Below are 57,671 nucleotides of genomic sequence, written 5' to 3' on the forward strand. Positions count from 1 at the left end.
AGAGACTCGCCTCGAGAGTGGTGAAAGGCGCGCGGTGTTTTACGCGCCTTTCATAGCACACGCGCGGCGAAGATGGCAGACGATCATTGATTCAAGTGCTCATCGATGGCCTGCAGCACGCTCTGGCGGCTCATATGCTTCTTCTCGAAGTCACGCAGCTCTTCGAGTTGGGTCTTCGACATGTTGTCGAGTTGCTCGATGAGTTCACCGGCTTTGAGTTCGTGGTAGTCGTCGGGCACGTGTGTGTTCTTCTTGGCGTCGATGACCTTGATGATCGTGGCGCGGTTTTTGTGGTCGCGCTCGTGGGCCTCGACGATCTCGAGGTCGTGGCCCGACAGCCCTTGGACCTTCGAGGCCGCCTCTTGGACCGACAGCTTGTCGTAGTTGTCGATGGGCAACTCTTCGGTCCTCTCACCGATCTCCTCGGTCACGTCGGCCATACTCTTGTAGTCGCGCACCGGGAGCGTTTCGAGCTTGTCTATAACCTCCGACGGCGCCCCCTCGTCGTGGGCGTGCTCGATGAGATCTTTGGGCTTGGTCGGAAAGTCGATCCCCCCGAGGTGCTTCGTCACGTTGGCGATGGCGCCGCCGCCAGGCGTGCCCATGCGCTCCTCTCCCTCACCGCGTGGCGTGCCCCCTTCGAGGTATTTCTCGAGCTCCTCCTTGGAGATGTCGTTGTTAGTGTCGATGACCTTCTTTTGCTTGTCACTGCTCGTAGGCCACCCGTTGGGCAGCATGACCTCGTGGTACGACCCGTCGCGCTCCAAGAACAGGTGGGGTATATCCTTGAACTTCGGGTCTTGCTCGAAGTCGAGCAGCAGGAACTTGCCCTCACCCACGGTATGGTCCTTCTGGTGCTCCTCGTCTGTATCGACCAAAATCTCGCCGGCTTGTCCCTCGACCCACGCGGCCCACTTCTTCCCGTCGAGCACGAGGATACGGTTGTGGTTGGTGGTCTCGAACAATTCGTAGGTGCCTTCTTCGCGGTGTTTGATGGGCATGGTGTCCTCCGTGGCCAAGTCTCTGGACACCAAAGATAAACGGAGGTCGCGTCGTACCAAGTTGGGCGGGGTGGGGAGCGTCAGTCGGGGCCGGCCAACCTCCGCTCAGTGACAGCGGCGTTGTTGGAACACGTCTTTAGAGAAATCCGGCTCCCGTACCCGCCACGGGTCGATCTTTCAGAAAATACGCAACGATTTTCGATTTTTGCCGAAAACCGTAATGAGGGGTGGCGGTATCGTGCGCACGAATCTCTCCTTCAAATGGGCGGGTGGGTCGAAGTTGGTCTTGGCTCGCCAGCTGGTGGCTGAGCCGGTCGGGCTCGGAAGGTTCTGTTCGACAACTCACTCCCGTCGCCGAAGGCGGTTGATTCGTGCATCTTCGGTGCCGTCTTTCCTCGACGATGCTCCGCATCGCCTGCGTCAGACGGCATCCGAATCTGCACCGAATCCCCTCGCCTCGGCTCGGTCCGGAGTTGTCGAACAAAACCTGGGCTGCGGCGGAACGGTTTCCCGATCCGCAAAACAGAGCTTTCGTAGCGAGCGTATCTTCGATGGGATGTTCGATGAGTAAGTCCATCTTCGACGCGCTCGGCGGAGGCCGAGCCGGCAGTTTCGTCCTTGTGGCGAAACGGTCGGATTTGCCCGGTGCGGGTTTGTTGATGCGCCGAAGTTCGGTCGTGGCGTGAAGATGGGCCTGTGCCAAGTGGAGTGCCGCAGCGGCGTCGATGTAGCTAGTAAGTTGTGGCGTCGGGGTGGGCATGTGCCTGGCGCATGACCTATCCGAGGTGGCTTGAAAACGGGGCGGGCTTTGCCCGTTGACCTGTGGACATTACAAGAAAATCCGCGACGCCCATGCCGGCGAATTTCGCCGGTAGACACACCGGTATGCCGTCGTGGAGGCGCTGTGCGCCGGTGTCGAGTCATGGGGCTCGAGCCGTGGTTTTTGAGGGAGGATGGCCGCCTGGCTTTTTAGCTGCACAGGCTGATTCACCGGCGGGGTGAACCCGCCGGGGTCTTGGGGCTCGTCTGGGCGCCTCGGTTAGCTGCACAGGCTGATTCACCGGCGGGGTGAACCCGCCGGGGTCTTGGGGGCCGAGTCAATGGGCGGATAAACCCTGAGGCACTGTGTGGCGACTGCGAGCACTCCCTCGCGTGACAGATCAGAACCGAACCCCGGTACCAACTGATAAGGCGAGCAGACTCGTTTGGAGACGCAGAGGTGTATCACCATCCGCGGTCGATGCAATTTCCCATCCGTACCAGTTACTGAGTTCGATGTAGAACCTGAGGAAACGGCTAGGCTGCACGGCGACGCCCATATTAAAACCGCCGAACAAGGTGGTGTGGAAGCTATCAACGTCAGGGGCGAGCACGACGTCGCTTCGAGCAGTCCGCTGGTCCACAGGGACGCTCAAGGCTAGGAGTGGGCCGACAAACCCGTGAATGCCCTCGTCTTTGCCGATGTGTCCCAGTAGGCCGAGGTCGGCCGTCACGTAAGTGAGGTCGTTTCTGCTGTAGTGACCGCCGCCGATGCCTCCCACCAACGCGGCCGAGGTGTCGTCGTCGACCTCTAAGTCGTATCGCAACAGAACACGCGCAGAATTGCGGCCAGCACTCACTTCCTGCGCCTCCACACCGAAATCGCGACCGGTCATTGCGTCTATGCCGATGCGGAGTGTGTCTGTTGCTTGGTAGCTCGCTGTTCCCTCCACAAGTCCGGTGCCCCCCTCGACAAGGCCGCCGACACCACTCGCAGTTGCTGCGAGTTCGATGTCTCCCTGTTTGGCGGGTAGCGCCAGCCCGGATAGGTTCGCTGTGGGTGGTGGAGAGGTCGTTGCGCAGGACGCTAGCAGTGTAGCACAGCTCAGTAGTAGGGCGTTCGACAACCCACCGGCGGAATGAACTGTTGAAACTCGTCTCATCTGGCCCCCCGTGCGTGGAGTTCGACGTGTCGTTGGGAGTCTTACCTTACAGGCTCTTCAAATACATCACCAGGTCGTCGATCTCCGCCTCGCTCAGGTGGCTGGTCTTCCCGTGCACCCCCCCCGCGCTGCGGGTCGTCACGACGTTGCGAAGCGTGGCGGCCGAGCCGTCATGCAGGTAGGGGGCGGAGTTCCAGATACCGTGCAGCGTGGGCGTGTCGATGCCTGTAAGCTCGCCGCCAAGTCGGTTTCCCGATGCGTCGGTCAGTGTGCCGACGTCGTGTAGCTTCGGCGAGCCCTCGGAGAGCCACGCGCTGTCGGTCAGGCGAGGGCCGCTGTGGCAGTCGGTGCAGCCGGTTTCGGCCGACTCGAAGATCGTTTTGCCGCGCGCGGCGCTGTCGGTGAGGGAGCCGTCGGGGGTGCGGTAAGGGCTTCGTGGGTAGCTGGAGAGCGACGAGACGTAGGCGGCCAAGGCGTCGAGGTCGTCGCTGAGGCCGGCTTTGGGGTCGCCCAGAGGCTCGGCGGTGCTGCCCGAGGTCCAGTCGGCCTCGTCGAGCAGTCCCAGGCCGCCGAAGTGCAGGCGGATGTCGTTTTCGAAGTCGTGGACCTCGTCGAAGTTGCCCGACCAGTGCATCGGGCCGTGGGCGGCGCCCTCGCGACCCAGAAGCGAGATCGTGTTGCGGATGCCCTCGCCGCGGTCGGTGAAGTCCCAGGTGCGCCGGTCGGCTTCGCCGTCGAGGTGGCAGTGGGCGCAGGCGATGTAGCTGTCCTTGGCGAGCCGGGGGTCGAAGGCGTCGTTGAAGAGCTGCTTGCCGCGAAGGACCTCGTCGGAGAGCGGCTCCGAACTCGGGATCTGCAGGCGCGCGTGCGGCTCGGCGAGGCTGTCGAAGGCGTCGGTTTTGTAGACGACGACTTCGCGCGACATGTAGGCGTCGACGAAGAGGTATTGGCCGTCGGGCGACAGCGCCAGGCCCTGCGGGGCGAAGCCGACGTCGAAGATGGCGCCGGCGTCGATCTCTTCGAGCATGTCGTAGCGCTCGATGGTGCGGCTTCCTCGCATGGCGACGTACAGGTAGTCGCCGCGGGGGCTGAACACCGCCGCCGAGGCCAGGCCGCGGTCGTCGAAGAGCTTTCTGCGCTCGCGGGCCTCATCGCCGGTCTCGAGGTCGACGAATGAGACGACCGCGCGCACCATCGACTGGTGGTCGAGGGGCTCGTCGTTCAGGTATTCGCCCTGGGCGATATTGGCCTGTAGGGAGGGGAGGGCGGCGAAGTCGCCGGTGGGCGACACGGCGATGGGGTCGAGGTAGCTCGGCACGCCGCCGGTTTCGGTGTCCGAGGCGAGCTGGTCGTCGAATTCGAGCCACCAGCCGGTCGTCTCGCCCGAATCGAGGTCATAGATCGCCACTCTGCCCCAATCGTCGGACGATCTCCAGCGGGTCACGCCCAGGCGCTTGCCGGGGAGCACGGCGATGCCGCGAGCGTCCTCGATGACGTGAATGCGCTCCTCGACGACGGGGACGCCCGAGTCGAGCGAGATGCGCGCGACGCCGCCGGTGCCCTGCAGCGTGACGTACAACTCGCCATCGTAGGCCACCGCGCCGAAGGGTCGGTCGCCCCAGTCGAGGCTCAGAGTCGTCGCTTCGCCGTCGAGGGTGTAGATGCCGACCTTGTCGACCGCCGGGCAGGTCGCGACGAGGCGCTCACCAAGCTGGGCGACCGTTCGCGGCTCGTCGCAGGTGGCGATGCGCTCGACCAACTCGAACTCGCCCGCGTCGGACCAGCCGTACACGGCGAGCTCGTCGCTGTCGGGGCTTACGATGGCCAGACGATTGTCGGGGAGTGTGATGATGGAGCTGCTCGCCTGCGGCGAAAATGTCGGTTGCTCGGTCACCGAGATGACCACACCGTCGCTGCGGCTTCGTCCGTAGGCGTCGTAGACGGTGAGCACGGCGCGGTAGCGGCCAGGCTCGTCGAAGCTGATCTCGGCGGTGGGCGTTTCACGTGGATCGTCCCAGCCGGTGCCGTCGCCGAAGTGCCACTGGTAGCTCACCGCGCCGGTCGACGCCGAGCCGTCGAGGGTGACCGACTCGCCGACGAGCGCGTAGCGCGACGCGCCGGCGTTAGCCTCGAGCGGGGCGCTGGAATCAGTGTCAGACTCGGTGTCCGACACGGTATCAGACACCGTGTCGGCCGCGTCTGCGCCGGCGTCGGGCACAAGGTCGGCGTCCGCGCCGCCGTTGCTGTCGTCGCAGGCGCCGAGACAAGTGCACAGGAGTCCGACGAGCAAGATCGTGACTGGGCGAGAATGTCTCAAGGCGCGTCCACCGTCGAAAAGGTCATCTCGAAGGGCTCTTCGATGGCGTTGCCGTTGTAATCGGTGATGCCACCGGCGGGGACCTCGAGCGTGTAGGTCTTGCCGGGCTCCAGGCCGTCTTCCGGCCAGAAGTTGACGATATTCTCCTGGACCGAAAGATACCCGTCGACGCGGGTTTCGGCCGGGTCGGTGCCCGTCTCGTAGACACGCACCGAGCCCGCCCAGGCGCTCTTGACCGCGATCATCTCGTTGAACGTGAGCCCGATGCGCGAGGTGAGCGGCAGATTCTGGGCGCCGTCTTCGGGCCAATTCCAGGTCACCGTGGGCGCGCCGGTGTCGGGCTCTTTGAGGTAGGGGGCGACCGCGCTGGCCTCGCCGTCGGTGGCGTCGTCGTCGCAACTGAGCACGATCGTGTTGCCGATGGGCGTAGCCGTATCGAGGTCGCCGTCGAGGTCGAGCTTGGCGACCTGCTCGATGTTGGCCAGGTCGCTGATGTCGTAGACCCCGGCAAAGCGCGACTCGCCGACGATTGCGTGGTTGTCTTTGACGAAGACGTAGCCGCCGTTGCCGTCGCTCAGGTACGAGCCGGCCAGGGTCGGGTTTTGCGGGTCGTGGATATCGTAGACGAGCAGTCCGCCGCCGCCTTCTTTGCGGGCGTAGTAGATGTAGCCGTTGGTCGTGTTCGAGAAGTAGGCCTCGCGCGGCTCTCCCTCGGGGTCTTTGACCTGGAAGTCGCCGCCGGGGATGGGCTGCGGGTTGGCCGGGTCGCTCACGTCGAGCAGGAGGCTTCGGGTCCCCTCGGAGGTGGTGACCACGAGCAGGTTACCGATGACCTGGATCTGGCCGAGTTGGACGACGGGCTCGGGCACGTAATGGCCCACCTGCACGGGATTGAGCGGGTCGCTGGCGTCGATGATGTAGATGCCGCTGAGCGAGCCGGCCGCGTAGACGTAGGGCCCTTGCCAGAAGACGCTGAAGACGATGCGCTTGTAGGCGTCGGGGTAGCGAAACCCCTCGACTTCGAAGCGCGAGACGACCTCGGGTTGGGTCGGGTCGCTCACGTCCCAGAACTCCATGCCCCCTTTGTAGGGCGTGCGCGATTGGTTGACGACTGCCCAGCGCCCGCCGATGGACGAGAACCCGATGGAGTGCGTCTCGCGCATCTCCTCGGAGAGGCCCTCGCCGACCTTCTGCGGGTTGCACGGGTCGCTCACGTCGAAAAAGCTCAGTCCCCCGCCGCCGATGATCCCGCCTGCTTCGTGCGCCCAGGGCATCACCAGGTAGCCGTCGTACATCACCACCAGGTTGTGGTGGTTGCGGTCGTTTTCCCCGCCGTCCAAAAAGGCGCAGTTTTGGTAGAGCTGGTCGTCGGTGAAGGTGACCGCGGGGCCGCCGGGGCCGTGGTTAGCGGGCCAGGCACCCGGATCGGGGTAGGGGCGAGGGCCGTCGGGCTCGGTGTCTTGCTGGGTGTCGGAGCTGGTATCGGAGGCCGTGTCGGTGCCGGTGTCATCGCTCAGAGCCGCATCAGCGGGCGAGGAGGGGCTGTCGTCACAGGCGCTCAGCAGCGGAAAAGCGAGGCTGGCACAGACGAGACTGGCGAAGGCGGTTTTGCGGAAGGCCACGGGGCACCTCGAGGCGGCAGTTGTGTGCTTGCCGCAACAAGATGCCAGCCGAGGCCTCTCGATTCAACATGCGCCGTGGGTTCAGTCCTCGTCGGCGTCTTCGTAGACGTCGTCGATATTGTCTTCGTAGCGCTCGTAGATCACGCGACGCTTGAGCTTGAGCGTGGGAGTGAGCACTCCGTTTTCGGGGGTCCACTCGTCGTCGACGATGATCACTTTGCGAGGCCTTTCGTAGTTCTTGAAGTCTGCCGACTGCTCTTCGATCTCGGACTCGATGAGCTCGCGCACCTCCGGGCGTTGGGTCAGGTTGTCAGTGGGCACGCCGTTCTTCTCGGCCCAATGCTGGAGCGCCTCTTTGTCGACATTGACGATGGCGACGTTGAACGGGTGGTTGTGCCCCTCGAGCATGACCTGGTCGACGTGCGGGGCGAGCTTGAGCTTTTCTTCGAGGGGGCCGGGGCTGACGTATTTGCCGTTGGAGAGTTTGAACTCCTCTTTGGCGCGCCCCTCGATCCACAGAAAGCCATCTTCGTCGATGCAGCCCAAGTCGCCGGTGTGGAACCAGCCGTCCTCGTCGATCACCTCGGCGGTCTTGTCGGGCTTTTTGTAGTAGCCCTTCATGATGTTGGGCCCGCGCACGCAGACCTCGCCGAACTCCGATTCGTGCTCCTTGTGCTTCTCGATTTTGACCTCGACGCCAGTCACCGGCTTGCCGACGCTGCCGATCTTGTGCTGGCCCGGGGCGTTGACCGATACAATCGGCGAGGTTTCCGTGAGGCCGTAGCCTTCCATCACCGAGATGTGCATGTTGTCGATGAAGTAGGCGATCTCGGGGCTGAGCTTGGCGCCGCCGCTGACGGCGTACTTGAGCCGGCCGCCGAAGCGCTGGCGCACCTTCTGGAAGACGAGCTTGTCGTAGAATTTGTCGAGCAGCTTGGTGGTCGTGTGCGCCTGGCCCTCCTGCTGTTGTTGGTTGCGCAGCCGATCGGAGTTTTGCAGCGCCTTCTCGAACAGCGTCTTCTTGAGGCCGCCTTCCTCCTCGAGCTTTGTTTGGATGCCGTTGTAGATGCGGTTGAAGATACGCGGCACGCTGAACAAGAGGGTGGGGCGAATCTCCTGGAGGTTCTCGGTGATCGTCGAGATGCTCTCGACCAGCCCCATCGACGCGCCGGTGGCGAACATGCCGTGCAGCTCGGCGGTCTGCCCGAAAGAGTGCGCCCAGGGCAGAAACGACAGGCTGATATCGTCGGGGGCGATGATATTGAAGCTGTGGATGGCCTCGACGTTCGAGGCGATGTTGTGGTGGCTGAGCAGCACTCCCTTGGGGTCGCCGGTGGTCCCCGAGGTGTAGATCAGCCCGCAGATATCGTCGCCGTCGGGCTCGACGGCCTCGACGTTGGGCTCGGAGCCTTCGAGCAGGGCGTCGAAGCTGTCTTCGCGCGGGCCGTCGAAGTGGACGATATGATCGAGCGAGATGTCGCCGGCCTCGCACATTTCGGCGAGGGTTTGACGGATGTCGGCGTTGGCGACAAACGCGATTTTGGCGTCGCTGTCGTTGATGATATACGCCCATTCCTTCTCGGCCTGGGCTTCGTACATCGGACACCAACGCGCGCCCAGGGTGTAGGTGGCGTAGGCGCCGATGGCCCACTCCGGGCGGTTGTTGCTGATGATGGCGACGGTATCGCCATGCTCGACGCCCATGGACGCCAGGGCCGCGCGGCAGCGCTCGACGCGCTCGCCGAAGTCGGCGTAGGACATCCACTGGTACTGGCCGTCTCGTTTGACGCCGAACAGTTTTTGCTCGGCAAAATGGTCGATGCTGTGGTGATAGATCTCGACGAGGTTGCGGTACTCGAGATCCGTAAGCGATTCGTAGGTGGTGTAGTCGAGCGCCACGGTCGCCTCCCGGCTGTGGAGAGTTGTTGGCGGCCAAGCCACCTCGAAATGTGGTCGCGGCCAACGCAAAAGCAATGTCGCGGGGGGTTGCGATGCGCCCACACCGGTGGTTGAATAGGTCCACTGTCCCAAGCGTCGAACCGGCGTCGACCTCGTGTTGACTCCCCATAGACCGAGTTAAGTTTCACAGCGTATTTCTTATAGCCTCCCACTTGGAGCGGCGAAGATGAACTTTGTAGATACACGCAGTTCTGGCAGTACCCAACGCGCGCTGGTGGCGCTGTTGACGACTTTCGTGCTCGCTGCGGCGGGTCTGGGCGCCAGCGGATGCGCCACGGGCACCGGCGGCGAAGTGACCGACGCGGCGGCCGACGTGCTGTTGCCTCCGCGCGAGGAGGAGCGACTGGGTCGCCAACTCCAAAGGCAAGTGCTCGAGGAGATGACCGTTCTCGAGAACGAGAGCGTCCAGCAGTATGTGGATCAATTGGGCGCCAAGGTGGTGCGCGCGGCCGGCGGCAAGCCCAAAGGCATCGACTACTCGTTTACCGTACTCAAAGACGACCAGGTCAACGCCTTTGCGATGCCCGGCGGAGACATTTACGTCTACACCGGGTTGATGAAGGCCGCCAAAAGCGAGGCGGAGTTGATGAGCGTGCTCGCCCACGAGGTCGCCCACGTCACCGAGCGTCATATCGCCGAGCAACTCGTCGCCCAGTATGGTCTGCAAGCGCTCGCCGGCGCCGCGTTGGGCAACAACCCGGGGGTGGTCTCCCAGATCTTGGCCAGTGTGGCCGGCCAAGGCTATTTGCTCAAGTTCAGCCGCTCGGCCGAATCGCAGGCCGACCGCACCGGGCTTCGCTACCTGGTGCGCGCCGGGTACGACCCGGCGGCCTTCGTCGACTTTTTCCAGACGATGGAGCAGCAGGGAGGCGCGCGGCCGCCCGAGTTCTTGTCGAGCCACCCCTCTCCGAAAAATCGAATCAGTCAACTGCGCCAACTCATCGCGCGCATCGATAATCCGCCCACCGAGATGGGCCGAGAGCGCTACCAGCAGATGCTGCAGACCTTGAACGGCCAGCCGGCGCGTACCGGCAGCGGCTCGACTGACGACACCCGGCGTCGGCGCAGCACCACCGACGACGACAGCGCGTCGGAGACCGACGACACCACCCAAGACACCAATACCGACACGCAGAGGCGCAGGCGTCGGCGCTAACTGGTTGAAAGGACACCGGAATTGACCCGTTTAGGCGCGCGGCTATCTTGTCCTCGCAGGCTCCTTCAGCCGTGGAGGACGAGATATGACCGTATCGCCAGACAGACATCCTGAAGAGAAGTACTCGAATGTCACCGAAGGGGATGTCGCACAGCGCCCTGAAGAAGAGAGTAGCCAGTCGACCGCTTTGAAGATTCTCTTGGTGGTCGCGCTCATTGCCGTGGGCGTCTTAGGCATATATGTCGCCGTGGTGCTCTTTTCAGCGGCGCTCCAAGGACCCTTCGAGGGACCGGCGCCGGAGGTCGAGCAGCGACAGCAGACTCCGGCCGAGGAGGCCAACCAGCCTCTCGAAGAGACGATCCCGGTCGACTAGGCGGACGTCTCGTCTCGGGTGCGCAAACACACAAAACCCGGCGGCTCCGCAGATGGAGCCGCCGGGTTTCTTTTTTGCTTGTTTGCGGGCCTCTCGCCTCTCAGATGTCGACATCGCCCAGCGCTTTGACCGCGCCGGTGTCGAGCAGCACTTTGGCCAACTCAGGGCAGCCCTGCTGGCTGGCTTCGACCATCTTCTCGAGTGTAGGGATGTCTTTGAACGGGGTGGGCTCGTCGGGCAGCAAGAGTTGCTGGCAGACCTGCCGGCGCGCGCCGGGCTCGCGCATAAAGTCGATGGTGGCCTCGTAGGCCTCGCGCTCGGCGTCGGCGAGTTGCTCGTCGTCGGCGCCCAAGATCGCTTCGGTAAATTGTTGCTGGGTGGTGCAGCGCATCACGTCTTCGACGACCTCGATGCACTGGGCCATGATGGGGCCGGTCTCCTTGGCCAACTCGCTGCCTTCGGCGCCGGCGCGCATCGTCTCGTCGGGGCGGGTGGCCTGCTCTTCGGGCGGCTCGCCCTCGACGGCCTTGGGCGTGGCGCCCGGAGTTTGTTCGGACTGGGAGCCGGCGCGAGGATGCTCGTCACAGGCGCCCTGAGGACACCCGGCGATGAGCGGGAACGATGCGACTGCCAACAACATAAACCACGGTCGGACGTTCATCCTCGGCCTCCCTGGCCGGTTTCCCGGGCCAATATTCGATTCATGACTCCGGTTTGAAGGTCGCCACGTGGCGTGCACCGTCAACGCGGTCCGTCGACGAGTCGGGCAGGCTGCAGACAGGCTATTGTGGCTCGTCGAGCAGTTCGCGCACCGTGCGGGTCAGCCCGTCGGGAGTGAACGGCTTGCGCAGCACGCGGGTGTGCGGCGAGTCGGCCTCGGGGCCTCGATATCCGGCCAAGAAGAGAATTTTGATGTCCGGTTGCCCGTCGCGAAGCTGGGCGACGAGTTTTTCGACGGCGGGCCGAGGCTGGCCGGCGTCGATGATCGCCAGGGAGTAGCGAGCGACGGGGTCGAGCTGGATCGATCCCCCGTGCAGCGGCGCTTCGGTGACGCGGTAGCCCTGGGAGGCGAGGATCTGGGCGGCGAGTTCGCGCACGTCGCGGTGGTCGTCGACGAGCAGAATCTGCTCGCTGCCGACCGCCGGGAAGCCGTGCATCGGAGTCTGGCGCATGCTGTCGACGCTGCTGTCGGCGGTCGGGAAGTACAGCTCGAAGGTGGTGCCGTTGCCGGGCTCGCTCTGCACGGTGATCGCGCCGCCGTACTGGCGCACGATGCTTCGCGCCGTCGCCAGGCCCAGGCCGGTTCCCTCGCCCAGGTCTTTGGTGGTGAAGAACGGCTCGAAGATGCGCTCGGCGACCTCCGGGCTCATGCCGATGCCGTTGTCGGCGACCGTCAATTTGACGTACGGGCCCGAGGAGAGGTGGCGAAGGCTCGGCGGTCGGCTGTTGCCCAGGTAGACGCCAGCGGTGTCAAAGAGCAGCTGGCCGCCGTCGGGCATGGCGTCGCGGGCGTTGACGGTCAAGTTCATCAACACCTGGTCGAGCTGGTTGGGGCTGATGCGGATATTCTGCAGGTCCGGGTCGAGCCGGGCGTCCAGCTCGATGTCTTCACCGATGATGCGCTGGAGCATCGACTCGAAGTCGATCAAGACCTGGTTCAAGTTCACCACCGCCGCGCGAGGTCCGTCATCGCGGCTAAAGGCCAAGAGTTGAGCCACCAGGTCGGTGGCCTGCTTGCTGGCGCGCGCAATCTTCTGGAGGTGCTGGTGGTGGGTCGAAGTCGGGTCGGTGTCGTCGAGCAGCACCCGGCTGTAGCCGGTGATCAAGGTCAGCAGGTTGTTGAAATCATGGGCAATGCCGCTGGCCAACTGGCCCAGCGCCTCCATCTTCTGGGAGTGCTGCAGTTGCTCTTCGAACAGCAGCTTTCGCGGGTCGGCGCTGCGCCACCGCGAGATGTCGCACATGCACATCAACAGGCGCTTTTCGTTGTCCACTTCGGTGGGACGGCACTGGACGAGCACGTCGATCTGTCGTCCGCTGCTCGACTCGAGCTGGAGTTCACACGTCTGCATTGTCGATTCGCGTCGGGCGCGAGCCAACAAAAGTTCGACGGTGTCTTGGCAATCATCGGGAGCGAGTTGGTCGAGCGAGAGGCCGCGCACGTCTCGAGGGTCGCGCTCTAGAAACTCGGCGGCGCGCTGGTTGGCGTCGATGATGCGCCCGTCGAGGGCGACGAGCAGGAGCGCCGCCGGGAAGTGCTCTTCGACAAGATCTGCGACCGAAGTCGAAGTCTCATCGCCGGCTTGAAACGCACTCTTGATCATCCCTTGAACCCTCTGCAGTAGGTCGACGTGCAGCGAACTGCGCATAGCCTCTACAAGCACCGAGGCACACCATAGCACGGAGCGACGCGTAAAGGCAGCTTGCTACAAAGGCAGTGTCCCCCTAACTACGGGATGTACTACTGCAGAGCAAACGCCCGCAGGCGTTCACTTCTTGTCACATCCCCTGAGCTTTTGTAGCTAACGAGTAACAAAATAAGGGAAGCTTACGGCGCGTGTCCAGCCTAAATTTGTTCCTATGTCACCCTCCTTGCTTTTAGGCGAGGCTATGTTTGCCTTTAAGCGAGGGGATGTTGCGCTTAGGTTCGGCACGAAATTCGATCGCTGTAGCTTCGAACAAAGGGATTTGCTGTATGGACCAACATGCCGACCAACCCGGGCCACCGTCGCCTCCCGAAGGTGATTTTGCGCCTGCACCGCCGGCCCAGGTCGACCGGCTCGAGCTGGTTTCTCCGTCCTTGTGGACCCGGGGGATGACAACCGCGGCCGTGATGCTGGTGGTCGCAGGGCTTTGGTTCAGCGACTTCATCTTGGCGGTCTTCCAGGCCCAACAGGTCTCCTGGCAAATCTGGGCGATGGTGTTGGGGCCGCCGTTGGCTTTTGCTGCGTATTTGGGGTGGCGATGGTGGGACAAGCCGGCCGAGTCACGCGCGATTGTCTTCGAGGACGAGCGTGTGCTGCTGCCGGTCTCGTCGAACTCCAAGCGCACCGTCGAACTCGCCTACGGGGACGTCAAAGGTGTGTTGGCGATGACGCGCGGGCGAAGCGAGTCCGTGCTCGTCGACACCGGCAGCAAGACGCTCGGTTATGCCGACGGTGAGTTCGAGCGCCCCGACGGGACGATGCTGCTGCGCCAAGAGCTCTTCCGACGCATCCACCAACTCCCCAACGCCAGCGAGGTCCTCGCCGGGATGCGCGAGCGTCAAAAACTGGCGCGCATCGCCACGTCCAAAAAGGCGACGGTGACCAAGGCGCTTTTGGGTATCTTGGCCGTCTATTTCGGTGTCGAACTGTGGATGGGCGTCTCCGAGGATCCATTCGGGCTCATCGAACTTGGGGCCAACGCGCCTGCGCTCATCGATCAGGGGCAATATTTCCGGCTGATCTCGGCTAATTTCCTGCACCAAGGCTGGATGCACATCATCTTGAACGGCATCGCGCTGCTCTTTTTGGGCACCGCCGTCGAGAAGTTGGTGGGCTCGTGGCGCATGCTACTCATCTATCTGTTGGGCGCCCTGGGCGGCTCACTGGGCTCGTACTTGGCCGGCCCCGGCATGGTGTCGGTGGGCTCGTCGACCGCGATCTTCGGGTTGTTCGGCGCCTTCCTCGCCCTGCATGTGCGCTACTGGAAGTCGCTTCCTCCGCCGTTTCGTCAATCGGTGGCGTGGTGGGTGGTCATCATCGGGATCAACGCCGGTCTTCCGGTCGTCGTGCCGATCATCGATTATGCTGCCCACGGCGCGGGCTTTGTCGTCGGCGGAGTGGCGGCGTGGCTGCTCGTCTTGCCGATGAAAGATCTCAAGCCCGACCACCGTCCGTCGATGATCACGCGGGGCATTACCGTGCTGATGAGCGCGGTGTTCGTCGCCGGCCTCGTCCAGGCCGCTGTCTACGCGTTCGAGACACATCCGCAAGACGAGGCGCAGGTCTTTGGAAGCATGCTCGACGAGGCTCTCGAGAGCGAGTCGGCTCCCGAACAGGTCAACTTCATCGCTTGGTCCACCGCGATCGATCCGGACGCGAGCCGCGAGCAACTCGAAGAGGCGCGTCGCGCGGTCGAGAAGGTGGTCGACGAGCAGGACGACCGCCTCGAGATTCGCGATACACTCGCTACGCTCAATTACCGCTTGGCACGCAAGTTGTCTGGAGATAGACGCCTCGAGCTCATCGACGAGGCTATCGACATCGAAAGGGCCGTGTTCCGAGAGGCGACGCCGACTTCGGGGCTCATGGGCGACGGCAAGGTCACCTTTGCCAGCCAACTCGCCCGATTCTTGAGCTACCGCCGCGAGATTGCCGGGCCGATCATCGAAGACAATGTGTTCGCCGAGCCGCCCACACTACGCTTCGACCCGTCTGACGACGGTTCGATGGTGATTCGTGCGCCGGGAGGCGCTGCGTCCACGTCCGTGGCCATCTACGCGTCGGCGCGTGTCGAAGGGAAGGTTCGCGGGCTGGTCTTGACCTGTCTCGAGGCGGGCAAAGAGGAGGCGACGATCGACAACCACGATGCGCTAGCCAAGTGGCCGAATAACCTTCGGCTGGTCACCGGGCTCGTCGAGCCGGTCGACACGTGTGACACCGAGCTGCAGTTCTGGCCGATGTCGCCCGAGATCCAGAAGCTGCCGTGAGCCCGTTCAGTTGGGCTTGCCCCGAAGCTCGCGGGCGAGCCGGGTGAGCACGCCCTGCATCGCGTCGGTGATGTGGCGGTAGTGCTCCTCGACGTTGTAAGCGTCGTCGACGCTGCCGTCGAGGCAGACCGGCTCGAGCACTTGGATGCGAATATCCGACGGCAGCGGCACATGGATCGAGGCGGGGCCGAGCACGAGCCCGAACGGCGCGCCCAGCGCGATCGGAAAGACCTTGATCCGAAAGAGCTTGTCGAGCTTGAGCTTATGGGCGATCTGGTCGCCGCGAGTGATCACAAACCAGCCGTCGTGCGCTCCGGCGGAGACCACCGGCACGATGGGCACGTTGGCGCGCAGCGCGATTTTGATGAACCCGTTTCGCCCGCCGAAGTCGATCTTGTCGCGCTCCGAGCTCGGCCGGTGGGTCTCCCAGTCGCCGCCGGGATAGACGAGGACCTTCCTGCCTGCGCAGAGCGCGTCGATGGCGTGCTCGCGCGAGGCGGGCTGGGCGCCGGCACTTTCCAGAAATTGCTTCACCCCAGGCACCCGGAACAGCGCGTCGTGGGCCAGCGGCACGGGCACGTCCTGGAAGTTGGTGTGCTCGGCGAAATGGCGCAAAAAGATGAACATATCCGGCGCCATCACCCCGCCGTTGTGGTTGCCCACGAGCAACGCGGGCCCGTCGGGGATGCGGTCGAGGCCGTCGACCTGCGGGTGGAAGTAGCGCTCCAGATGCTTGATGATTGGCGTCACGCGCCGGTACAGCTTGCGATTTTTTCGTAGCGTCTCAGACACGGGCTTTCCTGGGGCGGAATCTCTTTGCACTGCGCTCAAAATGGCAATACGGTGACGTCTATGCGCCATCGCTGACAACTTGCGCACTGTGAAGTGTTGGATCAAAGGTCCAGTGGATTGAATCAACTGTAACGAAAGAGGAATGCAGATGACATCGCTGAAAGTATGGAAAGGGCTATTCGTCGTCGCTGCTATCGCTGCTCTGGCGGCGTGTGGAGACGACGACGGCGAGGGAAACGGCACGCAGAATAACGGCGAGCCGCAGGGCGCCACGGCGACCTTCGAGACCTACAACGTCGGACTCGCCCGCGGCTTCGTGCCGCAGGCCGAGGCGCGCGTGCAACCGGTGGCCGACGCGATCGCGCAGTCGCCGGCGGACGTGATGTGCCTGCAGGAGGTCTGGTTGTTCCAGGACGAGCAGGGCGAGTGGTCGACCGGCCAGATCGACGCGCTGACAAGTGGGGCGTCGGAGAGTTTCCCGTACAACTACTTCGAGGTTACCGAGCTCGGCGAGAGCGTCAGTTGCAGCCAGGAGGAGGCCGACCCGCTCGAGACGTGCGTGCGCGCCAACTGTGACGGCGTCTCCAACGACGAGCTGAGCACCTGCGCGCTGAACAACTGCGGTGAGGAGCTCAACGGCCTGTCGAGCCCGTGCCAAGAGTGCGTCTTCGGCCAAATTGGCGGCTCGATCGACGATATCCTCAACGCGTGCACCGGCGACGGCGCCAGCGAGTTCTCGTATAACGGCCACAATGGCTTGTTGTTGCTGAGCCGCCACGAGCTGCGTGACACCGAGATCACGAGCTTCGAGAGCACCATCGTCCAGCGAAGCGCGCTGCACGCGGTGATGACGGTGCCCGAGTTCGGCGACGTCGACGTCTACTGCACCCACCTGGCTGCGAACCTGAGCGACGTGCCTTACCCGGGCGACGCCTTCTCGGGCTACGAGGAGGAGCAGGCCGCCCAGATCGACGCGCTGCTGGCCTGGATCGACGAGACTTCGACCACCGGCAACGTCGTGTTGATGGGCGACATGAACAACGGTCCGGCCAAAGGCGAGCTCGACGCCGAGTTTGCTGCGAACTATCAGAAATTCGTCGACGCCGAGTACGCCTCGCCGTACATCGCGCAGGACTCGCCGGAGTGCACCTTCTGCGGGACAAACACGCTGGTGGGCGGCGACTCGAACAAGGCCATCGACCACGTCTTCTTGGACTTCACCATGCCGTACGGTCTGCTCGACGTGGCGCGTGTTTACGACGAGACGGTCGACGTGGGCGGCGAGCAGCTGCACCTGTCCGACCACTACGGGGTGCGCGTGACGGTCGAGAGCCAAGAGTAAGCAATATCGGAGCGAGGGCATCTCGCCCTCGCACCGAGTTATTCGGGCACGATTCGCAGAATCTTGTCTCCGTCGGGCGGGCAACTCCCCCGCCCGTCACAATTGCTGGTGGTCACGTACAGATGGCCGTCGGGTCCCATGATGACCTCGCGAAGCCGCCCGTATCCTTCGGGTGGATCGCCCACAAAATAGGTCTCGTGACGTTCGACCCGGCGGCTGTCGCCGTCGAAGGCGACTCGGTGCAGGTGTCTCGAGCCGAGCGTGCCCACCATCAAGCTTCCCTTCCACTCGCCGATGGCGTCGCCCGTGTAGATGGCCGCGCCTCCCGGCGGCACCGCGGTATCCCACGTCAACGAGGGCGGGCTCATCTTCGGCTCGTCTTGGCATCCGTAGATCGTCGGCCAGCCCAGGTTCTCGCCGGGGACGGCGACGTTGATCTCGTCGTGGCCGGTACGGCCCATCTCGCCCGACGGGCCGTGGTCGCTCACCAACATCGTCGACGTGTCGCGCCAGTCGAATCCCTGCGTGTTGCGCACGCCGATGAGGTAGACGGGGCTGTCGCCATAGGGGTTGTCAGGCGGGATGTCGCCGCCGGGAGTGACGCGCAGCACCTTGCCGGCGAGCACCTCGGGGTCTTGGGCGTAGTCCGGGTTTCGGGCGTCGCCGGTGCCGATATAGAGCATGTCGTCGGGTCCCAGGCGCATGCGTCCCCCGTTGTGGAAGCGCGCGGCGGGGATATCGTCGACGATGACCTTCTTGGGACGAGCACTGAGCGCCTCGCCGTCTTGGCTTAGCTGCCACATCTCGACGCGGTTGACCGTCGCGTCGCCTTTGTCGGCCGTGTAGAAGAGATAAAACCGGTGGTTGGACTCGAAGTCCGGATGGGCTTGAATGCCCAGCAACCCGCCCTCACCGTTGGCCGCGACCTCGACGGTGGCGACGGGAGCGTTGACGAGTCGGCCGTCACGCACCAGTCGTAGCCGGCCGGCCCGTTCGGTCACCAACAAGTCTCCGTCTCCCATAAATAGGATGCCCCATGGGACTTCGAGGCCGTCGACGACCTCCTCGGCGCGCACGGCGACCTCGCCGCGCGGTCCGTAACCCCGCTCGACAAGTCGGCAGTAATCCTGCGATTCCTCCCCTGTTGAACTCGGTTCGTCGCCGGTTCGGGTTGGGCGGTCGGGTGGCGGTCCGCCGCCGGTCGGGTTATCGGTGCTGCTCTGCTCGAAGTTCGATGCATCCTCCCGGGCGGCCTTACGCTCACACCCGCTAAGTATCACAGTCATGGGCAGAGCCAAGACCAAGAGCCAACTCATTGATCGACGCGTCATTCATTCCCCCCAGTCCGTCTGAGAACGCCCGACTACAATGTATTCACGTCTCCTACATTGTCGCTAGTCGTCACTGTTGCCCCGACTTACATGTTTCAAGTAGGGGCGGAGCGCCGGATGGCGGCCGAGGAGTCCGTCGAGCCATTGGCGATCTCGCTCATCAGGCGTCCGTCCCGGCGTGCGCTCGGTCCAGGTGGCGGAATCTTCCGGGTCGTACACGTGCAGGTGTTCGAAGTCTGTGCGCCCGTAGATGATCCGCTCGTTTCCGAATGCCGCAAAGCCGCTGCCTCCTCGTAAATTCCAACGCGCGCTGTTGACGCAAAAGGCGGCGCGATCTGCGTCGACAGGCGTGAGCAGGCTCTCTCCATCGAGCCCATCGAGGCCGGCCTGGGACGTCATGTCCTCGACATCCCACAGGTCGAGCACGGTCGGCACGACGTCGACCGTCGAGACCCACCGGCGCTCGTTGTCTCGTAGGGCTTGTGCGCCCGCTGACGTCGTGGGCGCCCACTTGTCGGGCACATACATAAACATCGGGATGCGGGCGATGGAAGGGTGGCACGAGCTTACGCGCAGCCCGTCTTGCCACACCTTCTGGACCTGCTCGCGATCGTCGGCGTCGACGTCGTAGAAAAATTCGGAGTGGTCGGCTACGAACACGATCACCGTGTCCTCGAGTAGCCCGCGCTCGGAGAGCGTCTGGACCATGCGCCCGAACATCCCATCGGTTAGCGCCACCGAGGCGTCGTAGACGTCGCGAATCGACTCGAGAGGCCAGTCGACATCATCTTTGGGGAGAAACGGAAAATGCGTGGCGTTGGTCTGCACGACGCCCAAGAAGGGGCGCTCGGGGTCGAGCTTGTGGCGAAGCAAGTCGACGAGGGCGTCGGTGGCCAAGCGGTCGTGCACCCCGACGTCGTTGATGATGTCGGCCCCCAGCGTCTCGGCGGTCACCACGTGATCGGGCGGGGCGTCGAGCAACATGAAGTCGTGCAACCCCTGCCAGCTCCACTGCTGCGGGCTGACCAAAAAAGTCTGCGCGCCTGCGGCGCGGGCGTAGTGCCAGACCAACGGGGCGCGGTGCATTGTCTGGCGGTCGCGCGCCATGTAGAGGCCACTCAGGATCATCGGCACCGACAGTTGAGTGTACGCCGAGGCGCTCAGCGCGCGGTCGAATCGATAGATTTCGTCGGGGTGGGCGTCGAAAAAACGCGCCATCTCGGGGGTCGTGGGGCGATCGTGCCCGAAGATCTGCATGCGGTCTCGCCGGAGACTTTCGGCGACAATGATGATGACGTTGGGGCGTGGCGCGTCTCCCTCGGCCTTCGGCAGATCGACGCGGTCGGCCACGCCGAGCGGGCTCGTCGCCTCGCTGGTCATCAGCGCCTTGGCGGCGTGGGCGACGGTGTGGCTGGCGTGAAAATCGGCGGTAAACGGCGACTGGCCCACGGTCATGCCCGCCGGCCAAAAGACCGCCGCGAAGATCCACGGCACCAGCGCCAAAAGGCAGCTTCGCCGAAGCGAGGCGTCGAGCTCGCGTGGTTCGCCGGCGAGCGCGAAGGCCCACAGCCCGGCGAGCGCGCCGACGCCGCCGACGAAGAGCGGCGACAGACGTGTGCCCATCATGCGAAGCGAGGAGGCGGGTTCCTGCCAAAAGTACACGAGCACCGATGGGCTCGGCGCGTGGCCCGCGACGAGGTGGAAGCGCCACACCGATGCACACAAAAGCGCCGCCGGCAGGGCGACCACCGTCGCCCACATCCAGCGGCGCTCGCTCGCGGAGACGAGTCGACTCACCGCCCACCAAAAGAGCCAGGAGAGTCCCGCCGAAGCAAACAGGTTCGACGGGCTCTGGGCGAGGTTGGCGGGCAGGCCCATCTCCCAGCGCACAAAAAAGTCGCCCAGGAGCACGGACAACGGAATGGCGACCCACGCCAGTTGTCGAGCCGACTTCGCCACGGTCCGCTTACGCCTCGTCGAGCGCCAAAATCAGCTCGAGATAGCCGCTCTTGTCGTCTTTGACCTCGGCGATGAGCGTCTGCTGGATGGTGAACGTGTAGGTGCTTCCGTCGGGCATTTCCAGGCGCGGGCGACCGCCGCGAAGCTGGTTGACCTTGGGCGATTCGACCAGAAGCGACGCTTCCATCTGGTCTTCGTGAAGGTACTGCAGCTCGACGCCCTCGATCTCGTAATCGTCGATGAAGACCTTGGCGCCGGCCAGGTTGGCCTGCTTGGCCTGCTCGGCGACCTCTTCGAGCGGGGCGAGCGATTCGTCGGCGGCGTCGAGAAAGTCGGTGTCCGAGAGGGTGCCGTCGAGGGTGGACAGATAATTCCGGACGGCCTCTTGGTCGTAGCCGTCCGGGCTGCTCTCGATACTCTCGAGCACGTTCTGGTGGCGTTCGAGGCGCTCGAGCAGGTCGTCGAGCTTGGTTTGGACGATCGATAGCTTGTCTTGCGTGTTTGTCATGGTTGGTCGTTCAGATCGAAAGTTGGGTTAGACTCCATGTGTGTGCGCAGCCTAACAAACTCTCGGCTGAGACCATAGGAGGCAGACCGTCGAGGTCTGCCTCCTGATGCTCATTCGTCCATCGCGCCGTTTTCGATCCAGGTGCGGATATCGTCGAGCTCGGCCTGGGTCAGGGTGCGCGTGCCGTTGAGCGGGTCGATGGGCATGGCGCTGCCGGTGATCGACTCGTCGTCGGTGATCTTGAGCCACAGGTAGCTCTCCTCGGGGCTGCCCGGCTCGACGAGGTTGAGGTCGGGCTGCTGTTGCGAGGCGCCGAGCAAGGTGGTGTAGGCCTCGTCGTCGGTCAGGTTGAGCTCGGCGGCGGGCTGGGCGCCGCCGTGGCAGCCGCCGCAGTTGGCCTCGAGGATGCGCGAGACGCGCCCCGACCAGGTCACGCCTTCGCCCAGCAGGTTCAGGCTCTCGGGGTCCTCGCTGTACGAGCAGTCTTTGTAGTCGATGGGAGAGGTGCCGTCCGGCGGGCTGTCGGCGTTGGCGTCGAGGCCTTCGACGAAGCAGAACAGGGCGAGCATCTCGGGGATCGACAAGGGCTGGTTGGCCAGGGGCATGCGCGAGCCGGGTACCGGCTCGCCGCCCATCGTGCCGCGCAGGCGGCCGATGAGGTAGCTCTCGTCGGGCTTGCCCGGCTCGAGCAGCGTGGCGGGCTTGGCCTCACGGGCGCCGTAGGTGCCGTTTCGGTTGGTGTCGCCCTGCACGATGCCCACCGACATCAGCTCGTTGATCGTGTCGACCTGGTAGTTGCGCACCTCAGCCATCAGGTGGCGCCCGTCATCCAAGATCCACCAGCGGGTGCGGAAGTTGGCGAAGACCAGGTCTTTGACCTTGCCGTCGGCGTCGACGAACGTGCGGATAAATTGGCCGGTCGAGTACGTTTCGTTGCGGTCGATGTTGACCGGGTCGTGCAGGTAGATGTGCAGGCCGGGTGACTCGGCGTCGGGCATATTCTCGTCGCCGTAGTCTTGCTCTTCTTCGCCCGGGATATACTCGAGCCAGCCAATCTCGATTTCGTTGAAATCGTGGTCGGACAACTTGAAGCGGTCGCCGGGGCGTTCGCAGCGGTCGTAGACCGACTCCCATTCGCCGGGCTGGACGTTGCAGGGGGCGCCGATGGTGCTGAAGAAGTTCGCCGGGGTGCGCAGATCCGGATACTCCTTCTGGTTGTGGCAGACCCCGCCGTTGGGCGTGCATGTGCGGTAGATGACCTTTCGGTGCAGGTCCAGGCCTGTGCGAAAGCGCTGCTGGGCTTCGAGCACCAGGTCGTTGTCACCGGTATAGGGGTCGACCGCCTCTCCCTCGTCGGAGCTGGGGCGGTTAGGCTCGAACTTGATGGTCGAGCCCAGGACCTCCTCTTCGGTCGGCTCGTCGCCGCAACCCGCCAAGAGCGACAAGGCGACGAGGAAGAGTGCTACTCGCAAATTGTGGGTCGTCTTCGTCATATGCGTTCGTACTTCAGATAATGAAGGCCTCGGTTTTAGCAAGGCCTTCTATTTGGGCAGTTAAGGACTTGGGGGCTGCGAATCGTCACACACGCTCATCTCGCAACCCCAAAATCCTTAATTGCTTAAATAGCAGGCGCCGCGCATCTGCAGGGCCACCTCTTCTGCCAAATTTGCTTCAACAGCAGGCGCCGCGCATCTGCAGGGCCACCTCTTCCGCCTCAAGCAAACAAATCTTCGAAGGGCTCGTCGGCCGGGAAGAACTCTTGGTGGTCGCAGCCGAGCACGTCCATCATGGTCTTCATGACCGAGCGGTACGAGTAGACCTTGCCGGTGGCTTTGAGGTCGGCCGGCCGGGTCTGGCCAAAGCTGCGACCGCCGTTGCCTGCGTTTTCGATGATCCCGCCCATAAACGGCATCGACATCCAGCGGGTGGCCAAGTCGCCGCCGTGGTCGCTGCCGCGCGCGCTGTTGAATTTGCTGCCACGCGCGGTGCGGCCGAACTCGCTGCCCATGACCACGAGCGTGTGGTCCCAGTAGGTGCCGCCATCAGGGTGCTCCATCATCTTGAGGGCGACCGGAAGCCCGCTGATGATCTGGTTGAGCTCGTCGATGCGCCGCGGCAGGCCGTTTTCTTCGCCGGAGTGGTAGTCGTAGCCGCCCTGGTTCATGTAGACGGCGGCGCTGCCGAAGTGGAACAGACGAAGCGCCAGGCGCACCCGGCGCCCGGCACGTCCGTCGCCGAAGATCGTCTCCAACTCGCGGTTGCTGATGCCGTCGATCTTCTCGTCGGAGTTGTTGCGGATTTTGAGGGCTTCGCTGTTGAAGACCTCGCTGTACTGCTTGGTGGCGTCGCGCGTCTGCATGTACGCCTCGATGGGCGTCTTATCGGTCTCGTGGACCTTGTCGCGGAAGCGCTCGTCAGCCTTGTCGGACATCTGCTGGGCCCACTCGGGCAGGGTGGAGGCGGCGTCGAAGCCGAAGCTGTCGAACCCGTCGCCACGCAGCACCGGCGGGCGGTAGCCGGCGTACTCGCCGGTGCCCACGGCCATGCCGGAGTCGTCGAGCGAGAAGGCCGGCAGCACCACGTTGCCCTCGGCGCGCGCTTGTTCGTAGCGCTGGCGAAGGCCGTAGTTGATCATGGTGAAGACGCTGGTGCCCGTGCCCACATAGCCTTTTTGAAAACGCTCGAGCCCTGTGCCGTGGTTGCCATCGGCGCGTCCGGCAAACGGCTCGTGGTCGACGCATGGGATCACCGCGATCTGGTTGGAGATCTCGTGGACGGGCTTCATGCCCATGTCCCGGCGCTGCTGGCCGCGCTCGCCGTCGAGGTAGCCCGACCGGGTGAGCAGCTCGCCCACGCCCCATTCGGTGCCGTCGGCGGTGGTGCTCGCCGAGCCGAACGGGTTGAACTTGGCGCCTACCTCGGCATTGAACGCCACCGGAAAGCGAAAGCCGCCGGCGAGCCGGATGTAGAGCAGGTGCTTGACGGTGTTGAACGCCGAGGTCGACGCGATTGCGTCATTGGGCGTCCAGATGGTCGGCATCGCTAACCCCGCGGCCGCGGCCACACCCAGTCCCTTGAGGAACGTGCGTCGGTCGGTGCCTTTTTTGGGTTGGGAGTCCGGGGAGCACTGGGCGTAGCGATCTCTTTTGGTATCGTCGCTCATCTTTTGCGTACCATCAGGTTCTTAGTTCTTGGTTCTTGTCCTCGAACCAAACTTAATAAAACAGCATCTCCGAGCTGCTCAGCAGCGCGAAACACGCCGGACGGGCGAATTCCTCGGCTGTGCACACCTGCCGCGAGCAGGCTTCGCCGTGGTCGCGGGCGTCGTCGAGCTCGCTGCCCGAGGCGCTGCGGCTGAAGAACTTCTTGGTCTGATAGCCCACGATCTTGGCGGCGAGCTCGCGGTCGACGGCCACATCGGGGTCGATGTCGGGCGGCAATAGCATCGAGGCGTCGACGCCGTCGAGATCGCCGTCGAACGACGGGTTGCAGATGCGGTTGACGAAGTTGAGCTGCTGGGCCGTCGTCAAGATGCTCACGATGCGGAAGCGTCCGCCGACGTCGTTTCGGGGGCAGCCGCCCAGCGCTTGGGCCAGCGAGCGGTAGCCGTCGTCGATGTCCCCGTCGTCTTCCAGCGGCCAGCGCGAATTCTTGAGCAGCGCGATGGTGCCCAGCCTGTCGGAGCGCTCCAGATCGCGCGTCTCGGGGATGCGATGGTCGCAATCGCCCAACTCGTAGCCGGTGGTGTGCTCGATGGTGTCGAGCCAAGTCTCGGCGTGCACTTGCTTGAGCGGGCCCCAGGTCCAGCGAAAACGGGTGTCGGTTTGTCCCTGCGCTGACTGCAGGTAGGCGGCCGAGGTGGCCACCGCGAAGTGGACGCTGCGGATGTCGGCGTCGTGCTCGAGCAGGTGGCTGACGAGCTCGTTTCGCACCTCCGGCGCCATCCGGCCCAGGTCATAGCCCAGGTATTGCTCGAGGACGTCGTCGACGGCCTTCTCCCAGAACTCACTCTGGCCGGCCAAAATCTTGCCCGGCAGCTGCAGCTTCTCCCACTCGTGGTCTTTGAGAAGCCCGCTCCACATGACCTCGCCGTCTTCTTCGGCGCGCATGTCGGGTTTGAGGATAAGCTCGTTGTAGCCCCAGAGGACGCTCGTGCACGCGCCTTTGGTCTCGGAATTGACCTCGCCCTCGTCGGTGACGCATTCGTACTCGATGAACGCGTCGGGCAGGCGCTCGCCCAGGTGGGGGTGGTCGTAGTAGCCGTTGTGCCACAGGTTGTAGAGCCGTGCCAAATCGCTGCGCTCGCTTCCCAGCGGCGGGCGGCCCATCAGGAGCCAGAAGAGCGCCTCGGCGCGGTCTCCGGCGGTAGCATACCGACGCGTGAGCACCGGGTGGGCGCTGACGACGGCGGCAAATTGGTCGTAGGGGACCTCGCCGCGGTAGAGCTTTCCGACGAGATCGTCGGCGTCGAAGATACGCACCACGCTGACCGCCTCGTTGTTGTACAGGAGGCGATCGGCCCAGAAGCGCTGGTTGAGCTCGACGAATTCGTCGCGGCTCATCAGGTCGTTGACGACCTCCGCCCAGGGGCGGTCCTTGCAGACGCTGGCGACCTCTTGCTCGGTGGGGAAGCGCCCGATCATGTCGGCGAAGAGGCGTCGGCACGCCTCGGCCGTCTGGACCGGGCGAGGCTCGAGGCCGACGCCCCACAGGCTAGGACACAACCCGCGGTTGACCGGGTTTTGCAGGTCCAAGCTGTTGCAGTAGTCGAGACAGTCTTCCCCGCAGTCGGGAAGCGAGGCGTCGTCGGGTGGGTCGACCTGACGTGTCTGTGGCATGGACTGGTCGACGCCGGCAAACGGTCCGGTGTTGAGCGGACCGTCGTTGCCGACCATCTGCCCCGGTCCTTTGCCAGGATTGATGGGGTCGAAATCGCTCGGCTCTTGCTGACAGCCGCTGGCGACCCAAAGCGCGATAAGACACACCGCCATGGGTTTGACGATGTGAAGCCGGTGACCTGTCCCGGCCGTTGGCCCGGTGAGGCGGAACATGGATGGGCTCCCGAAAAAAGAGCATGAGTTTTGCGTTGCTTGAACTGTTGGCCTCATCTTAGCGGCAGCTGCATGGGCGGTCAATTACACCGCCCGATGCGGTCGTGCCTCGCGCTTTGCTCGGGCCGATGCGGTTCGACGCGCAACTTTGTGAAAAACCATAAATCTCGTATGATGCACGAGGTTGTGCCCATTTCGTGTGTCTGAGGTTTCGATGTCTCGCAGCAAGTCGTTTCTGATCCTGGTGGCGCTCAGTCTGGTCGCCTCGTCGACCGGCGCATGCACGTTCCTCGTCGACGTCGACGAGTGCGCCTCCGAGTCCGACTGTGTCTCCAACTACGGGCGCGGCTGGACGTGCGGCGGCGAGAACCTGTGTGAACGTCGTGAGATCGTCGACGAGCTCGACCAGGGGCCGTGTGACGGAAGCGCCGGGCCGGTCGAGGATCCGAATACCTTCAATATCGGCGTGCTCTTGCCGCTGAGCGGCGAGGAGGGCGGCGACGGCACCGCGATGCTCGACGCCATCAAGCTCGCCCAGGCGAACTTCAATGATCTCGCAGGTGTCGACAACCGCCAGATCGGGCTGGTCATCTGCGACACCGAGGGCAAAGACGCGGTGGCCCTCGAAGGGGCCGACCACTTGGTCAACGACGCCGGCATCGAGGCCATCATCGGCCCGAATTTCTCGAGCCAGACCGTCGACGTGGCCACCCAGTACGCCATTCCGAACGATGTGCTGCTGGTGTCGCCGTCGGCCACGGCCGTGCCGATCTCGGATCTCGACGACAAGAACTTGGTCTGGCGGACCACGCCGAGCGACGCGCTGCAGGCCCACGCCATGGGCCTTCTTGTGTCGGACGTGCTCGATGGGCTCGCCGCCGACGATCCCGACGTGGTCAAGTTGGCGATCCTCGCTCGCCAAGATGACGTGTACGCCCAAGGGCTGCGCGAGAGCCTCGTGCAGTACCTGCCCGACGAGGTGATCAACGGCGGCGAGCATCGCCTGCAGATCCTCAACTACCAGAACACCAGCGCAGGGCAGGGTAGCGACTATTCAGGAGTCGTCGCCGAAGTGACGACCAAGTCGGTCAAGCCCGACGTGGTCGTCATCCTCGGGTTCGCCGAGGCGTGGCAGATCTCCCGGCAACTCGACTCCGAGTTGGACGCCGACACCATCTACATCTTTGCCGACGCCGGCCGCGTGGCCGAAGAGGCCAACGACGCCGCCTCCGATCCCCTCGAAGGCCGCGTGATGGGCACCGCGCCGGGCTCGGCGAGCAGCTCGAGCTATGTGCCCTGGCAGAGCTTCAAGTCCGCCTACCAGGCGACCTACCAGCAAAACCCCGCCGACATTCAATACGTCGCCAACGCCTACGATGCGCTCTACGCCATCGGGTTGGCCGCCGCCGGCAGCGGGTTTACGGGCCCCGAACTCGCCCAGGGCATGGCCAAGTTGTCCGATGGCGAGACGATCAACGCCACCCAAAGCGACCTGTCTCGCGGGTTGACCACGCGCGCCGGCGGTAGCTCCATCGATCTGCAGGGCGCCTCGGGCGAGCTCGACTGGAACGACAACGGCGACCCCACCGTCGGCGAAGTCTCCTTCTGGTGCCTGCGCAACCGTGCGGTGCCCGACCAGGGTGTGCTCTACGATCGTCAGGGCAACTTCACCAACGTCGGCTGCGCCGAAGACTCCTGCGAGGTCGACACCGACTGTCCCGAGAGTCACGTGTGTGGCTCGAATGGGACATGTGACCCCTCCAACTGACCAATCTTGGTGCGTCGAACCCTTAGAGAGCGATTTCCATCGCCAACCCAAACTCGTAGCGCAACGTGCTCGTGGTCCACGAGCGCTCGTACGTGACGCCCTCGACGTTGTCGTCGATGGCGAACAGGTAGAGGTTTTCGTAGCGCACGCCCAGGTCGCCGCGCAGCGACAGGCGCTCATCGATCTCCCAGCGTCCGCCGATTTGAGGGGCGATGTTGAAGCCGACGCGCGGGCTGTCCCAAACGTCGACGCCTTGTTCTTTGAGTTCGTCGATCGTGTCCTGGAACTCGCCGTCGGGCACGAGCAGCGAGGGGCCGGCTTGGGCGCCGAGGATCAGCGCGTAGTCGCCGCCAAAGGGGATGAGCCACTCGGCTTGGACATAAAAGTCGGTCAGTTGGCCGAGTTCGAAAGGCTGGGGCTCGTCGTCGTTGTTGTTTTCCTCTTCGGGAATCTCGACGATCTCATAGCTTCCGTAGTAGCGCAGACCGCCACCCCAGCGCACATTTTCGGAGGCGTGGCGCAGATACCAGATGCCGCCCGCCAGGGTGCTGTGCGAGTCGAACGAGAATGACTCGTCCTCTTCACGGACCACGTCGCGGCGCTCTTCGCCGGTGAGGTCACCATCCTCCGTGTAGAGGCCGGCGCCGGCGCCGATATACTGTTGAGCTGAGGCGACGGAGGGGGCTGCGAGGACGCCGAAAATTACGAGAAGCAACAAACGCGAGTGCTTGGACATGAATCGTACGGGACTGAGTGTGTGAATGTGCTGGACGCACTATAGCCCCGGAGAGGGATTTTTCACAATACGCAGTCAGACATCGGCGGAGCGGGGCGCTACTCGCCGGTGTCCTGCTCGCCGAGCAAGTCGCGAAATCGGCGCAGGCGGTCGGCGAGTTGTTCGACCTTGGGCTTGGCGCCGGCGGTCAGCGGTTCGACGACCACGACTTTGTGCTCGAACTGGATGGCGCGCGCGGGCAGATCGGTCTTCTCCATGACCGCCTGGGCGCCGTCGTCGTCTTTGTGGCTGTGGATGGTGACCGCGATATGCTCGTCGTGGCGACGAAACTTGCGGGTGATCTGCTGCTGGGACTTCAGATCGATGACCTCAGGTTGGCCAAACTCGACCCAGCCGCCGCTTTGCACCACCTCGAGGATGGCTTGCGAGGAGACACCGGAGCTCTCCGGTGCATTCAGGGCCTCGCGCGGCTCGACGTCGTCGGCCGGCTGCTCATCAGCGGTCGATTCGTCGGTCTCGGTAATTGTGACTTCCGCCTCATCGCTGCCAACGTCCTCTTCGTCACCCAACAGCAGCCAGCTGATCAGGGTGGTGGCGATCGCCAAGAGGACGGTGGCGGCGATGAGGGGGATAAGACAGCCGAGCGCGCCGCGACTTTCGTCTTGGCGGCTGGCGGCGTCACTTTCTTGATACGAGGTCATGAGCTACGGCTCGCTCAGTCTTCAGGCTCTTGGACCTCAATGTCGTAGAGCTTCCAGCCGAGCAAGTCGAGGGCTTCTTGGACCTGGCCGACCATGCGGCGAGTGGCGTACACCGCATTGTGATACGGGCCGCGGTCGAGGGTGGCCACCGGGCCGTAGAAATTCTCCGGCGGCTCGGGCCACTGGGTCTCGTCGGCGTCGACGTCGAAGTCGAACACCTGAATGACCCCGTAGCTGTCTTCGGCGGTGAAGCCGGAGATGATCGAGGAGAGCTCGGCCCACTCGGCGTGCTCGAGCTCGAAGGGGTCGATGAGCGCGAAGACGGCGACGTCGTTCTTCTCGTACTCGTAGTCGTCGCCGCCGGGTGGCACGATATCGGCCAGCTTGCTGGCCTCGTCGACGATCGCGTCGCAGCGAATCGGCTCCGAGCGCACCTGCTCTTGGAGCTTCTGGCGCGACTCGTCGTCCTTTTCGGCCAGATAGACCCGGTGAGGGATGTCGTTGATGACATCGATGACCAGGCCGGCCGAGCAGCGGTAGGCTTCTTCTTCGTCGAGGCGGTCGGCCTCCAAGCGCACGTAATCCTTGTAATAAGGATGCTCGGCGAGCTCGCGGTTGACCGCCTGCTTCCACTTGAGCTTATTGTTCCACGGCGCATTCAACATGAACGCGTGGGTGTCGAAATAGAGCAGCGGGGCCTTGATGGCCTTGGTGCTCATCAACTTGGCGAGCCTGACCAGCGCGCCGTGCTTGAGGATGTCGCCGAGGTTGCCGACGTTTTCCATTTGTTTGTTCGCCATTCCTACTCCAAAGCAAGTTGCGTGATCCCCCGCAAATCGATCGACTCACGCGATCGCAATCGTGAGGCGCAATTCTGCGATGTCTCCGTATGGGCCCCCTGCAAAGCACAACAAAGCAAAAACGTCAACCGTTCCAAGGAATTTTTTGATCCCCGCCGATTCGTTGACGCACTTGCAAGCCTGCAAGTAAGGTTGCTGCAGTTACCTTGCCCCCTTCAGTTGGCTGATTGCCTCATGAGCCAGACGCACCAAGAAATCTTACAACGCGAAGTTTCTTATTCCGGCGAAGGGATCTCGGTTCGCTCGCTGGAAACTTCCATTAGCCAAGAGCGCACTCGGCAAAACCAGAACGTCGAGGCGCTCAGCCGACTTCGCCAGCGTAATTCCGAGATCCAACAGGCGCTGGGCGAAGAGGTCAAAAAGCTCAAAGACATCACCAAACATTTGAGTCAGGAGCGCGAGCGCGGCGATTTTATGAGCGGCGTGCGCGAAGTCCTGGCAAAGCTGCCCTGGTTCGGCGAGCAGATCATCACGCGGCGTTCGATCGAGGAGCTCCTTAGAAAGCAATATGAACTCAGCTCGAGGCGGGTCAAGGAGGCGGCCGAGTTCGCCGATCGCCTCGAGGCGGCCAAGTCCGACCTGTTCGACGAGATCGAGCGGCTCAACCAAAAGATCGTCGAGTCGGCCAAAAACGAAGAGGTCGCCGCCGAGCGCGTCCTCGAGTTGACCAAGCTCAAAGACAGCCTGGAGGTCGAGTTGATGGCCTCCGATCGCTCCAGCTCTACGGGACGCGAGTTGCAGGCCCAGCTCGACAGGGCGCGGCGCAAGTTGGCCAAGCACTCCACGATGCTCAAGCTGTACAGCACCGCCGAGGAGCGGCTGGCCAAGTTGCAGAAGAACACCCGCCAGCTGGCCGAGACCATCGCGCATCTGCAGAGCGACATCACCGTGTACGTGACCGCGGCCAGCGAAAAGCTCGACCTCATCGCCGGCCAGATCCAGGCCATCGGCGCCGCCGCCGACGCCTCGGTGGTCATGCTCGAGCTCAGAAACTCGCTCGAGGCGATGACCGAGTCGGTCAATCACACCACTCGGTTCGTCTCCGAGACTCAGGCGTACTTCCGTCAGAACGTCGACACGATGCTCGACGACCTGCAGTTGTACGACGCCGAGACCGAGCACGTCTTGGAGAGCAACCTGGCGATCAACCAGGGCTACGACGACCTGCAGATCGCCGACGCGGTCTCCTCGGCGCTGTCCCAAAAGATCGAGCGCGCCGCCCAGGAGGTCACCCTCGAGGACGTCAAAGAGGCGACGATCGAAGACCTCGAGAAGATGCGGATTAAGTGAGGGGTTTAGGGGCTAGGAGTTTAGGGTTTTAGGGTTTAGGGGTTTAGGGCGCGGATGCGCTGATGCGCGGATGCGCTGATGGATGGATATGGTTGACGAACGAGAAATCCTGCCGAATACGGCGATCAAATCGGCCACTCTCGAGGGGGAGGCCGAGGCGGCGTACGTCGAGCGCCTGTATCGCATTCTGCGCGGCGCGCGGCTCAATCTGTACTACCCCGATTCGCGCAAGCTGCAGACGCACGTGCGCTGCATGAGCCCGCAGGTCCACCGGGGGCTCTACGATGGCATCGCGATCAACCTCGACTCGGGGCTGCCGACCTACCGGGAGTGGACGCGCGTGCAGACCGACGTGAGCATCGCCGACGAGCAGCTTCACAAGCTCGGGGCTCGCCGCGAACTCGAGCGCAAGGCGCGCCGAAGCGACGAGCCGATTCACCAGAAGCTGCTCAAAAAGCACCAGTATTACAGCGATATCCGCGGCAAGGAGTTGTCGCCGCTGGGCAATATGGACGTGGCGCTCCGTCGCGTCGAGCACGAGAAAAACACCGCCTATTTCCATGTGGTGCTCGACAAGCTCGACGCCTCCGGCCTGTTCGTGCGCTACTCCATCGACCTGGCCCAGACCTCCGGGGCGTGGAACAAGCAGGTGGTACGCCTCGACGAGGAGACCGCCGAGCACACCGAAGAGTTCCAGTCGCTCATCTACAAGTTCACCTCCCTCGACAGCGAATTTACCTTCGCCAAACTCGCCGGTCTGGGCGGGTTGAGCGTCGAGCGCGTCGCCAAGGGCACGGTAGGTCCGATCTATTTGGCCCGCGAGCAGGCACCGGCGGCGCTCTCCCATCTATTCGACGGCGACGACGCCTTCGTGGCGATGTTCGCGCTCGACATGGTCGCCAACGACATCGCCGAAGACCGCGATAACGACCCGCTCGACGTGGCGATGACCGAGAAGATGTCGCCCGAGGCCAAGCAAACCTTCCACACCGCACGCGAGCGGTTGGGCGTGCGCACCTTTCGAGACCGCAAATTCGTGGTGCCTCGGCGCATGGTCCCCGCGGTGCGCGAGTTTTGCGAAGCGCAAGGCACCAAAAATATCGTCTACGGGGTCTGAGTTTGGGTCGCGAACCCTCCGAGGCCACTCCCCGTCGAGCGCATGGCTCCGGAGCGATCGCCCGACGAGTAACGACACCGAGGCGAGCTTGCCTCGGCGCAAATAAAGGTAAGTTTTGCGTACGGGGCGCATCATTTTCGCGTCTTCCGTGGACAAAACCCCGTCAGACGGCCGCTATGGCAGGATCGACGATGGCCCACCTTTTGCAGCAGGTGTTTGCGAAATGGTCTCGGCGACCAGAGTGGTTCGTTCCCCAAACGAAAGGAGAGACAAGATGTTCGGTTATGGTTCCCTCGAGTGGGCTGTCATCATTGGTACGGTGTTCTTTTTGATCGTCATCCCCACCGCGATTTTCGCTTGGGTGTGGTGGCTGTCGCGCAAGGCCGAGAAAGACGAGCAGGCCAAAGGCGGCTCGGCTCCCTGACTCACGCATTGGGTGGTTGACGGATCACGATCATCGACCGCGAGGCCGTGTTGGCGGCCGGGTTCCACGGGTTGGCTGACGAGGTCGCGTCGCAGGGCGCGTACCGCGGATACGTTGTTGCCTGGGGCGAATCTGGTGCTGGCGCGGCTGAATGCGTTGTGGCCGAACCTGCTGCGGTCGGACCTGCTGCGGTCGGACTTGTTGTGGCCTGATTTGCTGCGGCCGGATCTGCTGCGGCCGAACTTGTCGCGGCGTGACGCGTTGAGGGTTGATCGTTGGGCGTTCGATGCGCGGCCGAGTCGGCGCACGGCGCTGGCGCTCGCGCTGCTCGACACGCGTCGGTGAGCGAAACTTCAGGTTGCGCTGGTCGGGACGTGCAGCCGGACGCGTCGGTTCACGCCGGCGGCGCTCGACGCGGTCACGACGGTCACGCCGGTCGTAATCGCGGCGGCGGTCGTACCTGTCGCGGTAGTCTTTCCGGCGGTCGTACTTGTCGTGGCGTTTGTAGTCACGCCGGTGGTGGCGCGGATAGTAGTGGCGATACTTCCCGTAGTGGATGATCGCCCGCGGGGGATAGGGGCCGTAATAGTACCTCGGGTAATAGAACCCGTAGTACGGGTGAAACCACGGATAGCTGTAGAGACCGTAGTGAAACCCCAACGTGAAGTTCACGCGTGTGTCGTACCAGCGTACCTTCTGGCGCTTTCGAATCGTGACCCGCACCGGGTCCTCGCACACGTAGCCGTAGCCCGGCTCGAAGACTTCACCGACTCCCACCGCGACCACACACAGGCCGACGTACGGGTAGTCGTAGTAGCGCACGTGGTTCGGAAAGAGCACTCGCCCGCGGTACGATTGCAGCGGCATGCCGTGTACGAAGACGTAGTCCCCGCCGCTGGGGGCATACAGAGTCAGCCACAGATCGTACTCGTTGTCGCGCGCCCAGCGCCAATCTCGATCCTGCAGGGTGTACTCGACCTCCAGGCGGCGAGAGCGATCCTCGACCTCGATGTCCGAGAAGGTCAACTCGACCTCTTCATCGACGTCGTAATTGGACTCGAGGTCGTAGTCTTGGGCGGCTGCGTCGTTGGTGGCGCAGGCTGGAAGGTAGGCTACTGCGACGAAGCTCAGCGCGATTAGGAGTCGGCTCGAGCAGGTGGTACGCTTGCGTTGCTTCATGGGAGGCTCCGTCGAATGGGGTGTCGCTACTGCCTCCTTTTGTGCTAAACGATTGGTAACGCAGAGAAATTCGAAGTATTTCAGGTGGTATTATGTCGAGCTCCGATTCGCGCCCCGAACGCCGTCTTCAAGCATCTGTCCCCCTCCGCAAGGCGCTACAGCAGGTGCCTCGTCAGACGTTCGCCCTCGACGTCTCCGAGCAGCAAGTCTCGGGGCACGGGGCGTTCAGCGGCACCTCCGACGAGCAACTCGTCTCGTTGGTACGCGCCGCGAGGCTCACTCCCGACGACCGCGTGCTCGAAATCGGCACCGGGATCGGCTACCGCGCCGCGCTCGTGTCGCGGCTCGTCTCCGAGGTCCATACGATCGACTCGGTGAAGTTTTTAGCCGACCACGCCCGCCAAAAGCTCGACGCACTCGGTTTCGACAACGTGCACACCCACTTCGGCGACGGCCTCGCCGGATTGGCCGCCGAGGCGCCGTTCGACGCTATTTTGGTCATGGTTCCCGGCGTCGGCGTACCCGCCAAGCTCCTGTCCCAACTCGCCGACAGCGGTCGGCTCGTGGCGCTCGTGGGGACCGACACGACCCGGCGCAAGCTCTTGCGGGTCACCCGCGAGGGCGACGAGTTTCCCGAAGAGATGCTCGGCGTGGGCACCGACGCGATCCAACTGGGCGATATCGTCGTGGAGATGGGGCTCGCCGACCGCGAGCGCGTCGAGCAGGGCGCGCGTAAGGCGGCGGCCAGCGGCCAGCGCCTGGGTGAAGAGCTCATCGAAGAGGGCGTCATCGACGAGGTCGCGCTGTACCGCGCGCTCGCCGTTCAGCGCGGCATGAAGTTCGAGACCGCCCAAATACTGCTGCGGCGCATCGACCGCGAGCTATACCGCGCGGTCTCCCAGGCCTACCTCGAGCATAGTCACGTGCTGCCCATTCGGCGCGACGGGGCGCGCCTGCAGGTGGCCACCACCGACCCGGCGGGCAATTTCGGCGGGTTGGCCGTGGCGCTGGGCGCCTCCGAGGTCGACACCTACCTGGTCACGCCGCGCGATTTCCGGCGCATCTGGGCCGCGCTGCGCTTGGGCAAAGCCGCCAGTCCCGAGCCGGACGCCGTCGACGAGGCGACTCAGCAGGAGTCACGCGACCGCGACCTCTTTGCCGACAACGCCTTCGACGCGCGCATGGTCGCCATCTTCGAGGCGATGCTGCTCGACGCGGTCGCCGAGCGCGCCAGCGACATCCACCTGGAGGTCTACGACGAAGAGGTGCGCGTGCGCTTCCGCATCGACGGTGAGCTGCACGACATCGACCACTACGCGCTGAGCAAGCTCGAGCTTCGCGGGCTGATCAATATCCTGAAGATCAACGCCGGCCTCGACATCGCCGAGCGGCGCCTCCCGCAGGGCGGCCGCTTTCGCCGACGCGCCGGCGAGACGAGCTTCGACCTGCGTGTGCAGACCCAGCCGTCGCTGTACGGCGAGCACGGCATCATGCGCATCCTGCCGCAAGACCAGCATGTGTTGACCATCGAGGAGCTCGGCTTCCCGCCCAAGATCGCCAGCCAATACCGCCGCCTCCTCGACAGCCCCGGCGGGCTGATCCTGGTCGTCGGCCCCACCGGATCGGGCAAGTCGACCACGCTGTACGCCGGCCTGCAGGTCCTCGCCAAGGACGCCTCGCGCAAGGTCATCACCGTCGAAGATCCCATCGAATACTCGATGCACGGCATCCAGCAGACCCAGGTCAAACCGGAGATCGGCTTTGCCTTCCACAACGCCATGCGCGCCTTCGTGCGCGAAGACCCCGACGTCATCCTCGTCGGCGAGATTCGCGACAAGGAGACGGCGCTCGAGGCGGTGCGCGCCTCGCAGACCGGCCACCTGGTCTTGTCGACTTTGCACAGCAACGACGCAGTCGACGCGGTCCAGCGCCTCTTCGACCTCGACATGCACGCCAACTCCATCGCCAGCGAACTCCTGGCCGTCATCGCCCAGCGCCTGGCCAAGCGCATCTGCAAAGCCTGCCGCGAGCCGGCCGAGCCGGAGCCCGAGATCTTGGCCGAGCTCTTCCCCCACGGCGACGTCCCCGCCGACTTCCAGGCCTACCGAGGCGCCGGCTGCTCGGTCTGCGGCGGCCGCGGCACCCGCGGGCGCATCGCCGTGCTCGAGTTCCTGCGCGCCGACAAATCCGTGCGCGCCGGGGTCACCCGCCGCCTGCCGGTCGACGAGCTGCGCCAAATCGCCCTCGACGCCGGCATGATCACCATGCGCGACAGCGCGCTTTGGTTGGTCAACGAGGGAATGGTGCCCCTGGCGGAGCTGCCGCGCGTGCTTCCCGCGGAGCGAATGGCTCCGGAGAAGTGATTGGCCACGGATGCGCGGATGGACTGGATGCGCGGATGGACTGGATGCGCGAATAGAGCGGATGACGCTGGTCGCGGATGAGGTGATGATAGGCGGATACCGGCGCTAATTCGGGTGATGATTTGCGGATACGCGGATACCCGCGTCGTGGCAGTGTCGTTATCCGCGTATCCGCTCATCATCAGTCCTATCCGCGGCTCCATCCGCCTAACCCGAAGACCCCGGCGGGGTTATCCCGCCCGGTGAATAAGCCTGCGAAGCTACGAGGCCGCGCCAGCGCGCCCCGAAGACCCCGGCGGGTTTATCCCGCCCGGTGAATAAGCCTGTGCAGCTAATGCGAGGCGCCCAACCTCCCATAAGACCCACGACTCGAGACCCACTCGCATCGAGACCCACTCGCAGCGCCCCCACGACGACATACCGGTGCGTCTACCGACGAAATTCGCCGGCATGGGCGTCGCGTGTTTGTTTGTGATTGTGATCGGTCAACGGGCTAGGCCCGCCCCGTTTTGAAGCCACCTCGGATAGGTCATGCGCTAAGCACATGCCCACCCCGACGCCACGACCTACTAGCTACATCGACGCCGCTGCGGCACTCCCATGGCACAGGCCCATCTTCACGCCACATCGCCTACATCGACGTTCCTACGAACCCGCACCGGGCAAATCCGACCGTTTCGCCACAAGGACGAAACCGCCGGCTCGGCCTCCGCCGAGCGCGTCGAAGAGGTACAGGCCGACATCTCCTCGAAGATACGCTCGCCACGAAGGCTCTGTTTTGCGGATCGGGAAACCGTTCCGCCGCAGGCCAGGTTCTGTTCGACAACTCCGGACCGAGCCGAGGCGAGGGGATTCGGTGCAGATTCGGAGGCCGTCTGACGCAGGCGATGCAGCGCATCGTCGAGGACAGACGGCGCCGAAGATGCACGAATCAACCGCCTTCGGCGACGGGAGTGAGTTGTCGAACAGAACCTTCTGAGCCCGACCGGCTCAGCCACCAGCGTGTGAGCCAAGGCCAACTTCGACTCACCCGCCCGTTTCAAATTTGTGGGGAAATTCGTGCGCACGATACTGCCACCCCTCATTACGGTTTTCGGCAAAAAACAAAAATCGTTGCGTACTTTTTTTAGGATCGGCCCCTGACGGGGTGCACGGGCTGCATTGCTCTGATCGTCAAATCACACGGTCGAGCTCGAATCTACGGCCGAAGAGGCGCGACCGTTTGTTGAGCAAATCGATCCGATTTGCCATGGTGTCACCATGAGCGAACTACAAAACATCTCTGTCAGCCTGCCCAAAGGGGGCTTCGACCGCGCCGGGGTGACCGCGGCGGTCAAAAAGTCGGGGCTCCCCGGGCAATTCGAAAAGCTCGCGCCGGGGCCGTTCGGCAAGACGGCGACGAGCCTGGGCGTGTTGGAAGGCGTCGTGGCCGCCTGTGACCTGGGCCTGGCGGCCGCCGAGGCCTTGCGCGGCGTCATCCTCGACGAGGCCGCCAGCGGCGCCTCGTTCGCCGTGCCCGAGCTCACCCGTCAGCAACGCCAGCTCGTGGCGGCTTTCCAGGTCGCCGTGACCGCCGACTCGGTCGAGCGTCATATCGCGGAGTGGGTTCACGAGCCGGCGGTCGAGGGCTCGCTCGAGATGGACGGGCTCAGCGATCTGTTGGCGCACGACGGCCCGCCGGTCGAGCTTCTGGGGCGTGTGCTTCGCATCGCCGCGGCCTACGTGCAGATGAAGGCGCCGGCGCGCACCTCCGACGAGGACGACGCTCCCGAGCCCGACCACGCCGTGGCCGCCACGCTCGCCGCGTTCTTCGAGTTGCTTCGCCGCGCCACGATCACCTACCTCAAGAGCAGCTCGCTCAAGCCCTTGCTCAGCGCGCTCGAGGCGCGCGAGGTGCGCGTCGCCGGCTACCCGTACGACGGGCTGGAAATCGCCGAGCGCATCGAGGTCGAGACGGGCCTGCTACCCGTGTCGCCGAGCGATATCGTCGGCAACGACGAGTACGTCGAGGCCGGCCTCAAACTCGCCCGCGCGGTCGCCGGATACGACTTCGAGGCGGGCAAAAACCCCAAAAAGATCAACCCGGTGCTCTTCGGGCTGGGCCGCCCCGGCTCGGGCAAGACGATCACGGCGCACGCGGTCGGAAACTACTTTCTGAACTACTGCCGCGAGCGCGACGTTCCCGCCCAATTTCGCGTCATCCAGCGCACCGAGTGGGCGTCTAGCTACCAGAACGCCTCGGCGCAGAACCTCGTGCGCATCTTCCGCGAGGAGGTCTACGGCTTCGACGGCGTCAGCGGGGTGTACTGGCCCGACATCGACACCGCGTTTGCCTCGCGCAGCGCCCAGGGCCTGCGCATGGAGGAGAAGCAAAACCTGGGCGCCGTCTTCGGCGTCTTCGACGGCACGCTCCTGCCCAAAGACGGCAAGTGGTTCCTCATCTGCGACGCCAACACCCTGCACATGGACGAGGCGACGATCAGCCGCATCGCCCAGAACCCGATGTCGGTCGACGGGCCCACCAAACCCGCCCAATACGCCAAGATGATGCGCGAGTTGATGCTCGACGACGTCGCCCGCTTCGTCCCCGGCGACGACCTGACCTGGCAGAAGGTCGGCAAGCTATGCGTCGAGCACGACCTGTCGGGCCGCAACGTCGAGTCGATCTGCAACAATATCCGCAGCCACATCCAAGACTTCGAGTACCCCGACGAGTACTTCCAGGCCGACGGCGCCCGCCGCAAAGAGATCATCGACGACCTGTGCAAGCCGGTCTCGTCCGCCCAGGTCCTCGAGTACGTCGAAGACTTCGTCGAGTTTCGCCAGGAGGCCGAGGACGAGGCCGAAGAGGAGAAGTTCAAACGCGAGGTCGAGTCGATCGTGCGCCAACTCAACGCCAGCCGCGCTGCGGCCGCGTTGACGGGCGAGGAAGGGTGAGAAGAACAAGCCGAGCCCGAAGGGCGGAGCGATATTTTTTGATAGCCCCCTGCGAAGCGAAGCGGAGCTGGGGGATGGTGTGAGGAAGGGCGGAGCGATATTTTTTGATAGCCCCCTGCGAAGCGAAGCGGAGCTGGGGGATCTGATCGAGTGAGGGGAGATGCAGCACTTACGACCGGCTCTAGTGATTCTCGCCGCGACCGCGCTCTGCGTGTCGTGCACCTCGGAGGACGAGTACACGCTCTCCTCACGTCTGTCTGTGTGGACCCACCCGACCCAGGTGGCTGCCGGGGCGGCGTTTCGCACGTCCGTTCGCGTCCCGGCGGGACCGACGAATCTCGATGACGAGGCGTTCGAGGTGCGCCGGGTGTCGGCGTCGCCGTCGCATGTCGCGCGCTTCGAGGGGGCGTTGCCCCAGGGGCGAGACGTCTCGCATGGGGTGGTGGTACGCACCTTCGAGGCGGGGACGGCGACCGTGGACGTGGCCGTCGAGACCGCCGAGGGCGAGCGGCTGCGCAACGTCTTCGACGTGCAGGTCGTGGAGGTCGCGGACGCGGTGTTCGACGATCCCTGCGCGGTCGACGGCAACCCGGCGCCGACGCGGATCTTGGATGCGAGCGCGCCCATCGAGCTCGACTTTCAGGCACGCGACGCCTCCGGGCGCATCGTCGGGGGCTTGGGCGGTGCCTTCTTTTCGATCACCCAGGACGACGAGCCCGTACGCAGCGAAGTTGACCTGGGCTTCGGTTCGATCCGGCTGTACCCCGAGCAGGCCGGCCAGATTGAGGTGCGCGCCGAGCGCTTCGGCGTCGATCATCGCGTCGGTCTGGTCGAGCCGGGCGACGTCGATCGCATCGAGGTCGTCCAGCGCGGCGGGCTCGAGGGAACATTCGTCCTCGCGCCGCAACTCTACGCGGGCGATGCGTTGACGTGTCGACAGGGCGACACCCATACGATTTCGGCCACGATCACCACCCCGCAGGTATGTCAGTTCTGGGTGGCGGAGGAGGGCGAGGCACGTTTCGAGCGCGAGGCCCACGACGCGTTCGACATCTGGGCGATCGGCTCGGGCGAGTGCTCGGTGACCTTCGAGTTTGCGCCTGGCGCCGGCGGCAGCGGCGTACGCCAATCCTTCACCGTCGACCTTGCCGGCGAATAACGCGAATTTTGGGGAGCAGAGCATGACACAGATTTCCTTTCGCATCGGGCTTGTCGCGGCGTTCGCCGCCTGTCTGGCCAGCGCCTGTTTGGGCGACGAATACGAGGAGTCCGAGGACATCTCGGTCGACGTCGACCACCCGCGCATCGCCGTGGGCGCGTCGGGCCACCTGATTCTCGAGGTGCGCGCCGATGAGTTTTTGCAGACGCCGCACGCCGCCAACATCGACTCCATCGACGTCTCCGGACCCGGCAAGATCGCCATCGACCGGAGCAGCGGCCAGGAGAGCTGGCTCGACTTCGAGGCCCTCGAGCCGGGTCCGGTCGAGGTGCGCGTGAGCATCTCGCAAAATATCGACAGGATGTTCGGCACGGACACGCGCTATATCTACGACACGGTCGAATTCGAGGTCGTCGAGCCCGGCGAGGTCACCGTCACCGACCCGTGCGTGGTCGACGGGGCTACGCGACCGCGTCTGTTCCGAGCCGACCAAGCCTTCTTTCTCGACCTCGAGGTCGCCGACCCCTCCGGGCGGCCTTGGGGCGGGCGAGACGCCCACAACGCATGGGTTCGCGATGCGACCGGCACGGTCGTTCCGGCGATCCTGCGAGCGCGCGACGGCCGCGGCGCGCTCACCGTGTATTTGGGCCGGCTCACCCCAGGCGCGCTCACCATCGGCTCGGAGCACTACGGCTTCGAAGTCGACACCGTGGTGCACAGCCGCGGCGAAGTCGACCGCCTCGAGGTCGAGGAGGTCACGTCGCTCACCGGCAACTTCTACGACGTCTCGTTCAACTTCTTCATGGGGGAGACGCCGCTTTGCGAAGAAGATCTCTTCGCCGGGGTGACCGGGCGCACGCTCACCCCGGAGGTGTGTGTGTTCAGCGGCATCGGCACCGACACCCATCTCGAGCAGAGCTCGTCATATCCCTTCGAGCTGTACCGCAAAGAGGACGGCCTGTGTCGCCTCGAGTTGCTCGCACCGTGGGCCAACGAGGGCGAGGGGCTCGAGGAGATCGTCGAATTCGAAGTTCGAGCACGCTAAGCGCACTATTTGTTCGGAGCGAGAGCATCTTGAGGCCGTCGCAAAAGGTCGCCGTCGTTTGGAGGCAGCGCTTCCAGCGCTGGTTGCAGGAGCGTGCGGCCTTGCTCCCAGGGCAAGATGCCCTGCCTCCAAAGGCTTTTGCGACAGCCTCATCTTGCCCTCGTGCATCGTAGAACACACGTCGTAGCCTACGACGAGGCTTCTGCCAGGCTCGAACACGCGTCGTAGCGCTCGGCGAAGCCCGCATGCACCGTAGAGCGGACACCGCAGGCTACAAGACACGTTCTACGCCCGCAGCTCGGCCACCGTAGCCTACGACACGCGTTCTACGCCCACAGGTCGGCCACCGCAGCCTACGACACGCGTTCTACGCCCGCAGGTCGGCCGTCGTAGCAGACGATACGCCTTCGAGCCCCACGCGAGGCTGGACCAAGCGCCGCGGCCCACTTATCCTGCCCCGAGAACCAAGACCCAAGCCCTCAGCCAAGAACCATCCATGGCCCAATCCGACGATCTCGGCGTACTCGACAACCTCGTCACGCAGTTCAGCTCGCCGCTCGACTGTTTTCGTGAGCTCGTCCAAAACTCCATCGACGCGGGCAGCCCCTCGGTGGAGGTGTGGACCGAGTATATCCCCGGCGACGGCCACGAGGGCACCGTGGCGCTGCACGTCGACGATTACGGCGAGGGGATGGACGAGAATATCATCGACCACCAGTTCACCCGCTTGTTCGCGTCGACCAAAGAGGAAGATCTGACCAAGATCGGCAAGTTCGGCATCGGGTTTGTGTCGGTGTTCGCGCTCAAGCCCAAGGCGATCTTGGTGCAGACCGGCCGCGGCGGCGAGTACTGGGAGGTGTTGTTCCACGAGGATCGCTCGTTCTCCAAGTCGAAGCTCGACGTGCCCGTCGAGGGCACGCAGCTCACGCTGTTTTTGGAGGGCGACATCCACCGCTACACCGAGCTCGTCGAGGGGATCCAGAAGACGCTCAAGCACTGGTGTAATCACTCCGAGACCGAGGTGACCTTCGAGGATCGCACCCCCGTCGACGGCGGGTTCTCGGACGTGGTTGTCATCAACGAGCCGTTCGAGGTCGAGGGCAAATGCCTGACCCGCGTGGAGCACCAGGGCACCGAGATCGTGGCTGCCTACACCCACGAGCCCGTCTACGGCTTCTACAACCGCGGACTGACGCTCGCGCTCACCCGCGCCGGCGACGACGTGCTCGGGTTTCGGGCGCACCGGTTTCGCCACATCGCCTTCAAGATCAAGTCGCGCTACCTCGAGCACACGCTCAGCCGCGAGACGGTCATGCGCGACGAGAACTACGAGAAGGCGATGAAGCTGCTCGAAGAGGCCGTCGACAAGCAGCTCTTCGGCGCGCTCGTCGACGAGCTGGAGCGTCTGGCCCAAAAGCCCGAGTGGACGCTCCCCGAGATCGACCGCTACGGCGAGTTCGTCTCGTACCTGGAGCACGAGCCGATCGAGCTGCTCGAGGCGATCGAGAAGCGCCCCTTCATCCGCCTGCTCGACGGCAAGACGATCCACCTCGACGCGCTGTACGAGGCGTGGAAGCGCGACGGGCGCGTGCTCGTGGCCGACGGGCCGAGCGATCTGACCGACGAGCTGTCGGCGCTCGACGTGCCGGTGGTCTACGGCCGCCCGCCGACGAGCTCGACTTACGACCACCCGCTCGAGCCGGTGCGCCGGCTCATTCGGCGCTACTTGACCCACCGCGTCGAGACGACGCTGGTCGGGCGCATCCGCAAGTTCTTCGGCCAGAACCTCAAGACGAAGACGAGCGGCTCGCTCACTGCCCCCGAGGACGTCTACCTGCCGGTCGTCCTCGACAAAGAGGTCCCCGAGGAGGCCAAGCCGCTGGTCGAGACGGCTGCGCGACTGCTCAAAGAGATCGACGCCGGCTACCGAAAGCTGACCACCTGCGAGCTCGGCTCGCCGGACGACGACGCGCCGCTCTTCGTGCTCGCGCGCACGCTCGGCCCGGTCATGGCACGCCCCCCGCGAGGCGTCGCCGAAGATCGCCCCGCGAAGCGTCCCGAGGCCGCCGTAAACCGCGACCACCCGCATTTCCGACGCCTGCTGCAGCTGCACGCGCACTCCCCGGAGATCGCGTCGTATTGCCTGGCCAAGAGCCTCTTGCTGACCGAAGACCGCCTGCTCGACGCCGACGTCGACCTGATCGCGGCGAGCATGCCCGCCGCAGCGCAATAGCATCCCAAACCCCCAGTTCCCCTAAACCCCCAAACCCCCAAACCCAAGCCCCTAACCCATCCATGTCCTCGATCGATCAAGTCATCGCCCGCTCCCGCCAACCCGGCGGCTTCAAGGAACGCAAGCGCTTCACCGTCGCTCGCCAGCGCGCGATCCGAAAGATGCGTCAGTTCGCGCTCGCCGACCCGCACTACTATGTGCTCGAGCTGATCCAGGCGGCGGTGGCCAACCGGGCGACCCACGTCGACCTGCGCATCGAGAAGAAGAGCTTCGGCCTGTCGTATATCGGCGGCGGGTTCACTCAAGAGGAGCTCGCCCAGCTCTTCGACTTCTTGTTCGCGTCCAAAGAGGACTTCGAGCACGGCGACATTCGCCAGCTCGCCCTGGGGGTCAACGCCCTGATGATCATGGAGCCCAAGCGCATCATCATCGAGTCGGGCGACGGGACGATGGGCGGGACGACGCGCATCGAGATCAAGAGCAGCGAGAATACCGTCGACGTGGGTACGCCCGACGCGGCGCTGCGGGGGACGTTCATTCGCGCCGAGGGGTTGAGGCGCTCGAAGATTCGCGGCAAGTCGAACCTGAGCTCGACCGACTACGGCCCGCCCGAGTGCTCGGCCATCGAGAATCGCTGCTTGGCCGCGCCGGTGCCGATCATCGTCAACGACGAGCCGGTCTTCGGCTACTCGAGCGTGCGCACCCCGGTCGTGTTCGGCTACCGCAACGTGGTCACCTTCGACGAGGGAGACCTGTACGGCTCCATCGGCATCGCCGAGCAGCGCCACAAGGAGATGTTCAAGCTGTTGACGTGGGGCTCCTGGATCCAGTCGCTCGAACACGATCTCATCGACGGGGCGCAACTGGGCGGGGTGGTCGCCTACGACCGGCTCAACAAGACCGCCGACCACTCGGGCATCGTCAAGGACGCCACCCTCCACGAGATGTGGGCGCGGCTCAAGCCGTACGCGCACAAGGCGCTCAGCGGGCAGACGGGCAAGGCCGTCTTCCAGATCGCGCCCCTCGGCGGCGATTTGCTCGAGCCCCGAGAGCTTCGCTCGATGCTGCACGAGCACGGTACGGCGGTGGTCGTGCCGCCGAAGCTATCGCCCAATGGACCCGCAGGAGAGCGCGCCCAGGAGATCGGACGCGTGCTCGAGGCGCCGGTGCTCACGGTCGACGAGGCCGAGATGCCCACGCTTCGCAACCTCGCCGGCAACGACGTGCGCCTCATCCGGCCCGACCTGAACAACCCCGGCGAGCTCGCGTTCTTCAAAAAGCCCACCGCCAAAGCGCCGCCGCGCCCGTGGCTCATCGGGGCGACCGAGCTGTCGCCGATCAGCCTGGGCAACTTCGTGGCGCATCTGTTCCACGAGGAGATCGTCCCCTCGGAGCCGTCGGCCATCAAACAGATCTTGAGCCGACTGGGCGGGCGTCCCTCCGACGCCGAGAAGATCATCATGTACGCCGACGAGCTTCGCCAGGGCGTGAACTCCACGGAGACCTCGCTCATCGACCAGCTCGAGAGCACCAGCGAGATCACCGGCACGATCTATACGCCCGACGACGTCGGCTCCGGCGAGAATCACAATCGGCGCGAGCTGTGGGTTCGCGTGCGAAGCGTCGACCGCATCGTGTGGCAGGGCGCAGTCACGAGCGCCTATCCGGGCCACGTGCTCGACATCGAGGTGCCGTCGGCCTCGCCCAGCGCGCTGCTCGAGCCGATCGTCGAGGGCGCCGACGCCTCGTTGGCGTGGCTCATCGCCGAGGTGATGGCGCGCTACGCCATCGACGACCTCGAGAAGACCGCCGAGCGCACCCTCGAGAGCCTCGGCCAGGCCGACCTGGAGCCGGGCTCGACCGGCGCGCGGGTCGCCCTGGCGGCCCTGGCGCGTGACGCGGTCAAGAGACTGCGCTCGACGGGTTCGCCTGAATCGGGCGGCTCGGCCGGCGAGGATAGCGGCCCGAGTGTGCGCTTCTCGCTGGTGGGCAACGAGGCGAGCCTCGACCTGCTGGACGTGCCCGTCTTTCGCACCCTCGACGGCATGGCCACGACCATGCGCGACTTGGCGTGGATGCTCGAGCAGACCGCCGGGCTGGTCTACGGGGTCATCCCGGAGGTGACGCCCGACCTCGAAGGTCTCGACCCGAGCTCGATCTTGGAGCTCGACCTCGAGACCGAGCGCCTGCTCATGCAGATCGTCGGCGAAGGCGCCTACGTACGCGTCGACTGCCGCGACGTGCTCGCCGAGGACGAGGCGTCGGGCTGGAAGGTGCGCGACGTGGCGCTGGGGCTGCGCGAGTACCCCAACGGTGCGCTGCTCGCCGAAGGTGCGGAGGGCCGGCCCGACGAGGCGACCGTCGAAAAGCTCGTCCAACAACTGGTGCGCCAATTCGGCGGCGCCGGGGTAGACGGCGACGACGAGGAGCTTCGCCGCCAGGCGGTGCGTCACCTGCAGTATTTTGTGTGCTACCGTGCCGTCCACGAGCCCAACAAAGAGACCTACGGCGTCGACACGATGGGGCTCTTCCTCGACGGGCACGGCCGCGTCGTCTCGCTCCGCGACATCCTGCGCGGCTTCGAGGCCCACGGCCGCATGGTGATGGTCGACGGCCGCTCGAGCGACGTGTGCGAGATGGGCTCGCTGTCGAGTCGCAAGACGGCGGGCGACGCCGAGCCGCCCGAATCGCTGATGATGAACACCTGGGTCTTCGGACTGCTGCAGCCCTTCGGCGAGCTCACCGGCGCGTTCGACTTCGACCTGACCGACGCCGAAGCCGCCGACGTCGAGATCACCCCCGAGACCGCGTTCGTCGCCAGCACGCAGATCGAAGGCGAGAATATGAGCGGCCGGTTGGGCCTGCCCGAGGTGCCCGTCGAGAACCCGTCCATCGCGGTCATCTCGGCCGACAATCAGCAGGTCTTCCAACTTCGCCAGCCGGCCATCGAGCACGGCATCGTCGGGCTCATCAAGGTCGAGGCGGGAGGCGTCGAGGCGCGTTGGAAGGAGATCTATTCGGCCGCTCGGCACGCCGGTTGGCGTGTGTTGAGCTCGCTGACCGAGGGCTTGGCCGAGCGCCAGGGTGACGACGATTACGAGCGCATCTTGGCGCAACTCTTCGACTTCGCCGCACGCCACATGCGCCTGGCCAAGCGCCCCGACGGCACGGTGTTCTACGAGAACAACCACGGCCTCGCCCAGCGCATCTTGGACATCCCGCTCTTTGCGACGACCCGCGGCATCCCGGTGAGCGCGCAGCGTCTCATCAACGAGTTCTGCGTCGAGCAGACCCGCGGCGGAAGCTTGCTCGAGAGCACGCGCATCGTGCTGACCGACGACGTGCCCCAGGTGCTAGTCGACTGGGTCGAGCGTCACCTTCGCCCCGAGAACGTCGCCCGACCGCCGGCCCATTCTGCCCAGCATCCTGCCGTTGCCAGACAAGCCACCGATGGACAAGCCGCCGATGGACAAGCCGACGGTCAGTTGGCCGCCGACGGCGGCGGGCCGACCGACGCCCGCGCGCTCTCCAAGGCGCTGGAGCGCTCACTCGGCGAGATGCGCCCCGACGAGCACGTCAAGGTGCTCGCCCGCGACTATTTCCGCCTCGACCCCGACGAGGAACCGTCCGCAGAGGCGCTCTCCAAGTTCAATATGCGCGTGTGGGTCGTCGACTTCGCCAACCAAAAGAAGAAGCGCACCGTCCCCAGCGACCGGGTCTACTACTTGCTCCAGGAGGCCGACGACGAAGACGCCTTCGTCTACGCCAACGGCCGCCCGCCGGTGCTCCTGATCAACTCGCAACACTGGCTCGCCCAGCAAGCCCTGCTGGCCGGAGCCGGCGACTCGCGCGCGTTCGCCTGGCTGTTGCTGAGCGCCTACTCCCACATCAACGCCTTGCTCTCGCCGGTGACCAACGACCACGAACTCGAGTTCCAACGCCGCGTGGCCGATGCGCTCGAGCGAGGTGTTCTGACAAGATGAACCCCACCGACGACATCATCGCCCAACGCCGCAAAGGCGCCGCAGATGGCGAGCGCGGCGAGTTTTCGGTCGACCGGTCGCAGGCGCTCGAGAAGATGCGCCGGTTCAGCCTGGGCGACCCGCGCTACTACTTGCTCGAGTTGGTGCAGGCCGCGGTGGCCAACGAGGCGGCGCAGGTCAACGTCGAGCTGTACGGCGACGGTGGGCAACGCGGTGATATGCGTATGCAGTGGGACGGGCAGGGCTTCTCCGAGCTCGAGCTCATGCGCCTGTTCGACTTTCTGTTCATCTCCGATGACGACCCCGGGTGCGCCGACACAATCTTGCTCGCCCGCGGCCTCAACTCGATGTTGCACTTCAAGCCGGACCTGGTCAGCGTGACGAGCGGCGACGGGACCTTGCAGGGGACTCGGCGCATCCTCTTGCGTGACGCGCAACCCAACCCCATCGATTGGATCGTGCGCGAGCCGCTCGACGGCGTGCGCATCGAAGCCGACGGCCTCGAAGATTGGCTGCTGCCGCGCAAAAAGGGCGAGCCGCTGCGTGAGATCGGGTTGTTGGCCGATAAATGCATCTCGCCGTCGCTGGCGGTGGTGGTCAACCGCCACATTGTCTCCGATTGGAGCAGCTCTTACGGCTCGGCCCCGCAGGGCGAGGACGATTATATCGACATCGATGAGGGTGACCTGTACGGGCGGTTGTGGTTCCCGGCGCAGACCGAGCGGAGCCGCTACGACTTGATGACCTGGGGCATCAAGATCGAGCAGGTCCCGCGCATGGAGGCGCCGTTCAACCGCCTGCGCGGCGCGATCAACTACAACAAGCTCAACAAAACCGCCGACCACGCCAAGATCGTGCGTGACGCGGTGCTCGACGAGATGTGGGCGCGTGTTCGGCCGTACGCGATGGCGCTGCACGCACGCAGCGAGGGCGCGGTGCGCCACGCGGTGCGTCCGATCGATGGTGAGCGGCTCGAGCCGGCGGCGCTTCGGCGCTTTCTGGACGACGCCGGGCGCGTGGTCGTGGCCTCCCCCGAAGACGTGAGCATGCCCCAGCGGCGCGCTCGCGCCGAGCGGTTGGGCGAGGTCCTCGAGGCGCCCATTTTGGTGACCGAGAGCACCGAGCACCCCACGCTGCACGCCCTGGCGGGGCAGCGGTGCGAGGTGATCATCCCCGATTTGTCGACCCCCTACGACACCGGCGTGCTCGCCGGTCCGCCGCGCGAGCCCCCGGCGAGGCCGTGGCTCATCGAGCCGCTGGCCGTCGAGTCGACGACGATGCGGGCCTTGGTCTCCGGTGCGGTCGCTCGCGGTTGGCTCTCCGACGAGCGTGCCGAGGGCGTGCTGCGGACGACCGGGGCCGACGAGCCGGTGCGCATGCGCGTCTACACCCCGAAGGCCGACAGCGCAGCGGGCACCGATTGGGTCAGCCTGATAGTTTGCGGCCGTGAGGTGTGGCGCGGCGATGTCCCCACATCGCATGCGGGCCACCTGCTCGTCGTGGAGCTCGCGCCCGTGTCGCCGAGGGCGATCGAGCCTTCGGCGGTGCGGCAATCTGCGGGGTGGCAACCTGATGGTGCGGCCGATTCGGTCGCCGCCGCGCTGGCCGCCTACGCGGTCGAGCATGCTCGCAACATGCTCTCGATCGCCAATCAGCGTGCGATCGAGGCGCTCACACGTGCGGAGGTCGCGCCTGGAAGCAATGGCTCGCGCTTGGCGCTGGCGGCGTTGGCCAGGCGGGTGATGTTGCGTGTGCGCAGCGGCGCCGACGGTCGACGCGATCTCACTCTGGCGGCGCTCGACATGCATGCGAGCAAGCTGCTCGAGGTCGTTCTCTTCGAAACGGCCGCCGGCCGGCCGGTGAGGGGACGAGACCTCGAGGCGTTGCTGCGACGCAACCGGGGGCTGCTCTACGCGGTCGAGGCTGCGTCAGATGTCGAGGCTGCGCCAGAAGAGGACTTGGCGGGGCACAAACCCGACGACGTGCTCGTCGCCGACCGAGAGCTACACACGCTTCTGGTGGACGTCTTCGGCGCCGATGCCGTCGTCCAGCTCGACAGCTGCGCTTTCGACGGCGACGCCGATGTCTCGGCGCTCGTGGCCCACCTGAGCCAGCAGGGGCAGGGCTGGGAGGTCCAGGAGCAGCGCCGCAGAGCGCGGCGTCGGCTGCTCGAGCTGGCGTTGCGAGGAGGCGCAGAGCCTGCGCACCACGAACTCGCATCGCTGCCGCTCGTCGAGCTCGCCGACGGTGGCCGCTGCAGTGTCGAGTCGCTGCGACGTTGGAGCGAAGAGGGGCACCCGCTGGTGATGTTCGACGGCAAGAACGCCGACCTCGTCCCTTCGATGGGGGCACAGGGCGCCCAGACGAGCGAAGGTGCTGTCTCGGGGCCACCGCCCGCGCTTCGGATGGACTCGCGTCTGTTTTATCTGCTCGAAGGAGTCGCGCGTATCGAGGGCGCCTTCGACTACGACCTGTCGCATTGGGAGGCGAAGCTAAACGCGTCGACCCCGGAGCAGGCCTTCGTCGAAGCCATCGAGATCGACGAGTCCTACGCGTCGGGCTCGATCGGCCTCGCCGTCGAGTCTGTCTCGTCGCCGGCGATTGCTGTGGTCGAACGGTCGACCCTGCGGGTTCACCAACTCCGCGAGCCGGCCCAAAAGCTCGGGCTGGTCGGCCGCGTTACGATCGACGAGACCTTCTTCGACGAGTCCGACTCACTGCACGACGCGATTTTGGAGTGGGGCACCGCGCTACTCGACCGGCTCGTCGACCAGATCGCACGGCCTCGCTCGCCAAACCACCAAGAGCGCATCGAGCGTTGCCTTCTCGAGTACGCAGGCCGGCAACTCGAGCTCGTCGCAACGCCAGGCGGCTGGTGTTCCTGGAGCGTCGGCGACGAACTCGCCGCGCGAATCTTGGAGCTGCCGCTCTTTCGCTTGCAGAGCGGGGCGGTCGCATCGGGAGGACAACTCGCCACGCGCTTTTCGCTGCGCCGCGGCCAACAGGAGGTCGTGCTCGCCGACGGCGCTCCCGCTCACCTCGAGGAGTGGAGCGCAAGTTATCTGACCGACGCACGCGTCCGCTACGACGCCCCCCGCCCGGAGCCGACGCCTCGCCCCCACTCCCCCGAGGCGACAGACGACCTCCTCCAGCTACTCGAACGCCTGCTCGAAGAGCTTCGCCCGGACGACGCCAAGCAAGCCGCGCCTCGACGCGTCCTGTGGAGCACAGGCGAGTTGTGGCCCGTCGGGACGCACCAGCCGATCTGTCACTACACCGCGCCATCGGGCTCCCAGCCGACCATCGTGCTCAACCCCAAACACTGGCTCGTCATGCGAGCCCGCCAGGCGCAGCACCTGCAGCCCGACCATATCGCGTGGCTGTTGCTCGCCATCTACGCTCACGTCAACGCGCGCCTCGAGCCGGTTACCAACGACCACGAACTCGAGTTCCAACGCCGCGTGGCCGATGCACTCGAGCGAGGTGTTCTGACAAGATGAACCCCACCGACGACATCATCGCCCAACGCCGCAAGGGCGCCGCAGATGGCGAGCGCCGCGAGTTCTCGGTCGACCGGGCGCAGGCGATCGCCAAGATGCGCCAATTCGCGTTGGCCGACCCGAGCTTCTACCTGCTCGAGCTGATTCAGGCGGCGGTCGCCAACGGCGGGGGCTATCTGAATATCGACCTGTTTCGGCTGCGCCGCGACAGCGACGACCTGAAGATGTGGTGGAGCGGGCGCGGGTTCAGCGAGTTCGAGCTCGAGCGCCTCTTCGACTTCCTGCTGATGAGTGAGGACGAGCCGGGGTGTGCCGACACGATCTTGTTGGCGCGCGGGGTCAACGCGATGCTGCACTTCAAGCCCGCCAAGATCGTCATCGCATCGGGCGACGGCACCCTCGACGGATCGGCGCAGGTGGTGATCTCGCGCGACGGCGACATCGTGGTCCAAGAGCCGCCCGAGCCCATCGGCGGTGTGAAGATCCACGGCGACGGACTGTACAATTCGCTGCTCGCTCCCGAGCCCGAGCAGCAGTTGGGCGACCGCGAGGTGCAGTTGCTGCGCGAAAAGGTTATCGCTCCGGGCGTGCAGGTGATGCTCAACGGGCATTTTATCTCCGATTGGAGCAGCGCCTACATCGAGCAGCGCGTCTGGCAGAGCGCGTATATCGCGATCGAGGAGGACGACCTGTACGGGCGGCTGTGGGAGGCGCCCCATGGCGGCCGCGGCGAGTTCGACCTGATGACCTACGGGGTCAAGGTCGAGCGCGTCGCGCGTGAGGATGCGCCGTTTTATGCGTTGCACGGGGCGGTCAACTTCGACCGGCTCAACAAGACGGCCGACCACGCTAAGATTGTGCGCGACGAGGTGCTCGAGGAGTTGTGGGCGCGGCTTCGGCCCTACGCCGAGGCGCTGCACGCCGACCACGACCAGATCACCTACAATATTCGGCCTCTCGACGGGACCCTGTTGAGCCCGCCGGAGCTCGTCGAGCTCATCCAGACTCACGAGCGGGCGGTCGTGGTGCCTCCGCAGGTGCTTCGCGACGGTCAGGCGAAGGCGGCGCGTCGGATCGGTGAGGCGCTCGAGGCGCCGGTGTTGCTCGTGTCGCCCGACGAGCGGCCGACGTTGCGCGCGTTGGCCGGAACGAGCCTCGAGCTCGTCGAGCCGCGTCTGGACGAGCAGCGTGACGTTGACGTGTTTACCGGACCGGTGGCGGGACCGCCGCCACGGCCCTGGCTCGTCGAGCCGGTGAGCGTCGAGTCCATCCCCGTCACCGAGTTCATCGAGCACATGTGCGACGTCCATCACCTCGACGACGTCGACCAGCACGACAAGCAGGCGCGTGCGAGGCTGTCGCGGACGCTCGGCTCGGTGGGCGAGGTGTTCATGCGCGTCTACACCCCGGCGGGCGACACCGAGGCCGGCGTCTTGAACAAGCGCTGGGTCAAGCTGCTCGTGTGCGAGCGCGAGGTCTACAGCGCGCGGTTTCCCTCTCCCTTCGCCGGCCACGAATTGTTCATCGAGCTTCCGCCGGCGTCGCCGACGTTGCTCGATCGCAAGGTCGCCACGGACGCCGGACAGGTGTCGATCGCCGAGCTCGTCGCGCGCACTTGTGTCGAGCTGGCTCGCCATCGCCTCGAGGAGGCCAATGCCCGCGCCCTGGCCGCCCTGAGCCGCGTCGAACTCGAGCCGGGCTCGGCCAGCTCGCGCATGGCGCTGCACACGTTGAGCCGCACCGCGATGTTGCGTGTGCGCGGCGGGGTGATCGAGGTGTCGACCTTCGACGAGAAGCGCGCGCCGCTGCTCGATATGCCGTTGTTCGAGACGCTTGGAGGCGAGCCTGCTGGTCGAGCCGTCAGTGCGCGTGACCTCGCCGCTTTGCTCCGACGCAGCCGCGGTCTGCTCTTTGGCGTGCGCTCGTCGGACCCCGAGCTCCCCGCAGGACTCGAGCCGGAGGACGTCTTGGTGTTGGACGCCGAGCAAGAACAGCTGCTCGTGGCCACCCTCGGCGCCGACTGTTACGTGCGCGTCGACTTGGCCGAAGAGGCGCGCAACGCTCCAAACGCACGCTGGGTCGAGCAGGAGCGCCGGCGCCATCAGCGCCGCGCGACTTGGCGTCAGTGCCTGCAGCACTCGTTGTGTGGGCGCACAGAGGGCTTCGAGCCGGCGCAAAGGCTGGTTATCGACACGGCCGACGGCGGCCGCTGCTCGTTCGCCGACGTGGTCGCGCGTTTCGAGCGCGGCGAGTCGGTGGTGATGTTCGACGGTCGCGCGGTCGACTCCGTCCCTCCGGCTGGAGAGGGTGTCGAGCGCGGCGATGCGGCCGAGCTTCGCATGAACCCGTTTCTGTTCTACCTGCTCGCCGAGCACCTGCCGCTCGCGGGCGCGTTCGACTACGACTTGTCTCACGCCGAGGCCGAGCAGAACCCGCGCACTCCGAAGGACGCCTTTATTGACGAGGAAGTGATCGAAGATCGTCGCGTCAGCGGCGTGGTCGGGCTGCCGGTCGACGAGGTGGCCGAGCCGGCCATCGCCATCGTCGAGGCGGAGACCGGGCGGGTCCACCGGTTGCGCGAACCTTCGCGTGAGCTGCGCTTAGTAGGGCGATTGGTGGTGCGTGAAGCCCAACTCGTCGAGTCGCCGGGTTTTCTCGAGGAGTTGATCGTCGAGCACGGCGAGTCGCTGCTCGACAGGCTCGCGCGCAGGCTGCCGAGGTTGGAGCGCTCCGAGGAGCGCGAACGCGTGACCCGCGCGCTGCTCGAGTTCGCCGGCCAAAAGATTCAGTTGCGCGCCTCGGCCGACGGTCGATTCGACTGGCAGGTCGCCCATCCGCTCGCCCTGCGCATCCTCGACATTCCGATCTTCCCGGGCCGTCGCGGCGCGCCCGTCTCCGGGCTGCGCGTGATTCGTCACCTGTGCGCCCAGGCCAACTCGAGCGGGACCACCCCCGACGTCGACGAGTTGCTCGCCGACCAGACGCCGGAGTTGCTGCGCCGTTGGATCGCGCGCTACGTCGACTTCGAGCGCGTCTATCGCGCGGCGCCGGCGAAGGTTGGAAAGGACGATGCGGGGCTGGAGTTTGCCGGCGGCGAGCAACTGCTCGAGGTGCTCGAGTATTGGCTCGAGGAGCTGCGGCCCGACCGCGGCGAGGGCGAAGACATGCCCAGGTACGAGCTCGCATGGGCCGACGTCGAGTACGGCTGGGCCGAACCGCCGGAGCCCGGATGGGTCCACAAGCTGTATCGTCCCCACCACGGCCTGCTCAACCGCGAGGCACCCTTGGTCGCCCGGGCGGTCGAGCAGCCCTCGGCGGAGACGATCGCCTGGCTGTTATTCGTGATCTACGCCGGCATCAACAAGGTCTTGGAGCCGGTGACCAACGAGCACGAGCTCGAGTTCCAGCGTCGGGTGGCCGACGCGCTCGAGTCGGGGCGGCTGGGCGTCACTTCAGATGGACACGTCTCTACAGATTGACGCTGCTCTGGCCGCTGAGCCCGCTGGCGATGACGATGCAATGATCTCCCGAGCGGGTGCACTTGTAGACCTGGTAGCTCTCGTCGGTGGCGAATTGGTCGCAGGCCGAGTCGTACTCGCCGATTTCGACGACCATGCCATCGGTGAGCTCGATAGATGAGCCCGCGGCGGAGAAAACGACGCGCAGCGTGGCGCCGTTGCACCCCAGCGAGACGTACTCGGGTGACTCTTGTTCGTCGCCGGTGCACGTGGCGCTGGTCGCCGAGTTGATGACGGAGGGGTCGTCGTATTGATTGCCCGCGATAGGTGTAAGGTTGGCCTCGTCGACTTGGCCCATGGCGATGGGGGTGCCATCGGCGGCGAACAGCTGAACCCCGAAGATGTCCGCGCCGGGCGACGGCGAGGTCGCCTTGCAGTCGAGCGCGCCCTGGGAGGTGGTGTCTTCGATGACGATGCTGCCGTACACGAGCGACGTGCACTGATTGTCTTCGCAAACCTCTCGAAAACCGCACTCGTTGTCGGTGGTGCACTCGGCTTCGACACACGCTCCGTCGACGCACTGCTCGCCGCTGGAGCAGGTGATATTCGCGCAGGAATCTGCGTCGGAGGGTGTATCGGTAGTGTCCGTCGTGTCGACCGCGTCTGTTACGTCGGAGGTGTCGGCCGAGTCGGGACCGACGTCGACGCTGGTGTCTCGCTCGGCGTCTTGGGCGACGTCGCGAGCGTCGGCCGTGGCGTCTGAGGCGTCGACGTTCGCCCCGACGCGCACGCACTGCTTGAGCTCGGAGCCGTCCCCGACAGGCACGCATTCGAAGCCCGACAGGCAATCGCTGGGGCCCGTGCAGCTAAAGGGGAGCTCTTCGACGTTCAAATCGGTTTGGCAGGCCGACAGCAGGGCGGCTGTCACCGTCATCAGTACAATCAAGCGAGGCATGGCATATCTCCTAGAAGCGGCCCGACAAGCTCAGTCCAATCGAATCAGCGCTCAAGCCCACCGACACCGAGGCGTCGGCCTGGTCGGGCGCCGTGAACACCAGGTAGGTGCCCACCCCTGCGCCCACCAAGCCGGCCGCGATCATGGCGGCGCCCACCGAGTCGAGGGTGTTGGCGTCGTCTTCGAGTTGCTGGGCTTCGGTCTGGGAGACCGAGGTGATCAGTCCGTCCTGGCGTTGGGCCTCGCGCACCTCGTCGCGCTTGCCCTCGGCGGCGAAGTGCAGCCCGACGCCGGTGCCCGCGACGGCCAACCCGGCCGCGGTGGCCGTCCAGCCCCATAGCTCGTGCGAGTTCATGCCCGCGGTTTCAGGACCGGCCTCGGCCGGCTCGACGACGCACTCCTGCTCGACCTCGGCCAGGTATTCTCGGGCCTTGTCGGTGACCAGCTTCTCGGGCGGATTGGCCACCGGCGGGGCGACGATGGCTCGCTCGAGCGCGCTCTTGGCCTTCTCGCACTTGCCCATCTTCTGGTAGGCGCGCCCCAGGTTCAGGTACGTCACGTTGAGCTCACCGAGCAACAAGGACTGCTCGAAATGGGCCACCGCGCGTGCATAATTCTCTTCGATGAGATGCTCGACACCTTCGTCGTTCAGTTTCTGTTGCTCGTCGGACGGAGTCACCGGCTCGGACGTCGGCTGCTCCTGAGCCCAGCCGAAGGCCGGGAGAAAAAAAAGGAGCGCGGCAATAGCGATGCTCGCGAGCACCACGTGGGTTGGTCGTTTCATGGCAACGTCTGGTTTGGTACAAGGCGTCTGTTGTCGTCAGTCACAGCTCGCAGCTATGAAAAGAAACCGCCTATGATTCAGTCCATACATCCGCGCGTCCTCGAAGTCGAACTCGAACACCACCGCGAGTGGGCGCTGGCCTGCTGGAGCGATACCGACTCTGACGCGCTGCGCGACCAACTCGTCCGGCTACTCGAGCTGACGTTTTTGGCCGAGTACAGTCAGCAGCCGAGTATTGCGTTAGGTGAGCGCAACTTCAAGGCCGTCCAACTGTTGGTCTTCGACGAGCTGAGCCAGCCCAGCCGCGAGGTGCTCGCCGAGCTGGGATTCGACGAGACGCAGTACGTGCCCGACCAGTACGAAGAGCGCATGGCCGCCTGGCGAGAGGAGGCCGAAGCTGAAGGCGTCCACCCGCCCGAATCGCCCGTGGCGGTCTTCAAAGCTGACATCGAGCGCCCCAACGCGTCGATCTCGGACAAGATCGAGCAGATCCAGCGCCAGATGATCGATCAACTCGACGGAGAGGTCTTCGGCGAGACGCCCGGCGGTCCCTCCAAGCTCATGGCGACCTATTTTCGCCAGCACTTCAACACCACGATCACCCCCGACCGAAAGGGGCTTCACTCCTTCGAGCTCTTCTTGATTCAGGAGAAGGCGCACACGCTGCGCTGGATGCCCCCGCTGCTCTTTCAGGGACTGTGCGACTTCGTGGGCGTCTTGCTGCAAGCCGAGTACAACTTGAACGTGCAGTGGGCGCTGTCGACGCCCGACGATTCGGGGTTTGCGCCGCCGCCGGTCTTCCGCGTGCCCGCCTCGGGCGGCGGCTACGAGCATATCCCCATCGGCAAATTGATCATCGAGTGGTGCGTGCTGCCGCAGCCCGAGGAGACGCCCACGCTCGCCCAGCGCATCGAGGAGGTCGTGTAGCCATGCCCGTACACAGTAAGAAGGTCACCTTCCAAGGCGCCCACGAAACCTCGCTCGACGCTCGGCTCGACATGCCCGACGGCGAGCCGGAGGCGTGTGCGCTCTTCGCCCACTGCTTTACCTGCTCCAAAGATCTGTTCATCGTCTCGCAGATCAGCCGGCACCTGGCCGACAAGGGCATCGCGGTGCTGCGCTTCGACTTCACCGGCCTGGGCCACAGCGAAGG

At 64.8% G+C, this 57,671-nt stretch carries 38 protein-coding genes (1 of these 38 only partly in view); 18 read left to right on the forward strand and 20 right to left on the reverse strand.

Features of this window, described 5'->3' with window-relative positions:
* Positions 1–83 precede the first annotated feature (83 nt).
* The 5 genes from FIV42_RS19105 to FIV42_RS19125 form a co-directional block, all read right to left on the reverse strand.
* Positions 84–1,001, reverse strand: a complete 918-nt coding sequence (locus FIV42_RS19105) for a DUF2795 domain-containing protein (RefSeq protein ID WP_141199237.1) — start codon at positions 999–1,001, stop codon at positions 84–86.
* Positions 1,002–2,161: 1,160 nt separating this feature from the next.
* Complete coding sequence (locus tag FIV42_RS19110; RefSeq protein WP_141199238.1) at positions 2,162–2,656, reverse strand: hypothetical protein; 495 nt, start codon at positions 2,654–2,656, stop codon at positions 2,162–2,164.
* A gap of 313 nt (positions 2,657–2,969) precedes the next feature.
* Complete coding sequence (locus FIV42_RS30595; protein ID WP_187027608.1) at positions 2,970–5,240, reverse strand: PKD domain-containing protein; 2,271 nt, start codon at positions 5,238–5,240, stop codon at positions 2,970–2,972.
* Positions 5,237–6,862, reverse strand: a complete 1,626-nt coding sequence (locus FIV42_RS30600) for an Ig-like domain-containing protein (protein WP_141199240.1) — start codon at positions 6,860–6,862, stop codon at positions 5,237–5,239. The genes FIV42_RS30595 and FIV42_RS30600 overlap by 4 nt, the downstream gene beginning before the upstream one ends.
* Positions 6,863–6,943: 81 nt before the next feature.
* Positions 6,944–8,761: an AMP-dependent synthetase/ligase gene (locus FIV42_RS19125; protein ID WP_141199241.1), complete on the reverse strand. Its 1,818-nt coding sequence runs from the start codon at positions 8,759–8,761 to the stop codon at positions 6,944–6,946.
* 226 nt (positions 8,762–8,987) lie between these two features.
* Here FIV42_RS19125 and FIV42_RS19130 point away from each other — a divergent pair, with 226 nt between their 5' ends.
* A complete protein-coding gene (locus FIV42_RS19130) occupies positions 8,988–9,977 on the forward strand; it encodes a M48 family metallopeptidase (RefSeq protein WP_141199242.1) in 990 nt (329 codons plus the stop codon).
* Positions 9,978–10,062: 85 nt separating this feature from the next.
* Positions 10,063–10,350 (forward strand): hypothetical protein, encoded by a 288-nt coding sequence (locus FIV42_RS19135; RefSeq protein WP_141199243.1) that lies wholly within the window; start codon positions 10,063–10,065, stop codon positions 10,348–10,350.
* Between the two features lie 100 nt (positions 10,351–10,450).
* On the opposite strand, the gene FIV42_RS19140 is transcribed toward FIV42_RS19135, so the two are convergent.
* Positions 10,451–11,011 carry a hypothetical protein gene (locus FIV42_RS19140; protein WP_141199244.1) on the reverse strand — a complete coding sequence of 187 codons (561 nt, stop codon included), beginning with the start codon at positions 11,009–11,011 and terminating at the stop codon, positions 10,451–10,453.
* Positions 11,012–11,132: 121 nt separating this feature from the next.
* Positions 11,133–12,719, reverse strand: coding sequence for a hybrid sensor histidine kinase/response regulator (locus tag FIV42_RS19145; protein ID WP_141199245.1), 1,587 nt, complete (start codon positions 12,717–12,719; stop codon positions 11,133–11,135).
* 326 nt (positions 12,720–13,045) lie between these two features.
* On the opposite strand from FIV42_RS19145, the gene FIV42_RS19150 reads away from it, so the two are divergent.
* Positions 13,046–15,043, forward strand: coding sequence for a rhomboid family intramembrane serine protease (locus FIV42_RS19150; RefSeq protein WP_168210767.1), 1,998 nt, complete (start codon positions 13,046–13,048; stop codon positions 15,041–15,043).
* A 6-nt stretch (positions 15,044–15,049) separates the two neighbouring features.
* Here the strand turns inward: FIV42_RS19150 and FIV42_RS19155 are convergent, their stop codons facing one another.
* Positions 15,050–15,835 carry a lysophospholipid acyltransferase family protein gene (locus FIV42_RS19155; protein ID WP_168210768.1) on the reverse strand — a complete coding sequence of 262 codons (786 nt, stop codon included), beginning with the start codon at positions 15,833–15,835 and terminating at the stop codon, positions 15,050–15,052.
* A gap of 148 nt (positions 15,836–15,983) precedes the next feature.
* Here FIV42_RS19155 and FIV42_RS19160 point away from each other — a divergent pair, with 148 nt between their 5' ends.
* Positions 15,984–17,177, forward strand: coding sequence for an endonuclease/exonuclease/phosphatase family protein (locus FIV42_RS19160; protein WP_168210769.1), 1,194 nt, complete (start codon positions 15,984–15,986; stop codon positions 17,175–17,177).
* Positions 17,178–17,215: 38 nt separating this feature from the next.
* On the opposite strand, the gene FIV42_RS19165 is transcribed toward FIV42_RS19160, so the two are convergent.
* The 6 genes from FIV42_RS19165 to FIV42_RS19190 all read right to left on the reverse strand — a co-directional run bounded on the left by FIV42_RS19165 (position 17,216) and on the right by FIV42_RS19190 (position 26,026).
* Complete coding sequence (locus FIV42_RS19165) at positions 17,216–18,463, reverse strand: PQQ-dependent sugar dehydrogenase (RefSeq protein ID WP_141199249.1); 1,248 nt, start codon at positions 18,461–18,463, stop codon at positions 17,216–17,218.
* Between the two features lie 108 nt (positions 18,464–18,571).
* On the reverse strand, positions 18,572–20,467 hold the full coding sequence (locus FIV42_RS19170) for an LTA synthase family protein (RefSeq protein ID WP_141199250.1): 1,896 nt from the start codon (positions 20,465–20,467) through the stop codon (positions 18,572–18,574).
* A gap of 7 nt (positions 20,468–20,474) precedes the next feature.
* Positions 20,475–20,975, reverse strand: coding sequence for a hypothetical protein (locus FIV42_RS19175; RefSeq protein WP_141199251.1), 501 nt, complete (start codon positions 20,973–20,975; stop codon positions 20,475–20,477).
* A gap of 110 nt (positions 20,976–21,085) precedes the next feature.
* Complete coding sequence (locus FIV42_RS19180) at positions 21,086–22,468, reverse strand: c-type cytochrome domain-containing protein (protein ID WP_141199252.1); 1,383 nt, start codon at positions 22,466–22,468, stop codon at positions 21,086–21,088.
* Between the two features lie 221 nt (positions 22,469–22,689).
* Positions 22,690–24,138: a DUF1501 domain-containing protein gene (locus FIV42_RS19185; protein ID WP_141199253.1), complete on the reverse strand. Its 1,449-nt coding sequence runs from the start codon at positions 24,136–24,138 to the stop codon at positions 22,690–22,692.
* Between the two features lie 52 nt (positions 24,139–24,190).
* Positions 24,191–26,026: a DUF1549 domain-containing protein gene (locus FIV42_RS19190; protein ID WP_222615267.1), complete on the reverse strand. Its 1,836-nt coding sequence runs from the start codon at positions 26,024–26,026 to the stop codon at positions 24,191–24,193.
* A gap of 214 nt (positions 26,027–26,240) precedes the next feature.
* On the opposite strand from FIV42_RS19190, the gene FIV42_RS19195 reads away from it, so the two are divergent.
* Positions 26,241–27,794: an ABC transporter substrate-binding protein gene (locus tag FIV42_RS19195; RefSeq protein WP_141199254.1), complete on the forward strand. Its 1,554-nt coding sequence runs from the start codon at positions 26,241–26,243 to the stop codon at positions 27,792–27,794.
* A 22-nt stretch (positions 27,795–27,816) separates the two neighbouring features.
* Here FIV42_RS19195 and FIV42_RS19200 read toward each other — a convergent pair whose 3' ends face one another.
* The 3 genes from FIV42_RS19200 to FIV42_RS19210 form a co-directional block, all read right to left on the reverse strand.
* Positions 27,817–28,512, reverse strand: coding sequence for a hypothetical protein (locus FIV42_RS19200; protein ID WP_141199255.1), 696 nt, complete (start codon positions 28,510–28,512; stop codon positions 27,817–27,819).
* A 116-nt stretch (positions 28,513–28,628) separates the two neighbouring features.
* Positions 28,629–29,231 carry a hypothetical protein gene (locus FIV42_RS19205; protein ID WP_141199256.1) on the reverse strand — a complete coding sequence of 201 codons (603 nt, stop codon included), beginning with the start codon at positions 29,229–29,231 and terminating at the stop codon, positions 28,629–28,631.
* 14 nt (positions 29,232–29,245) lie between these two features.
* Positions 29,246–30,031: a hypothetical protein gene (locus FIV42_RS19210; protein WP_141199257.1), complete on the reverse strand. Its 786-nt coding sequence runs from the start codon at positions 30,029–30,031 to the stop codon at positions 29,246–29,248.
* Positions 30,032–30,265: 234 nt separating this feature from the next.
* Here FIV42_RS19210 and FIV42_RS19215 point away from each other — a divergent pair, with 234 nt between their 5' ends.
* The 3 genes from FIV42_RS19215 (at position 30,266) to FIV42_RS30250 (ending at position 32,922) form a co-directional block, all read left to right on the forward strand.
* Positions 30,266–31,381 (forward strand): coiled-coil domain-containing protein, encoded by a 1,116-nt coding sequence (locus FIV42_RS19215; RefSeq protein ID WP_141199258.1) that lies wholly within the window; start codon positions 30,266–30,268, stop codon positions 31,379–31,381.
* Positions 31,382–31,469: 88 nt separating this feature from the next.
* Entirely contained in the window at positions 31,470–32,498 is a 1,029-nt protein-coding gene (locus tag FIV42_RS19220; RefSeq protein ID WP_141199259.1) for a hypothetical protein, read from the forward strand.
* A gap of 274 nt (positions 32,499–32,772) precedes the next feature.
* Positions 32,773–32,922 (forward strand): hypothetical protein, encoded by a 150-nt coding sequence (locus FIV42_RS30250; RefSeq protein ID WP_168210770.1) that lies wholly within the window; start codon positions 32,773–32,775, stop codon positions 32,920–32,922.
* 30 nt (positions 32,923–32,952) lie between these two features.
* Here the strand turns inward: FIV42_RS30250 and FIV42_RS19225 are convergent, their stop codons facing one another.
* A complete protein-coding gene (locus FIV42_RS19225) occupies positions 32,953–34,101 on the reverse strand; it encodes a proline-rich domain-containing protein (RefSeq protein WP_141199260.1) in 1,149 nt (382 codons plus the stop codon).
* A gap of 92 nt (positions 34,102–34,193) precedes the next feature.
* Here FIV42_RS19225 and FIV42_RS19230 point away from each other — a divergent pair, with 92 nt between their 5' ends.
* From FIV42_RS19230 to FIV42_RS19265, 8 genes are all read left to right on the forward strand, one after another.
* Positions 34,194–36,464, forward strand: coding sequence for an ATPase, T2SS/T4P/T4SS family (locus FIV42_RS19230; protein ID WP_141199261.1), 2,271 nt, complete (start codon positions 34,194–34,196; stop codon positions 36,462–36,464).
* Between the two features lie 1,260 nt (positions 36,465–37,724).
* On the forward strand, positions 37,725–39,401 hold the full coding sequence (locus tag FIV42_RS19235; RefSeq protein ID WP_141199262.1) for an ATP-binding protein: 1,677 nt from the start codon (positions 37,725–37,727) through the stop codon (positions 39,399–39,401).
* A 160-nt stretch (positions 39,402–39,561) separates the two neighbouring features.
* Positions 39,562–40,560: a hypothetical protein gene (locus tag FIV42_RS19240; protein WP_141199263.1), complete on the forward strand. Its 999-nt coding sequence runs from the start codon at positions 39,562–39,564 to the stop codon at positions 40,558–40,560.
* A gap of 22 nt (positions 40,561–40,582) precedes the next feature.
* Positions 40,583–41,605 carry a hypothetical protein gene (locus FIV42_RS19245; protein ID WP_141199264.1) on the forward strand — a complete coding sequence of 341 codons (1,023 nt, stop codon included), beginning with the start codon at positions 40,583–40,585 and terminating at the stop codon, positions 41,603–41,605.
* A gap of 496 nt (positions 41,606–42,101) precedes the next feature.
* The gene (locus FIV42_RS19250) at positions 42,102–43,838 is read left to right on the forward strand and encodes an ATP-binding protein (protein WP_141199265.1); all 1,737 of its coding nucleotides are present in this window, start codon (positions 42,102–42,104) and stop codon (positions 43,836–43,838) included.
* A gap of 62 nt (positions 43,839–43,900) precedes the next feature.
* The gene (locus tag FIV42_RS19255; RefSeq protein ID WP_141199266.1) at positions 43,901–47,821 is read left to right on the forward strand and encodes a hypothetical protein; all 3,921 of its coding nucleotides are present in this window, start codon (positions 43,901–43,903) and stop codon (positions 47,819–47,821) included.
* Positions 47,818–51,321: a hypothetical protein gene (locus FIV42_RS19260; protein ID WP_141199267.1), complete on the forward strand. Its 3,504-nt coding sequence runs from the start codon at positions 47,818–47,820 to the stop codon at positions 51,319–51,321. Before FIV42_RS19255 ends, FIV42_RS19260 begins: the two co-directional genes overlap by 4 nt.
* Positions 51,318–54,800, forward strand: a complete 3,483-nt coding sequence (locus tag FIV42_RS19265; protein ID WP_141199268.1) for a hypothetical protein — start codon at positions 51,318–51,320, stop codon at positions 54,798–54,800. Before FIV42_RS19260 ends, FIV42_RS19265 begins: the two co-directional genes overlap by 4 nt.
* Here FIV42_RS19265 and FIV42_RS19270 read toward each other — a convergent pair.
* Both FIV42_RS19270 and FIV42_RS19275 read right to left on the reverse strand, forming a co-directional pair.
* A complete protein-coding gene (locus FIV42_RS19270) occupies positions 54,790–55,734 on the reverse strand; it encodes a hypothetical protein (RefSeq protein WP_141199269.1) in 945 nt (314 codons plus the stop codon). The genes FIV42_RS19265 and FIV42_RS19270 overlap by 11 nt on opposite strands.
* Positions 55,735–55,744: 10 nt before the next feature.
* Positions 55,745–56,518, reverse strand: coding sequence for a tetratricopeptide repeat protein (locus FIV42_RS19275; protein ID WP_141199270.1), 774 nt, complete (start codon positions 56,516–56,518; stop codon positions 55,745–55,747).
* Between the two features lie 72 nt (positions 56,519–56,590).
* On the opposite strand from FIV42_RS19275, the gene FIV42_RS19280 reads away from it, so the two are divergent.
* Positions 56,591–57,445, forward strand: coding sequence for a hypothetical protein (locus FIV42_RS19280; protein WP_141199271.1), 855 nt, complete (start codon positions 56,591–56,593; stop codon positions 57,443–57,445).
* Positions 57,446–57,447: 2 nt separating this feature from the next.
* A protein-coding gene (locus tag FIV42_RS19285) for a bifunctional alpha/beta hydrolase/OsmC family protein (protein ID WP_141199272.1) crosses the window boundary here: on the forward strand, positions 57,448–57,671 show its 5' portion. Its footprint extends 1,027 nt past the window's final position; the window shows 224 of its 1,251 coding nt (coding positions 1–224); the start codon lies at positions 57,448–57,450; its stop codon lies beyond the right edge, outside the window.

It is taken from the genome of Persicimonas caeni, assembly GCF_006517175.1.
Taxonomy (GTDB): domain Bacteria; phylum Myxococcota_A; class Bradymonadia; order Bradymonadales; family Bradymonadaceae; genus Persicimonas; species Persicimonas caeni.

Bases quoted from the DNA above. Each gene is read 5' to 3' on its own strand.
- FIV42_RS19105 (WP_141199237.1), bottom strand. From the start codon at position 1,001: ATGCCCATCAAACACCGCGAAGAAGGCACCTACGAATTGTTCGAGACC.
- FIV42_RS19110 (WP_141199238.1), bottom strand. From the start codon at position 2,656: ATGACCGGTCGCGATTTCGGTGTGGAGGCGCAGGAAGTGAGTGCTGGC.
- FIV42_RS19130 (WP_141199242.1), top strand. From the start codon at position 8,988: ATGAACTTTGTAGATACACGCAGTTCTGGCAGTACCCAACGCGCGCTG.
- FIV42_RS19135 (WP_141199243.1), top strand. From the start codon at position 10,063: ATGACCGTATCGCCAGACAGACATCCTGAAGAGAAGTACTCGAATGTC.
- FIV42_RS19140 (WP_141199244.1), bottom strand. From the start codon at position 11,011: ATGAACGTCCGACCGTGGTTTATGTTGTTGGCAGTCGCATCGTTCCCG.
- FIV42_RS19145 (WP_141199245.1), bottom strand. From the start codon at position 12,719: ATGCGCAGTTCGCTGCACGTCGACCTACTGCAGAGGGTTCAAGGGATG.
- FIV42_RS19150 (WP_168210767.1), top strand. From the start codon at position 13,046: ATGGACCAACATGCCGACCAACCCGGGCCACCGTCGCCTCCCGAAGGT.
- FIV42_RS19160 (WP_168210769.1), top strand. From the start codon at position 15,984: ATGACATCGCTGAAAGTATGGAAAGGGCTATTCGTCGTCGCTGCTATC.
- FIV42_RS19165 (WP_141199249.1), bottom strand. From the start codon at position 18,463: ATGACTGTGATACTTAGCGGGTGTGAGCGTAAGGCCGCCCGGGAGGAT.
- FIV42_RS19175 (WP_141199251.1), bottom strand. From the start codon at position 20,975: ATGACAAACACGCAAGACAAGCTATCGATCGTCCAAACCAAGCTCGAC.
- FIV42_RS19180 (WP_141199252.1), bottom strand. From the start codon at position 22,468: ATGACGAAGACGACCCACAATTTGCGAGTAGCACTCTTCCTCGTCGCC.
- FIV42_RS19185 (WP_141199253.1), bottom strand. From the start codon at position 24,138: ATGAGCGACGATACCAAAAGAGATCGCTACGCCCAGTGCTCCCCGGAC.
- FIV42_RS19190 (WP_222615267.1), bottom strand. From the start codon at position 26,026: ATGTTCCGCCTCACCGGGCCAACGGCCGGGACAGGTCACCGGCTTCAC.
- FIV42_RS19195 (WP_141199254.1), top strand. From the start codon at position 26,241: ATGTCTCGCAGCAAGTCGTTTCTGATCCTGGTGGCGCTCAGTCTGGTC.
- FIV42_RS19205 (WP_141199256.1), bottom strand. From the start codon at position 29,231: ATGACCTCGTATCAAGAAAGTGACGCCGCCAGCCGCCAAGACGAAAGT.
- FIV42_RS19210 (WP_141199257.1), bottom strand. From the start codon at position 30,031: ATGGCGAACAAACAAATGGAAAACGTCGGCAACCTCGGCGACATCCTC.
- FIV42_RS19215 (WP_141199258.1), top strand. From the start codon at position 30,266: ATGAGCCAGACGCACCAAGAAATCTTACAACGCGAAGTTTCTTATTCC.
- FIV42_RS19220 (WP_141199259.1), top strand. From the start codon at position 31,470: ATGGTTGACGAACGAGAAATCCTGCCGAATACGGCGATCAAATCGGCC.
- FIV42_RS30250 (WP_168210770.1), top strand. From the start codon at position 32,773: ATGTTCGGTTATGGTTCCCTCGAGTGGGCTGTCATCATTGGTACGGTG.
- FIV42_RS19225 (WP_141199260.1), bottom strand. From the start codon at position 34,101: ATGAAGCAACGCAAGCGTACCACCTGCTCGAGCCGACTCCTAATCGCG.
- FIV42_RS19230 (WP_141199261.1), top strand. From the start codon at position 34,194: ATGTCGAGCTCCGATTCGCGCCCCGAACGCCGTCTTCAAGCATCTGTC.
- FIV42_RS19235 (WP_141199262.1), top strand. From the start codon at position 37,725: ATGAGCGAACTACAAAACATCTCTGTCAGCCTGCCCAAAGGGGGCTTC.
- FIV42_RS19240 (WP_141199263.1), top strand. From the start codon at position 39,562: ATGCAGCACTTACGACCGGCTCTAGTGATTCTCGCCGCGACCGCGCTC.
- FIV42_RS19245 (WP_141199264.1), top strand. From the start codon at position 40,583: ATGACACAGATTTCCTTTCGCATCGGGCTTGTCGCGGCGTTCGCCGCC.
- FIV42_RS19250 (WP_141199265.1), top strand. From the start codon at position 42,102: ATGGCCCAATCCGACGATCTCGGCGTACTCGACAACCTCGTCACGCAG.
- FIV42_RS19255 (WP_141199266.1), top strand. From the start codon at position 43,901: ATGTCCTCGATCGATCAAGTCATCGCCCGCTCCCGCCAACCCGGCGGC.
- FIV42_RS19260 (WP_141199267.1), top strand. From the start codon at position 47,818: ATGAACCCCACCGACGACATCATCGCCCAACGCCGCAAAGGCGCCGCA.
- FIV42_RS19265 (WP_141199268.1), top strand. From the start codon at position 51,318: ATGAACCCCACCGACGACATCATCGCCCAACGCCGCAAGGGCGCCGCA.
- FIV42_RS19270 (WP_141199269.1), bottom strand. From the start codon at position 55,734: ATGCCTCGCTTGATTGTACTGATGACGGTGACAGCCGCCCTGCTGTCG.
- FIV42_RS19275 (WP_141199270.1), bottom strand. From the start codon at position 56,518: ATGAAACGACCAACCCACGTGGTGCTCGCGAGCATCGCTATTGCCGCG.
- FIV42_RS19280 (WP_141199271.1), top strand. From the start codon at position 56,591: ATGATTCAGTCCATACATCCGCGCGTCCTCGAAGTCGAACTCGAACAC.